This window comes from Comamonas sp. wu1-DMT (genome assembly GCF_040187805.1).
Classification (GTDB): Bacteria; Pseudomonadota; Gammaproteobacteria; order Burkholderiales; family Burkholderiaceae_C; genus Comamonas; species Comamonas thiooxydans.
On record NZ_JBANEM010000003.1, the window covers coordinates 280,072 to 336,968 of the forward strand.

The following is a 56,897-nucleotide window of genomic DNA, read 5'->3' on the forward strand; positions in this document are numbered from 1 at the left end:
GCCATGCAATGACTTCCATGCTGGGGACAGACCTGATTGCGGCAATCACGGGCAAAAACAAACATACCGTTTTCACCGGAACGCGGGCCCACGGCGCGCAAAGCGAAGCGGTCACCAGAACTGCTCGGCCGGAAATCACGAGGAGACAGCCATGCCCAGTGCCCGTTTGATGCCAGCCCTGCTGCTGGCAGCCGCTCTTGCCTGCCCGGCCGCTCAGGCACAAGGCATGCCCTCCGAGCCCGTGAAACTTCATGGTGTCATCTATGCCCCCAGCTTGCAATCCCAAGGCAGGACGCTGGAACTCAATGGCGCAGGCACCCGCTACAAGGCCGTTTTCAAGGTCTATACCGCCGGCCTGTATCTGGAAAAACCGGCACGCAGCCTGCAGGAAATCGCCGCCCAGCCCGGCCCCAAGCGCATCAGCGTGACCATGCTGCGCGATATCGACTCGGCCGAGCTGGGCAAGCTGTTCTCGCGCGGCATGGAAGACAATATGGAGCGCGCCGCCTTCTCCAAGCTGATTCCGGGGGTGATGCGCATGAGCGAGATCTTCACCCAGCACAAAAAACTGCTTGCGGGCGAGAGCTTCATGGTGGACTGGCTGCCCGGCCAGGGCGCCCTCGTGACCGTCAAGGGCCAGCCACAGGGCGAGGCCTTCAAGGAGCCCGAGTTCTTCAATGCCCTGCTGGGCATCTGGCTCGGGCCCAGGCCCGCCGATCAGCAGCTCAAGAAAGCGCTGCTGGGCGAGGCTGGCTGACTCACTTGAGCAGCTCGCGGTAATAGTTGGGCAGCGCAAACAGCGCGCCGTGCACCTGCTCGTTGTAGTACTGCAGATCCCGCACCTTGCGCTGCCTGAGGCGCTCGGCCACTTGCTGCGCCTTCAGCTCCAGCGGATCCAGCTCATCGGAGGCCACGGCCAGCCCCCAGTAAGCGCCGTAAAGCGGAATATAGAGGCCGTAGCAGCGCACCACGGCAAACTGCTGGCGCAGGCTGCGCACCAGCTCGGCCACCTGCGGACCGTGGAAGACAGGGCTGCCCAGATGCAGCACCAGCGCGCCGCCCGGCGCCAGCACGCGCTTCATGCGTGCCAGCGAATCAAGCGCGTACAAGGCGCTGGCTGGCGTGTCGGGATCGGTCAGATCCATCAGTGCCAGATCAAAGCGCTCATCCGTTGCCTCCATCAGGGCCAGACCGTCGCCTATGCAGACTTCAACACGGGCATCATCGAGCGCACCGCGATGTACGGCCTGCAGATGCTGGCGCGAGAACTGCACCACGGCCTCGTCCAGCTCGGCCAGCACCACGCGCTCTATGCTCGGATGCTTGAGCAACTCCTCGGCAGCCCCACCATCGCCCCCACCCAGAATCAAGGCCTTGCGCGGCGCGGGGTGGGCCATGGCGGCCGGATGCACCAGGGCCTCGTGATAGAAGAACTCCTCGCCCTCGGAGGTCATGAAGCGATCATCGAGACGCAGCACCTTGCCGAACTGCGGCGTCTGCAGCAGCTCCAGCTTCTGGTATGGGGTCTGCAGCGTCTGCAACGCCGTGGCGCGATAGCCAAAGCGTGCATGGGGCGTGAGCTGCTCCAGGGCCCAGCCGGATTCGGGCTCGGGTGCAGGGTCCACGTCATGGTCTGCCGGCTGCGCCATGCCGATGTCGCCGCGCATCAATTGCTGGCGCAACACCTTTTTCGGCGCAAAAGCGTCGATCACGCCTTCCATCAGCCTGCGGGCCTTGCCCGAGTTGTCGGCCGAAAAATTGCACACATAGACGTCAATGGTGACACTGCCCGTCTCGGGCCAGGTATGTATGGCCAGATGGGACTCCGCCAGCAGCACCGTACCCGTCACCCCGCCGGGCTGGCCTTCATAGGGCGGGAACTTCACCCAGGTGTCATCCACCAGGGTCAGCCCCGAGGCCGCAGTCTGTTCGCGGCAAAGCCCGGCGATGGCGTCGGCATCGAGCATGTAGCGCTCATGGCCTGCGCATTGGTAAAGGTCGGCAGTCAGGTGCAATCCGTGCATGTGGCGTGAGTCCCCCTTCGTTCTCTGCCGACTGCAAGGCGATGCACGAGCCGACATGGGTTCAAACAAAGCAAATGACTCTAGCAAATATGCTTATCCGCACTCTTTCTTGCCAGATATGCGGACCAACAGACGGCATCACACCACAAGCTGCTCCAGCGAATCCAGATGGGCCCTGGCCTCGACCGCCGTGATGGGCTGGCCGTGGTTGTAGCCGTAGGTCATCAGCACCACGGGGCAGCCGGCGGCATGGGCGGCCTGGGCATCGTTGCTGGAGTCGCCCACCATCAGCGTGCGAGCGGGTTCGCTGCCCAAGGCCTTGCAGGTTTCGACCAGCGGCATGGGGTCGGGCTTTTTGCGCGGGAAGGAGTCGCCACCGAACACGCAGTCGAAAAAGCCGTCCAGCCCCTTGGCGGCCAGCAGGGGCTGGGCAAAGGACAAGGGCTTGTTGGTCAGACAGGCCATGCGCAAGCCCAGGGACTGGAGTGCCTGCAGACCTTCGGCCACGCCCGGATAGACATCGGCAAACTGGCCGTTGATGGCCAAGTAATGGTGCTCATAACGCTGCCAGGCGCGGGGATACAGGGCATCGATGTCCGGCGCCTCCACATGCGCCAGCACGGAGCGGATCAGATGCTCGCTGCCCTTGCCCACCATGTTCTCGATGATCTGCGGCTTGATGGCCGGCAATTGCAGATCGGCCAGCATGCGGTTGAGCGCTTCGGCAAAGTCGCCCAGCGTATTCACCATGGTGCCATCGAGGTCGACCATGACGGCATCCAGTTCCAGGGCGGCGGCGGGAGCAGGCAGATTCAGCTTCATACAACTATTAATTCAATAGCTGCATGCGCTTTTCAATATTGGGCTTGCAGCCAAAAACACTAAAACTTTCATACCCCGACTCCAAAAGCCGCGCTCGTGTATCGAGCGCAGCCGAAGTCAGGGCAGGAAACCAGGCCTGGGCGGCCTCGCCACCTCGGTGCGAAGGTGCTGCGGGTCGCAGCGCCTTAAGCGGGAGTCAGGCCAGATTCTTGCGCATGGTGTCGATGACAGCCTTGTAATCCGGCTTGCCGAAGATAGCGCTGCCAGCCACAAAGGTGTCGGCACCGGCATCGGCCACAGCGCGGATATTGGCTTCCTTGATGCCGCCGTCCACTTCCAGGCGAATGTCTTTGCCAGAAGCATCGATCAACTTGCGGGCCTTTTCGATCTTACGCAGCGTGCTATCAATAAAGCTTTGACCGCCGAAGCCGGGGTTCACGCTCATCAAGAGGATCAGGTCGATGTCTTCGATCATCCAGTCCAGCACCTCCAGCGACGCGGCGGGATTGAACACCAGTCCAGCCTTGCAGCCGTGGGCCTTGATGTTCTGAACACTGCGGTGCACATGCTGCGATGCATCGGGGTGAAAGCTGATGTAGTCCGCTCCTGCCTTGGCAAAGGCCGTGGCGAGATCGTCCACGGGCTGCACCATCAGATGCACGTCGATGGGCACAGGCTTGCCATCGGGTGTGACCGAATGGGGTTTCAAAGCCTGACAGATCATGGGGCCGAAGGTCAGATTCGGCACGTAATGGTTGTCCATCACGTCAAAGTGGATCCAGTCGGCGCCGGCCGCAATGACATTACGCACTTCTTCACCCAGACGGGCGAAGTCGGCTGACAGGATGGAGGGGGCAATACGGTAGGTGGGGCTCATGGATTGCAATTGTCGCAGTTACCATTAGCTCATGCCGATGAATGAGTTTCTGGTCCAAGTCCAGCCCGCCTACCTGCCCGAGCAATCCGCTCCGGCCGCCGGCGTCTATGTGTTTTCCTACACCATTACCGTCACCAACACGGGTGAGGTGCCCGCGCAGCTGATTGCGCGGCACTGGATCATCACCAACGAGCTGGGCCATGTCGAAGAGGTCAAAGGCCTGGGCATGGTGGGCCGACAGCCGCTGCTGCAGCCCGGTGAATCCTCCGAGTACAGCAGCGGCTGCCAGCTGCGCACGCCCACGGGTACCATGCGCGGCAGCTATCTCTGCGTGAATCACGAGGGCGAGACCTTCGAGTGCGAGATTCCGCTCTTCGTATTGCAGATGAATGACTCCGGCGACCCCATGCCCATGCCCGAGAAGCGCGTTCTGCACTGAGGCAAGCACCCACATTTGCATGAAGAAAAGCACTCTTGACCTGCCCGGCCTGCTGGCGTCCCTGGACCCCGATGCTGGCCTTGCGCAACGCCATCTGTGGCTGATCCATCTGGCCGAATGGATACGCGCAGCCGAACCCTCTGTCGAAGGCGCCGTGCAGCGCGTGAAACAGATCGTCGAGGCCTTCGAGGCCGATCCCGAAGCCCTGGCCCGGCTGCGCCGCTGGAGCCAGACGCTGATGGAGACGGTGGACATCACCGCCCTGCTGGCCGATTTCGGCTTTGCCCCGCGCACCGCCATGGCCAGCGAGGTTGCCGAGCGCCTGCGCTACAAGTTGCTGCCCAGCACGCCCGAGACCGAGGATGCCTCCGAGCTGTTCATGCTGGTCTTCCCCGACCGTTTTGACGCCCGCTGGCTGCATGCGCTGGACAGCCAGCTCATGGCCCGCATCACCACCTTGCTGACCCCGCAACAGCTCGAAGAAGGCGTGAGCTTCTGGGAGCGCAACCTGCTTGACGCCATCACCTATTGCGCGGGCCAGATTCTCTCCACGGGGTTTGCTCCAGAGCTGCGTCTGCGCATGAGTGAGCAGGCACGCGAGGAAAAGCCGTTTCATGCGCTGATCCACGATGTGGAAAACCTGCGTGTGGAGGTCATGCTGCCACTGCGCACCACCGACAGGCGCGACGCCGCAGCCGCCCAGCTGCGCGAACGGCTCGAGGCCTGCCGCGCCGCCGTATCGTCGGTGTACTCCTATGTCGAGGCCGAAGGCATTTCCGTCGGCCTGATCTTCCGCCTGCGCCAGGTGCGTGCGCGCATTCTGCGCATTCGCCGCCTGCTCGATTGCCTGCTGGCAGAAGACCGTGCCTACGAGACGTCCGAGCTGCTCTCCAACCTCGTGGCCGTGGGCATAGAGCGCCGAAGCGTGCGTGCGCTGATGTCCACCAACTCGTCCTTGCTGGCCGCCAAGGTGGCCGAGCGCAGTGCCGAAACCGGCGAGCACTACATCACCCGCGACGGCAGCGAATATCGCAAGATGGTCGCCAAGGCCGCGGGCGGCGGCTTTGTGATGGCCTTCACCACGCTGGCCAAGTTTGCACTGTATGCGTTGGGCCTGTCCGTCTTCTGGTCGGGGCTGGCTGCGGGCTTCAACTACGCCATCAGCTTTGTGCTGATCCAGATGCTGCACTTCACGGTGGCCACCAAGCAGCCGGCCATGACGGCGCCGGCCATGGCGGCCAAGCTCAAGGACATCCAAAGTGATGGATCCATCCAGGAATTCGTCGACGAAGTCGCCCATCTGGTGCGCTCCCAGGTGGCCGCCATTCTGGGCAACGTGCTCATCGTCTTCCCCGGGGCGTTGCTGCTGTCTCTGGGCTACGCCTATCTTGTCGGGCACCAGGCGCTCAGCACCCCGCATGCGCGCCTGGTGCTGGACTCGCTGAGTCTGCTGGGGCCGTCCGTGCTCTTCGCCGCCTTTACCGGCGTGCTGCTGTTTGTCAGCAGCCTGATTGCCGGCGGTGCGGAGAACTGGTTTGTGCTGCGCAACATCGATTCGGTGATTCGCTACAACCCGCGCATCACACGCTTTCTGGGCACGAGCCGCGCGGATCGCTGGGCAAGCTTCTTGCGCAAGAATGTCTCCAGCTTGGCATCCAACATCTCGCTGGGTTTCATGCTGGGCCTGGTGCCTGCATTTGCGGCCTTTTTCGGCCTGGGGCTGGAAGTACGCCACGTCACCCTGTCCACCGGCCAGATCGGCGTGGCCGTGGCATCACTGGGCTGGGAGGTGCTGCATGACGATCTGCTGTGGTGGGCAGTGGCCATGCTGCCATTCAATGCGGCGCTGAATGTGGGAGTGAGCTTCTACCTGGCTTTCCGCGTCGCCCTGCGTGCCCACAACGTCAGCGGCGTGGACCGCTCGCGCATCTACAAGGCCATACGCCAGCGCTTCTGGCGCAGGCCGCTGAGCTTTTTCTGGCCTTGACCTTTAACCGCCGCGACCAGCGGCCACCAGGCCGCATCATCGCGAGCGGCCAGAGACCTTATGGGTGAATTCGATCTGATCCGCCGCTATTTCCAGCGCCCCGTACGTCGCGCAGCCCTGGGCGTGGGCGACGATTGCGCGCTGCTGGCCCCGGCCCCCGGCATGCAGTTGGCCATCTCCAGCGACATGCTGGTCGAGGGCCGCCATTTCTTTGCCGACGTGAACCCGCGCCTGCTGGGTCACAAGGCTCTGGCCGTCAATCTCAGCGATCTGGCCGCCAGCGGCGCCAGGCCTCTGGCGTTCACGCTGGCCCTGTCTCTGCCCCGTGCCGACGAAGACTGGATCAGCGAATTTGCAACCGGCCTGCTGACCCTGGCCGATGCCCATGACTGCGAACTCATCGGCGGCGACACCACGGGCGGCCCGCTCAATATCTGCATTACCGTGTTCGGCGAAGTACCTGCCGGCCAGGCCTTGCTGCGCAGCGGCGCCAGGGCCGGCGATGAGATCTGGGTCAGCGGCACTCTGGGCGATGCACGCCTGGCACTGGAGGCGATGCTAGGCCGCGTGCAATTGCCTGCCGAGCTGCTGCAGCAGACCCGCCAGCGGCTGGAAGCCCCCACGCCGCGCGTGGCCCTGGGCCTGGCGCTGCGCGGCATTGCCAGCAGCGCGCTGGATGTCAGCGACGGCCTGCTCGGCGATCTCGGCCATATTCTGGAACTGTCCAGCGTCGGGGCCACGGTAGACAGCCGCTGCACCACGCCCTTGATGGCCGCAGCCGCCTATCCGCACAGCGATGCATGGCAATTCGATTCAAAGCTGCAACAGCAATGCACACTGGCAGGCGGCGATGACTACGAGCTGTGTTTTACCGCCCCCGTAGCCCGGCATGCCGACGTGCTGGCAGCAGGCGCTGCCAGCGGCACGATCGTGCATCGCATAGGCCGCATCGATGCCGAGCCGGGCCTGCGCGTGATCGACGCAAATGGAGCCCTGCTGCAAAACCGCTGGAAATCCTTCGACCACTTCGACGGATGAACGCAAGGAACGCGATCCGGACGCAAGAGGCACAAGGAAAGGGATAGGAAACCGCCTGGGTTAAGCTCAAACCCTTAGGACTTACGCAAATAGGAATGCAACAAGGGCCTGCCTGCTGAGGCAGTCGTCTTGCCTGAACCCATTTTGCGTAAGTCATGTCCCTGTCCACTGTCCAAAAGAGCTGCCAATGCGTTCAAGCCGTCTTCTGCCTGTGTCCATGGTCTGTATTGCAGCTGCTTTGCCCGGGCTCGTCCTGGCCGACGCCAGCAGCCTCAGTGTCTCGGGCAATCGCGCGCCCATCACCGAGGTCACGCTCTATCCCGGCATCGCCGCCGTACAGCGCGAGGCACGCATCGAAGCCCAGACCCGCCTGCTCAGCTTTGAATGCCTGCCCGCCAGCGTGGATACGCAAAGCCTGCAGATCAGCGGCGACGAAGGCGTGCGCGTGGGTGAGATCAAGACCCTGATGCAGTCCAGGCAGATGGCTGCCAAGGAATGCACCAGCCCGCTGGACCAGCAGATTCGCAGCCTGGAGGATCAGCTCGCGAACATCGAGGCCGAAGAAAGCGCAGCCAGGCTGGTGGGCGATTTTCTGCAGGGCATGAGCAAACCCGGCGACGAAGCCAGAATCAGCCCCGCTCAGATCGCCGGCACCAGCCAGGCCCTGCGCCAGACCAGCCGCGACAACAGCCTGCGTGCTCACCAGATTCAGCGCCAGAAGCAGGATCTGCTGGCGCAGTTGCAGCCTCTGCGCCAGGAGCGCGACCGCACGGGCTCCGAGCAGTCTCAGGTCATGAAAGTCAGCGTGCAGCTGGCCAGCGCACGCGCTGCCAATGTGCGCCTGAGCTATCAGGTGCGCGGCCCCAGCTGGCAGCCTAGCTACCGCGCTCAGTTGAACACCACCAAGCAGCAGGTGCAGCTGGAGCGCCAGGCCCTGGTCGTGCAGGCCAGTGGCGAGGACTGGAGCAATGTGCGCCTGCGCCTGTCCACCGGCCAACCCAGCCGCAGCACCCAGGGTGTCATGCCGCGCCCCTGGACGGTGGATATCGCCCAGCCACTGCCCCCCGCCGCTCCGGCACCAGCCCCCATCGCCATGATGGCGCGCGGCGGAGCCAGGGCAATGCGCGAAGAGGCAGCAGCACCGGACTTGCCGGTGCTCGATGTCTCCAGCATCAACACGGCCTACAGCACGCAATTCATCGTGCCGTACAAGATCAGCGTGCCCTCCAGCGCCGAGCGCATCACGCTGTCGCTAGGTCAGGAAAATCTGGCCACCAGCCTGCTGACCCGCACCGCGCCGGTCATGGAAGAGGCGGCCTATCTGATTGCCACGCTGCAGGCTCCGCCAGGCATCTGGCCGGCGGGCCCGGTAGCACTGTTCCGTGACGAGGCGCTGGTTGGCAATGGCAGGCTGGACTTTGGCAACGCCCAGGCACTGGCGCAAGGACTGTCTTTTGGCCGCGATGACAACGTCGTGGTGCGCCGCCTGCCTGCGCAAAGTCATACCGGCAGCGGCGGCTGGGTCAGCAGCAAGACCGAGCGCAACATCGTGCGCAACTACGCCGTCGAAAACCGTCACAACCAGCCCATCGCGCTGCAGGTGCTGGACTCGGCCCCTGTTTCGCGCAATGAGCAGATCAAGGTCCAGTCGCAATACAGCCCGCAGCCTGCCACCATCAGCTGGAATGCGGAAAACGGCATGGTTGCCTGGGAGCAGAATCTGGCCGCCCGCAGCACGGCCCAGTTCCAGGCCACGCACCAGATCCGCTTCCCCGAAAACCAGCCCATCTCCGGCCTGCAATAAGGCAGGCGCGTATCATCACGCCATGACGGACGATTCATTAAAAAGCGCCGCAGCGCATGTGGGTATTGCGCAAGCAGCTATCAATAACAAAGCACACCCCAGCATGAGTGCGGCGGGAATCGCCCACCCCAGCGTGAAGTTCATGCTGCAGCATCCGGCCCATCTGATTGCCCTGGGCTTTGGCTCCGGCCTGCCCCGCGTCGCCCCCGGCACGGTGGGCAGCCTGTGGGCCTGGCTGGCCTATCTGGTGCTGGCACTGTGGCTGAGCCCGGCACAGATCGGCTGGCTGATTGCCGCCAGCATTCCCGTAGGCTGGTGGGCCTGCACCGTCACCGCAAAACATATGCGCGTGGCCGACCCCGGCCATATCGTCTGGGACGAAGTGGTCGCCATGTGGATTGTTCTGTGGCTGTGCATGCCCATGGGCTTCTGGGGTCAGCTGGCCTGCTTTGCGCTGTTCCGATTTTTTGATGCCGTCAAGCCCCAGCCCGTCAAATGGGCAGACCGCCTGTTCAAAGGCTTCGGCCCGCGCGGCGGCTGGGGAATCATGTGGGATGACCTGGTAGCCGCTTTCTGCACCCTGCTGGTCGTGGCTCTCTGGCGACATTTCTTCTGACTGTGCAAGCCATGGAGGAGACGATGAGCACACAAGCAAGCGGCATCGAAGAACTGGTACGACAACTAGCCGCCAGACTGACCGAAAAAGGCTGGATGCTGGCCACCGCCGAAAGCTGCACCGGCGGCATGATTGCCGCAGCCTGCACCGATCTCGCAGGCTCCAGCCAATGGTTCGAGCGTGGCTTCGTGACCTACTCCAACGAGGCCAAGACCGAGATGCTGGGCGTTCCCGCCGAGCTGATCGCAAAGCACGGCGCCGTCAGCGAAGAAGTCGTGCGTGCCATGGCCGAAGGTGCCATCCGTCACTCACGCGCCCAGGTCAGCATTGCCGTGACGGGGGTTGCCGGGCCTGAAGGTGGATCGGTCGAAAAGCCGGTGGGGACGGTTTGGTTCAGCTGGAGCGTGAACGCCGAGGTTCAAGCCCATGCGCTGCTGCTCGAAGGCGATCGGGCGCAGGTGCGCCGGTCGTCCGTACGTCATACGCTGCAGCAGTTGCTCAAACTCATAGGCGGTTGACGACCTCAGTACACCAGTTGCGGCTGCAGGCCGCAGCTGAGCTGCGCGCCGATCTCCGTCTGCGCCAGATTGATACCCAGGGCCTTGAGCAGTGCATTGAGCAGCGGGTCCAGCAACGGGGACAGCAAGCCCTGGACAATGCCTTGCAACAAGCCTAGCAAGGTGCTCAGCACCCCACTTACGACACCAAGCAGCGCCTGGATTCCGCCAGGGCTGGCCCGGGGATCACTGGGCAGAGGCTGCAGCAGATTCAGGCTGCTGACCGTAGCCCCCAGGCTGCCCACAATATTGTTGGCGGACAACGCTTGCCACAAGGGACTGTCGCCCAGGCGCGGTGGGTTGTCGAAGGTGAATTGCGGGTTGGTGTTTGCTGCTACGGGAGTATCGACCTTGATACCTAGCCCGCCAAAATACTGGGGCGTGGGCTTGCCAAAACCGTCGCACCCTATGCAGTCCAGGCGCAGCACCGGCAGGGCCGCGTTCTGGAGCGGTGCCTTGCTGCCAAAAACCTGATTTTTGGCCTCAGTCAGAGAGTTGCCCAAACGGCCGAGATGGATATCGGCCGCCGCCGTGCGCGCATTGGTCACCAGTTTCTTGCTGCCAGCAGCACAGCTGTAATCCGTCACATAGGCTTGGCCTCCGCCGAGGTCCAGGCTCAGATCCAGCCGCAAAGGAGCCAGCGAAGGCGAAAGCAGAGTGACCGGATCGACATATCCATCCGCATTGCCAAGCAAAAGATTCACCAGACTGATGGCCGGGCCTAATGTTTTGAGCAACGCATCAACGGGCTGCAGAATACTGAGCCCCGGCATATTCACCGATGCCAGCACACGCACCTGTGCGGTGCGCACATAGATGCGATCGGCGCCCAGAGGGGCGAGCTTGGCCCGTGCCGGATCCCCCACGGATGACATCTGTGGCGGCTCTATCACCTTGGCAAAGACATTGAGATTCAGCAGGCCGGGAATGGGCACCGCCACGGCTGCAGAGACGGCGCTATTGCCGTTGCCGACCTGTATGAAGCCCTGCACCAGATCAAAGGCATTCAGACCCAGATTCAGCGCCGACGAATCCAGCCCGGTCTGCAGATTGAGCAGTTGCGAAAGCCTGAGCGTCAATGCCGGAGCGCCCAGTGTGGCTCCCACTAATTGATTGAGCGCCTGCAGCGCCACGCTGGCAGTGCCCGCACTTTGCTGCACGGCGTCCACCATGGTTTGCAACAATACGCCCACGGTCACATCGGCGTTGACCAGTTGATCGTAGTTCCCTGCCTGGATCCCCAGGCGCGGAGCCAGCAGATCCAGAAACTGCAGCAGATTGACCTGCGTGCCCAGCAGCCCATTCCAGCCCACTACGTCCAGGTTGATATTGGAGCCCAGCAGGCCGCCCAGAAGCGCGTTCAGAATGGACGACTGCGTGGTGCTGATCTGGGCCAGGGTCGTGCGGATGGTCAAGGCCGCCGCCTGCTGAGGGCGCCAGGCCACAGCCTTGGCCGTCACCACTCTGGAGCCATTTGCGCCGGTCTCCCAGACGAAGAAGAAAGGCACGCTCCGGCTCAACTGCACCCGGCTCGCATTGAAGGGGTTCTGCCCCACAGCAAACATGTCGCTGGCGGTAGCTCCTGTACGGCTCTTGTTCCAGTTCCCGCACTCGGCAGTGATCTCCTGGGTTTTCGCGCCATTCTGAAAGGCATTGTTCTGCGCGCTGGCGGCACAGTCCTGCATGCTGCTCACGGAAGCCCCCGCCAACGCGGCCAGATCCGCAATCTTCTGCAATTCCCGCTTTTGCCAGAACACATTGCCGATATCGATGGTTGCCAGGCAGATCACGGCAATCATCAGCCATAACGCCCCCAGCATCGCCACGGAGCCCGATTGGCGACGAGTGCGAGCACGGCTCAGGCCTTTGGCAAAAGACTGCATGCAGAGAGCCTCTCTGACCGCTTAGCGGCTACCACCTGTCTTGCTGCCCACTTGTGTTTCCGCGCTTTCCGGGATCTTGTGGGTAAAGCTCTCCAGATAGCGCAGGTAGCTGCGCTGGGCCACATCGCTTGTCACGGGATAGGCATTGCGCGATGCGTACTGACCACTGGCCTGCAGCGCCAGCAGATAGCTGGTGGCATCGCCCACCCGATTGCTTGCGGGCGGCGTCAGGGAAGCATTGCCGGGAGCCGGTGTCTGGGTTACCGCGGCCTGTGCAGTTGCTGCAGGCATCGCTGCCGCACTTCGGGGCGCACTCATATTGCTCACGCCCGTGCTGGAGCCGGTACTGCTGCCGGCCTGTGCCATGGCGACCGAGGCCGTGCCCAGTGCCATCAACGCCAGGGTGAATGCGCGGGCCCGTTGGGTGAATGCTGTCTGCGTATTCATGGGGACTCCTTGAAGGTTCAGGGCCAGGCACGCTCGGGTGCACTCTTCTTGGCAGAGGCCGCAGGCTTGCTGCCGGCATCTTCATCGGGCGTCTCGAAGAACAAGCCGCCCGCCGCCGCGCGCTGGGGCAGCATGGCTTGCACCGCCTGTTTGCCACCGGATTCACCAGATTGGCGAACGGCGGCAGGATGTGCCGCAGCCATCACCACCACAGCCTCCGGCATCGATCTTGTCGGGCGCGCGATCACGGGCTGCACCGCAGGCTCGGCCTGTGAAGCCGGTGCCGGCGGCGTCTGCTGCAGTTTTGCGAACATCGCCTCGGTAAGTAGAGGCTGTGCAGGCTTGGGCGTCTCCTGCTTCGCGGGCTGAGAAGCCGTCGCCACGGCCGCCTCCAGGGGGGGGCGCCACTTTTGCTATTAATACAGGAGCATTTTGTGCTTTAAGTATGGCAACTTCAGGTTGTTTCGGCTCTGAAATACCTTCCAATGGAGCGGCAGCCGCTACATCGACAGGAGCAGCTATTGTCTGCACAGGCACAGGCGGCACGTAGGCATAGGTTTGCGGAGCTGCCGGCATCAATTGGCTCGCCCCCTGACCAGGGTGACGCGGCCGTCCTGCATCAAAGCTGCCGCCAGAGACCATCCACTGACCACCGCTGGGCCCCCGCTCCACATTCCGTGCCATCATGGGCGTAGCTGCGGGCAGCGGCAACGGGGACTGGGACGTTTGAGCAGGAGGCGGCACAGACTCCGCTGCCTTGACTACCACTACCGGAGCCTTTGCTGCTTCAGGCTCCGGTACGGGCTTTTTTGCGGCGGGTACCTCCTGCACTGCAGCGGGCTCCGGCACTTCGGCGGATTTCCCGGAGCTGGCCACGGCCTCGGGCGCGGTCTTCACTTCCGGACGGGAGAGGTTGACGACCTTGCCGGTCGCAGCTGCGGCAGGCTTTGCCGCGGCCAGGCTTGCAGTCCTCAACCACTCCCCGGCCTGCTCCTTGACCAGTTGCTGGGTCTGTGCATCCAGCTTGCGCTGGCGCATGAACTCCTCGGCCTGTGCGCCCTGGCCGCTGACCATCATGAACAGACTCAGATTGACACTGGCCTGAGCGTCCTCGGGGTTGAGCTGCGCCGCCTGCATCAAAGGGATGCGCGCTGCATTCAGATCACGCGCACGCAGATAGGCATAGCCCAGATCGGTCAACAGGCGCGAGTCCACGGGATTGCTCATGCGCGCCTGCTCCATCTGCAGAGCGGCACTGCGAAAGTCGCCCTGCTCTGCGGCCACACGGCCCAGGCCGTAGCGTGCGGCTCCGTCCTTGGCGCTGCCCAGCAGGCCCTGGTAAATGGGGATGGCCGCACTGAGCTGCCCCACCTGACGCAATGCATCGGCGCGCAACAGCCGCGAATCGCTGGAAGCTCCCCACTGCTTGTCCAGCGCATCCAGGTGCGCAATGGAGGCATACCAGAGCGACTTGGACTGCATCTGCTTGACCAGCGCGAGGTAAGTGTCCTGCGTGTCGACCACCGCCTCCTTCTCCAGCGGTCTATCTGCTGCGGCCTTGGCTGCGGGCGACAACACGGGCTGGTTCTGCCCCAGCAGATTACCCATGCTGGAGCAGCCCGACAGCAGGGCCATGGTTGCAGCGGCCAATGGCAGCATCAGATATCGGCTTTCTTTTTTCATTTCGTCATCCCTCCCAGCGCCCGAATCACGGCAAGGAACCCCGGTCCGGCGGTAATGATGATCAGGGCCGGAAGCAACGTGACCACCATGACGGCAGTCATCTTGACCGAGATCTTTCCTATCAACTCCTTCATCTTGGCCTTGCGCTGCTCGCGCAGACGTTCGCCAAAAATGCGCAGCGGCTCCTGCACGGCTCCGCCGTATCTGTCGATCTGAATCATCAGTGATGTCAGATTGGCCAGGTTGTCGTTCTGATAGACCTCGCTCATGCGCCCAAAGGAACGCTCACGCGTGCTGCCCCGGCTGTACTGCTGGTTGGCCAGCTGTATCTCTCGCGAAAGCACGGGCATGACGTTGCCAAAGTCAGAGCCTATGACCTGCAGAGTCTGGTCCAGACTCATGCCCGTGCCTTGCAGCAAGCCCAGCAAATCGACGAGCAAAGGCAGCTCGCGGGCGACGCTGGCCCTGCGGCGGCGAGCCACGCTGCGCAGCACCCATTTGGGAAGCAGAAAACCTATGGTGAACGCAGCAAACAGGTAGAGCAGAAATTGCTTGCTGCCCGAGAAAACAAAGGCAGCAAGCAGTACAAGCAATACAGAGACCACGCAGCGCGCTATCAGGTATTGCAGCTGCGCGCGAGTCGATCCCCAGCCGCATTTGCTCAGCAGAATGCGGTCTTCCTGTGCAACCAGCGCCTTGCCAAACGAGGTATTGAGCCAGTGCGCAGGCAGGTCCCCATCGCCATTGAGCGAACGCAGCAGATCTGCGGGCCTGGCAGGCGTAGCAGCCTCATTCGCCGCAGCCGCGCCGCTGCGACTCAGTGCATCCTGAACCACCTGACTGCTGCGTTCGCGTCGCTGATGTGCATAGGCAATCAAAGCCGCCCCGATCAGCGCCGCCAAGGCCAGAAATGCCACGCTCAGCAGCAGCAAAAGACGGGATGTCTCCATCAATCTGCCCCCTCATCTAGCTTGGCCATGCGGTATAGCAGCAGCACACCAAAGACCTGCAAAGCAGCTGCCGCCCAGATGATGTTGCGGCCACTGGCGTCATTCCACATATTCAAAAAGTAGCTCGCATTGAAGGAAATGATCAGACAGCACACAGCCACCGGCAGCAGGCTCAACACCCAGGCGGACAGACGCGTTTCGGCCGTCATGGCAGACAGATCCTGCTCGGCCTGTTCGCGGTCGCGCATGAAATTGGCCACACGCTCCAGCAGCAGATCGACCCGCCCCCCATAACGCACGCTGATGCGCAGAATGGCTGCCAGCAAGTGCAACTCGTCCAGCCTGGTCTGCCTCGCTACATGGGCCACCGCATTTTCCAGATCCATGCCCGCGCGGGCCAGACTGGCGGCTTTTTCCATGACCGACTGCAACGGGTCTTTGGTGCTGGCTGCAGCCATCTGGAACGCTGCCTGAACGGAGTTGCCAATGGTCACCAGGCGCACCGTGTTGTCGAGGAAGCCTGGAAGTTGCTGTGTGAGTCGCACACGATACTTTTGCGCACGCGTATAGAGCAAAAAGAAAAAGCCAATTCCCAATACCACCAGCGCCGCACTACCGGCCAGCCAGCCAACAGCAAAGCCAACGATCAGAAACGCCGCGACAGTCAAGGCCAGACTGCCATAGAAAATTCCGGCACTGGCCGTCCCCAACAAAACGGCGGGAACCGGCCAGCCTGTCCTTTTCTCATGACCCAGCAAAGTATCCGCCACGGAGTCGTCAAAAGCCGATGCCGCTGCATCCTTGGCGACAAACCCGGCCGCAGCGGCTGCGCTTTTTTCCAGGCTCTGCTCCAGATGCCTGGTCATACGGCGCGTCTTCTGCTGCCGGCTGGCAAGCATCCACAGCGCAATCGCGGCAGCCGCAATCAGCAGCGCCAGACTCAGGAGCAAAAACGCATTGCTAGCCATGGCGCAGTCCCGCATGGTTTGCGCCGTTGCCTCCGGCGTGCTGCAGCACCGCGCGATAGCGCGTCAGCTTGGGCGTATGCGGCACCATGCCCAGCGTGCTCCATCGCTCCAGATCCTCGCCGTCGGGTTGCGGCAGCAGCTCGTGACGATAGAGCTCCTGCGTGGCAATCACGCTATCGATGATGCCCGTGACTTCGGTGATCGATGTGATGCGCCGCTTGCCATTGGGCAGGCGGCTGATCTGCACGATGAAATCGAGCGCATTGGCAATCTGGCGGCGCAAGCTGACCTCGCTGCCCTGAAAGCCTGCAAAGCCGGCAAGCATCTCCATGCGATGCAGACACTCGCGCGGAGAGCTGGCGTGGATGGTAGCCATGGAGCCGTCGTGACCTGTGTTCATGGCCTGCAGCATCTCCAGCACTTCCGCGCCGCGCACCTCGCCCACCACAATGCGATCCGGGCGCATGCGCAAGCTGTTGCGCAGCAGATCCCGAATGGAAACCACTCCCGCGCCTTCAAAGCCACCGGGACGGCTTTCCATGCGCACCACATGCGGATGAGGCAGCGTCAGCTCAGCCGTATCCTCAATCGTCACCACCCGCTCATTGGCGGGGATAAAGCCCGCAATCGCATTGAGCATGGAGGTCTTGCCGCAACTGGTGCCGCCGCTGATAAGAATATTGCAGCGCTCGCGCACCGCCAGCTCCAGCAAGCGCGCCATGCCTTCGTCCATGGTGCCGAAATCGACCAGATCCTGGACTCGCAGCGGATCATTGCGGAACTTGCGTATCGATACCGCCGGCCCGTCCAACGACAACGGCTCTATCACCACATTGATACGCCCTCCATCCGGCAAGCGCGCATCGACCATGGGCGTGGATTCATCGAGGCGGCGGCCCAAGGGAGAGATGATGCGGCGCACAATGCGCAGCACATGGGCGTTGTCGGTGAAGTGCAGAGCCTCCTGCTGCAAAATTCCCTTGCGCGAGACAAAGACGCGCTGATAACCGTTGATGAGAATGTCCTCGACCTCCGGGTCGGCCATCAGGTCGTCAAGCGGCCCCAGCCCCGACAGCTCCTTGTTCAGAGCCTGCGCAATCCATTGCACCTCCTCGTCATTGACTGGAAAGCGCTGCTGACGCACAAATTGCTCCAGCTCCTGGTGCACAAACTGGCGCACACGGCTGGTTGACCATTTGGCAAACACCGCGCCAAGCTCCTCCACACGCGTCAGCAAATGCTCGTGTGCGACGTTCTTGATCAGCAGCAGTTGCTTGGAGTCCGAAAAATGACTGCTTTTTTCGGCGAAAACAATGTCCATGCTCATTCGCCTCTCCTCAATCGCTTGGCCCATTGCCCCAGAACGCCCGATGCTGGCGCCGCGACCTTGTTGGCCGCAACCGCTCCGCTGAGCAATGCTCTGGCCATGCTTCTGACACAGGTCACATAAGGATCACCGCGCAGCGACTGCGACAACAACTGTCCACAGCTGGCGGCATTCAGCAAAACCGTGGATCGATCCGGAACCACGTGCAGCAATTCCAGACCAAGGCGCTGCGCGACCTCTTTGGCTGGCAGGCCGGCCTGCACATTGAAGCGGTTGAGCACCAGTTTGAGCGTGCTGCGATTCACGCCCTTGGCATCAAGCTCCTTGAGCATCTGTGCCGTAGACACAATGCCTCCCAGCGACTGGTCACAAACCACCCAGCCGTTTCCGCTCTCGCGCAGCAAAGGCGCCAGAAAATCAGCCTGCACCATGCCGCCCAGATCGATCACCTGCACCCCAAGCAAGCTCTTGAGCGTGTTGACTACGCCCGCTGCAGCCGCAGGGCTGACTTCGCGCAGCATGCCCAGATCGGAAGGCCAGGCCAGAGTCACGGTGCCCGTAGAGTGCTTTGCAAAGGCCGAGTCGATCAGCGTCGCGTCCAGGCGGCGCGTATTCTGAACCGCATCCACAAAGCTGAAGTCACCCGCGATGCCCAGATACAGCAAGCCATCGCGTGCCGGCAAGCCCAGGTCCAGCAATGCCGCATGTGCAGACTCATCCAGCGGCAACTGACTTGCGCCAAAAGGCCTGGCAATCTGCTTTCTGTTCTTGCTACCTCGCATGTCATAGGCATGCATCTCCTGGAACATCACGGCCAGATGCGTTGCCAGCGTAGTCACCCCCATCCCGACACGCGCTCCCAGCAAAGGTAGGGAGAAACCTTTGGTTTCCGGCTCCAGCGCCACAGCCGCAGGCAGCTGACTGCGTACATGCATCTGATGCCTGATGGCGACGCTGGCCTCACTTTCGGACGCATCCCAGTCAATGAATTCAGCCACACCACAGCGCAGGGCTGCGCGCATGGACATTGGCTCTACGGCGGATCCAGCCCCCATGATCACCACCCCAGGGAATATGACGCGCAGATCGCTGACCAGGGCGATGGCAGCCTCCGTCATGGGAGCCGAGAAATCCACCACCACCACGCCAAGCCCTGGCGCCGAAATCGCTGTGTGAAGCGCAGCCAGATCGCCTGTCACCGGTATCACTTCCGCATCGCTACCCAGAGCACTCGCCAGCCAGAAAGCGTGCGATGACGACTGCGTCACCAGCACCACGCGTGCATTGCTGCTCACCGAGCCTGGCTGCGCGGTATGGAGTTGGGATGAGTCCATGCGCATATTCATGCCTCTACCCAGACACTCAGCGCGAGAAGCCTGGCGCCACGCTGGACGACAGGCCGCCCGCCACCCATGGACCCCATACAGCAGGATCACGCTGCTCGGTGCGCCCGGGCAGCAGCGGCTCCACATTCACATCGCGAGCCAGCGGCTTGACGAGGCGCGGAGTCACCACAATCGCCAGCTCGCTCTCCTTTTGCTGAAACTCCTGACGCTTGAACAGCACCCCCAGAATCGGGATGTCGCCCAGCAAAGGAACCTTGTCGGTACCTGATGTGGTGTTGCGGCTGACCAGGCCGCCAATCACAAAGCTTTCGCCGTCACCCAGCTCCACCGTGGTATCGGCACGGCGAGTGGTGATGGACGGAACAGTCGCGCTGTTCAGGACAATGGTGTTGGCATAGTCCAGCTCGCTGGCCTCTGGCGCCACCTTGAGCACGATGCGATCGTTGGACAGTACGGTGGGTGAGACTGTCAAGCCGATGCCGTAAGGCTTGTACTGAATGGCCACCATGCCCGTGCCCGCAGGCACGGGAACCGGCACTTCGCCGCCCGACAGAAAGTTGGCGCTTTGGCCGGACAAGGCCACCAGGGTCGGAGCCGCCAGCACCCGCGCCAGATTGTTGCCTTCGAGCATGCCGATGTTGACGCCAATTCCGGCCTTATCGAACTGCATCAGCAAGTTGAAGGCCTGGGTCAAAGGGTTTGCTGCCGCGCCTGTGGTGGAACTTCCGCCGCCAGTGCCATAGGACCCGCGTCCAAAAATACCAAAGCTGAAGCCCGAGCTGTTGGGCGCCGTGCTGAACAGGTTGAGGCCCACCTTCTTCATCTGGGTCTTGTTGAACTCGACCACCTTGACATCGACCTGCACCACATTGCTTTTGAGCTGAACGCTGGAGAGATCGACAGTCTTGGCCTTGTCGGCCAACTGCGCATTCGCCAGCTCGCCGGCAAATTGCTGTTCTATCAGGCTGGAGGCCTTGGCCGTGCGCAATTCCACTCGCTGCTGCACATTGAGCATATAGGTCTGCGCCTGCACTTCACCGCGCGGCCATACCATGAACGATGTGCTGCCAGGCTTGAGCGGGCTCAGCAGAATCTTGGCGGCAGCACCCTTGCCCGCGCGCTTGATATGCACCGCCGCAATCGTGTCGTCGCCGATTGCGATGCGTTCCACACCGCCAGGCAGGTTCAATTCATGCTGAGCGCCCATGACCAGCTTGATTTCCCTGGCTGCTGTCGCTTGCTGCGCTCTGCTTTCGCCCGCATTGGGCACTTGCTGCGCAAGGGCCGGGACAGTGACAACACTCAAGGACAGGCTGCAGAGCAGATACAGCGACTTCAGCGAAAAGGTGCGGGATGCGATTGAAACAGTCTTGTTGTTCATAGATCAATACCGCACGGTTTGGGAGTTGGCGCCACGCACGAATTCAACGGGCAGGGAAGAGTCTGCGGAAGCGGTACGTGTGCGCGGCACTGCTGGCTTGGCAACCCCGGCTGTCATGGGCTTGGCCGCATTCATGCGCGCAGCCGAAGTGCCTGCAGAACCGGCCAGGCTGCTCATGGCCACACCAGCCTGCGCTGCGTCAGCACCTTCCAGCGGCGCTGCAACAGCTCCTTTGGACATGGCCACAGTCAGCACGCCGGGCAGCGGCGCAAACTTTTCCATATCCGGCTCTGTCATATCCGTCGGATTGCGCAGTGCGAGTACCAAGCTGCCGTTAGAGCCTCCCAAGGCCAGTTGGCTCACCTCTGCTACAGGTACTGCAAGCACTGCAGTGCGGGCGTTGTCGGGGCCATTGGCCTGCTTGCCTTCTGCTTTCTCAGCCGTAGTCAGTGCATCGACTGACGCCGCGCCATAGGCCAGCACACGCTTGCGCGAGAGCAGCAAGCGCGCCTGGCTCTGGTCGATTTCATTGCCATCGCGGCGCAGTACAAAGAAGACATCGACAAAGTCCCCGGGGCGTATGCGATTGCCGGCGCCAATGCTTTCATCGACCTTGACGGCGACGGCACGCTCACCTTCTGCGACCTTGAGGGCAAGGCCCGTCACCATCTGCCCTTGGAGTACAGGCGCGCCCTTGGGAATGTCCACCGCGGGAACGGAGCCAATAGCTGCCTGAATCTCGCCATAAGCACCATCGGGCTTGACGGGCAACTGCGCGAGCTGCAGATCCTCGGCCTTGAGTGTCTGACCCGCCGGAACGGCCTGTGCAGCCACCACCACGCTCATGCCGGCATTGGGTTTGCTGTCGCTGGCGGATGCGTGATCCTGAGGGGCCGGAGCCTGAGGAGCCCTGGCGAGCATCCATCCATAAACGCCCAGAGCCAATGCCACTGCCAGCAAAACCCCGACTGCGATCTTTGCGACATTCACCATAGATTTCCCTCTTCTTACTTTGCCTGAAAGAGCAAGGCTTTATCGTTTTCAGTCAATCAAGCTAATTTGTGCGACCGCTTGCCCCTGCAAAAGATTTGGAGTGGGTAGACCCAGAAAAGGTCCAAGCATCTTCGGAATCAGCGGAGCAGAGGCGTAGTTGTAGTTCACCTGCATGGTCACGCAGTTCACTTGGCTGGCATCGCTGGAGGCCGTGAATGATGCTGACCCCGTGCCACACAGACCAGAAGTGGCATACAAACCAGCAGCATTACTAATACCCGTACCGCAGGCCGTAGAACCAAGGCCTGCTCCAATTTTTGAAACCCAGTCTGTCGCAACAGCAGCAGTAGCACATGCGGCAGCCAAACGAGCATTCAACTGAGCCGATTTGGTCATCGCGCCGCTGGCGGGAACCGAGGGATATCGCACTGCGGCTCTTGCGCCTTCGGCGGCAGCCAAAGTCAGAGTCTGCTGTGCAGCAAAGATCAAGCCATAAGTAATGATGGCGTAGAAGATCAGAAAGAAGATGGGAAAGAGAATGGCAAATTCAATTGCGGCTGCACCTTGCTGCTTTTTGAGTTGCATGATCCCCTCCTTTCTCATTTTCTATGTATTCAGTATCAGAACAATCACAGTGGCTAACGAAAGATAGGCCACATAGGGAATGAATCTCTTCTTATTTTTTTGATACCCTTCACTCAAAATCATGGAAGGGATATATAAGTATTTCAAACTACTTCTAACTACTAGACCATGGATCACTGCAAAGCCGCAGCTCAAAGCCCATATTGGAAGCAATAATTCCCAACCAACCCATGTGCCAAGTGCGGCAGCGAACTTCACATCCCCAGCCCCCATCAACCCAAAGAAATAAAAGATAAGAAATACAAAAAATACAGCGCAAAAACCAAAAACCCCATCAGTTAAATTAACCTTGAAAGGTTGAGCTTCAGGAATCAGAGAGAGTATAAAAATACCCAATCCAAAACCTGAAACGGTCAGCCAATTATTTACCTTTCGCCATCTAGCGTCAGAAACCGCAGCTACACACAGCCACAGCAAAAAGAGCAATCTCAAATAATCTCTCAACCCCATTTCTACTTGAGCTTATTACGCAGGAGCTTTTGTGCCGACTTTTTCCAATGAGGTCGCTATTTTTTCAAAAACCACCTGCAGGTATTTCCCAATATCAGTTACAGCAGCTAAAAGTCCTACAGCAATCAACCCTGCGATCAGGCCGTACTCAATCGCCGTTGCACCTTCTTCATCACGCCAGAATTTGATGATTTGGTCTTTCATGACTAGCTCCTTCAACAATCAGGTTTGTAGATCGCTGTGGCTGTTTTCGACCACCGCGGAACCAATCTTACGAAGCAAGAAACATCTTGAAATATTTGAAATAGCTATCAACAACTATGCAGCATAGTTCTCGGCAATTTCAATCAATGTGTAAGTAAGCACCTCCACATAAAAAAGCCAATAAAAACAAAGACTTCAAAAAACACAGGGACGCATCTGTAATTTTCTTGACTGTTCCCTCACATATGTCTTCCGGTTCAATCTACGCAATCTTCATTTATTTCCTACAGATTAATGGATTTCATCCTACATTCGATGATCGGGTTAACCCTTGCGTTTAAATGAAAAAACAGAAAGGCCTGCAAATAGCAGGCCTTTCTGAAACAAAAGAGATCGCTCAATAAAGTGATTCGGAAATCACTGCAGGGCTTTAATCAGTTTGAGAGCGATGTCCTGCAGCGGCGGCTGCAGTTTTCTATAGCAGTCGAGCAAGCGCTGCTCATCACTGGGTAGCGATGCGGTCTCGGAATGCAGGCCTGCCATCAATTCCAGCGCCGTGGTCTGCAGCGCGACGGCCAGTCTTGCCAGCGTGTCATTCTTGAGAGTGCGAATGGCTCCGGACTCGATCTGCGAGATGGCGGATGCAGTGACATCCGCCATCTGCGCCAGGCGTCCCTGGCTCAAACCCAGCGCCTGTCGCCGGGCGCGTATGCGTTCACCTAAATGCGTCATCTATCCCACTAACTCACACTGCACGCCAATGGCTGCACAAATATCACGCAGCTTTGTGTTTGAGCCTCCTTAACCAAGACGCTTTATAGAAAGCCTCTGGATCGCAGCAGCACCCAACCCGGAAGCAGCCAGCAAAGGCCGCCCCGCGAGGATGCTGCGGCCCTGCAAAGGGTCTCAGGGGACGGCTCTGGTCAAGCCCCGTGGCACTTCTTGAACTTCTTGCCGCTACCACAGGGGCAAGGGTCATTACGGCCGGGCTGCTCGCCCTTGATGATGGTTTCCTGGCGTGGGCCCATGCTCTTCCACAGGCGGTACAGGTCATACACGGCCCAGATGGCTTCGCCAAAGGCGTCCACACGTTCCTGGCTGGTCGAGGCGGGGCCGGCTTCGTCGTACAGATTCAGAGCCGGCTCGTCCGTGTCGTCCTCGGTCAGGTTGACGATGAACTCCATGGCAGCGTCCAGCAACTGGGCTGCTTCCTTGTCGCGTGGCGCGGCCCACTCGTCGGCCCAGTTCTCCACCACGAACATAAAGCCCAGCGCCCACACTTGCGAGAACGAGGGCACTTCTTCGCCGGCCAGCTCGGCCTGCTCGGCTTCGGGCAGGATGGCGATGGCGCCACGCGTATCCAGCGCTTCGGGCTGGAAGGCTGCGTCGTCGGCCAGGGACTTGATGTCGGCATCCAGTTGCTCGCGCACTTCGGCCAGGCGCAGCTCGAACAGTTCCATGAAACGTGCCTGCTGGGCCTCGTCCTTGAAGACTTCCAGCTTGGGCAGAGGCTGGCCTTCGGCCACTTGCAGGGCTTCGCCATCGCCCAGCAACATGGGCATGTATTCAGCAGCGGCAATGGGGCGGCGTGTGCAGACCAGAGCGGTCAGGAAGCCGTCACAGAATTCCCACTGGGGAATTTCATCGCCACGGGTGCGCAGCTCGTCGAGCAGCGCGTCCAGCTCTTCGAGCTGATCATTGCTCAGTGCGCCCTCGGGCATGTCGGCGAGAGCCGCGTCTTCTGCGGCGGAGTTAGGTGCTTGTTCTTGCATAGGGAAAGGCTTTTATGATGGCCCGAACCATTTCATCACTATCGAAGTGCAGGGCCGGGCGATGGACCAAGGGGACAAAGCATCCAGGACGGATGCCCCCGTACAGGCTGAATTTTAGCGGGCCGCCATCAACACACCCTGCCATGGGAGTATCTGCAGTGCATCGCTTCTTCAATAGTCTGCCCCTGCGCTATGGCGCCCTCTTCATTTCCGCGCTCGTGCTGGGCATTTCGCTCTACACGCTGACCACGGCGGGCAAGGGACTTGGGTGGTTGATTGCGTCTTTGCTGCTGGTGCTTCTCGGCATCTGGGATCTACTGCAAAAGCAGCACGCCATACTGCGCAACTATCCCGTCATGGGGCATATGCGCTTCATCTTCGAATTCATACGCCCCGAGATTCGCCAGTACTTCATCGAAGGCGATACCGAGGCCCAGCCGTTCTCGCGCGCCCAGCGCTCGCTGGTCTATCAGCGTGCCAAGGGTCAGGTCGACAACCGGCCGTTCGGCACCCAGCTCGACGTGAGTCAGCAGGGCTATGAGTGGGTCAACCACTCCCTGCAACCCACCAAGCTCAGTTCGCATGACTTCCGCCTCTGGATTGGCGGCACGCAGGAGCAACCGGCCGAAGGGGTGGATCCCTGCACCCGCCCCTATCACGCCAGTGTCTTCAATATCTCGGCCATGAGCTTTGGCGCGCTGTCGGGCAACGCCATCCAGGCGCTGAACCAGGGCGCGAAGATGGGCGGCTTCATCCACGATACGGGCGAAGGCTCGATCAGCCAGTACCATCGCATGCATGGCGGCGATCTGATCTGGGAAGTGGCTTCGGGCTATTTCGGCTGCCGCAATGCGGACGGCACGTTCAGCGAAGAAAGATTCGTCGCCAACGCCACCGATCCGCAGGTCAAGATGATAGAGATCAAGCTCAGCCAGGGCGCCAAACCCGGCCATGGCGGCATGCTTCCCGGAGCCAAGGTCACTCCCGAAATCGCAGCAGCACGCGGCATACCGGTTGGCGTGGACTGCATTTCGCCCTCCAGCCACAGCGCTTTCTCCACCCCTGTGGAGCTGATGCAGTTCATCGCCAGGCTGCGCCGTCTTTCAGGCGGCAAGCCCACGGGCTTCAAGTTCTGCGTCGGTCACCCCTGGGAATGGTTTGCCATGGTCAAGGCCATGCTGGAAACCAATATCACGCCCGACTTCATAGTCGTAGACGGCGCCGAAGGCGGCACGGGCGCAGCGCCTGTGGAGTTTGTCGACCATGTGGGTGTGCCGCTGCAGGAAGGCCTGCTGCTGGTGCACAACACGCTGCTGGGCGTGAACCTGCGCCAGCGCATCAAGATCGGTGCGGCAGGCAAGGTCATCACGGCCTTTGACATTGCCCGCATGATGGCCCTGGGTGCCGACTGGTGCAATTCGGGGCGCGGCTTCATGATGGCGCTGGGCTGCATCCAGGCCCAGAGCTGCCACACCGGCACCTGCCCCACGGGCGTCACGACGCAAGACACCGTGCGCCAGCAGGCGCTGGTCGTGCCCGACAAGGCCACGCGCGTCGCCAACTTCCACCGCAACACCCTGCATGCGCTGCAGGAGCTGGTTCAAGCCGCCGGCCTCAGGCATCCCAACGAGATCACGGCCCACCATATCGTGCGCCGGCTGGACGACACCCAGGTCAGTCTGCTGTCCAACCTGATACTGCGCGTGGAACCAGGCTGCCTGCTCCAGAACCTGGAGCGCCAGCACAAGGTCTTCCAGAACTACTGGCCGCTGGCCACGGCACAGAGCTTTCAGCCCCTGCATGAGCCTGTGTTGCGCCCGTCAGCTGCGGGCGGCGCCGACAACACGGCACAATCGCAAGCTTTTCCCCAGCGCAACGGTATCTGGACCTGAGAAGCCAGAGCCTCGCGCACCCGACAGACCCCACGCCGTGCCATCTCAGGATATTTCCGCCCAAGAGCAGATGCCCTCTGCGCAGAACGCCATCGATTACCAGGCATTTCTGCGCGAGCATCTGGACCAGCCTCACAGCATCATGCGCTATGAACTGGCACATGAAACCCTTTGGGTCAAGCGCGCCAACCAAGGCAACCCGGCCCTCAACTACTGGCTGCTGAGCACGCTGGCCAAGCTGTTCAGGGCCGCCGTGCTGCAGCCCGTGCCCAACCCCGGCGGGCCCGAATCCCTGCAAACCGAAGTGCGCCGCCTGCGCAGCTTCAAGGCCAAGGGCCTGCGCGTGCCGCAAGTGCTGGCCACGGACGACCAGGCCTTTGTGATGCGCCATCTGGGCCGCCCGGGCGAAGAAGCTCCATCGCTGAGCAATGCCATCGAAGGTGCGATGGCCCGGGGCGCGCAGCCTACGCTGCAGCTATGGCAAAAAGGCCTGGAGGCCATCCAGCAGGCGCATGCCCGCGGCGAGGTGCTGAGTCAGGCCGTGGCGCGCAATATGGTGGTCTGCGCCGACGGGGTCATAGGCTTCATCGACTTTGAAGACGACCCTGCAGCCCATTTGCCGCAAGCCGTCTGCATGGCACGCGATGCGCTCAACTACGCCCAGTCCACAGCGCTGTTCCTGCAGCAGGCTGGTGCACTGGAGCAGGCCCGGGAGGCCTGGCAGCAGTTTGTGCAGCAGCTTCCCGCCGAGGCCCGGCAGGTACTGGAGCGCACCGTCAACAAACTGAGCTGGGTGCGCTTTCTGCCCCGCAGCCAGAGCCTGGGACGCGACACCCTGCGCGTGCTGGCGGCCCATGACTTGCTGACGGCCACCTCACACTCAGCCTGAATGCCATAAAAGCGATGGCTACCAGCACCTTCCCCGGCTGGGCTTAAAGCCTGAAATCCATGGAAAAAGCCCCGACCATCAGATCGGGGCTTTTTGGATTGAGGCCTGTGCGCACTCAGGCGTGAGCGGACACCGCCTCGTTCTCTTCCTTGCCTGCCAGAGCAGCATCCAGCTTCTCGTAGTCCAGCGCGTTTTCCCACTTGGAGACCACCACGGTAGCGACGGCGTTACCGATGAAGTTGGTCAGCGAACGGCATTCGGACATGAAGCGGTCCACACCCAGAATCAGTGCCATGCCGGCCACGGGCACCTCGGGCACCACGGCCAGGGTCGCTGCCAGGGTGATGAAGCCAGCCCCCGTCACGCCCGCCGCGCCCTTGGACGACAGCATGGCAACCAGCAGCAGCGCGATCTGGTGGCCCAGGGTCAGATGGGTATCGGTCGCCTGGGCAATGAACAGCGCTGCCAGCGTCATGTAGATATTGGTGCCGTCCAGGTTGAAGGAGTAGCCGGTAGGCACGACCAGACCGACGACGGACTTGCTGCAGCCAGCTTTTTCCATCTTGTGCATCAGCGAAGGCAGAGCCGACTCGGAAGACGATGTGCCCAGCACCAGCAGCAACTCGTCCTTGAGGTACTTGATCAGCTTGAGCACGGAGAAGCCACAAAAGCGCGCCACGGCACCCAGGATCACCAGCACGAACAGGGCCGAAGTGATGTAGAAGGTCAGCACCAACTCGGCCAGATTGACCAGCGAGCCCAGGCCGAACTTGCCGATGGTGAAGGCCATGGCGCCAAAGGCACCGATGGGAGCGAACTTCATCACGATGTTGACCAGCTTGAACACGGGCTTGGTCAGGGCTTCAAAGAAGTTCAGCACGGGCTTGCCGGCCTCGCCGACCATGGCCAGGGACACGCCGAACAGCACGGCCACCAGCAGCACCTGCAGGATGTTGTCACCCACGAACGGACTGATCAGCGTCTTGGGGATGATGTCCATCACGAAGCCGGTCAGCGTCATCTCGTGCGACTTGGCCACATAGCCCTTGACGGCTGTCTGGTCCAGGTCGGCAGGGTTGATATGCATTCCGGCACCAGGCTGCATCACATTCGCCACGATCAGGCCCACAACCAGCGCCAGCGTGGAGAAGGTCAGGAAATACGCCATGGCCTTGCCGAACACACGCCCCACGGCGCTCAGGTGGGTCATGCTGGCGATGCCGGTGACGATGGTCAGGAAGATCACCGGCGCGATGATCATCTTGATGAGCTTGATGAAGGCATCGCCAAAGGGCTTCATGGCTTCGCCGTAGGCGGGCTCGAAGTGCCCCAGCAGCACGCCTACGATGATGGCGAACACCACCTGGAAGTAGAGCTGACGGTAGAACGGCAAGTGCTCGCGCGGAGCAGATTCTGTGGGCAGAGTGTGCACGCTGCATCTCCAAAATTGCGGGCGCACCACCGTGGTGCGCCGAATTGCTGCCGTTTGTACTCCCGCGCCCTTTTTGTGCCGATAACCCATTGGTATTAGGTCGGGACGCGCTCCCTGGGAGAGCATGCACCAACTTAGGGAAATCCCTAGGCCTCAGAATCCGCACTGAACCTGCTCCAGAGCCACACTGGGCACCTTGATCACCCGCCCTCGTCATGCGTCTTGCGCGAAACCTTGCCCGAAACCGACTGTTTCTGACCCTTGTCATCGTCCTCAGCGGCATGCTGCTGAGCATGTGGGCCGCCAGTCGCGTCGCGCTGCAGACCTCTTTGCACGATGAAAGCGAAAGCGTGCAGCGTCAGCTCACGCTCTATGCCCAGGCCATGGTGCAGCGCGTGGACCGCTACCGCACCCTGCCCGAGGTGCTGGCGCTCGATGCCGAACTCAAGAGCGCGCTCAGCCACCCGCTCAGCGCCACCGAGGTGGACAGGCTCAACCACAAGCTGGAGCAGGCCAACGGCGCCAGCCGAGCTTCCACGCTGACCCTCATCGACAAAAGCGGCAAGGCCCTGGCCGCCAGCAACTGGCGCGACTCGCACAGCAATGTGGGCGAGGACTACAGCTTTCGCCCCTATGTGACTCAGGCGCTGAGCCAGGGCAGCGGCCGCTTCTACGGCATCGGCATGACCACGGGACTGCCCGGCTACTTTCTCTCCCAGGCCATTCATGATGATGACGGCTCGGTGCTGGGACTCATCGCCATCAAGATCCTGTTTCAGGAGCTCGAAGGCGAGTGGAGCCAGTCGCCCGACATCGTCTTCGCCTCGGACGAGCATGGCGTGGTCTTTCTCTCCAACCGCGACGAATGGCGCTACCGCCTGCTGGAGCCGCTGTCCAGCAACGACCAGCAGGAGGTGCGGGACACCCATCAATACGCGGGCCAGGCTCTGATTCCGCTCGGCTACCGCACCAGCCGGCAGCCTGCGGGCATCGGCATGCTGGCCCATTTCAGCCAGCCTCCGCTGGTCGACCCCATGCTCTGGCTGCGCATGGAACTCCCCGAAAGCCAATGGCAGTTGCACCTGCTGCACGACATCGTCCACAGCCAGACGGCCAGTCACTGGGCGGCAGTGGCCGCCGGCGGCCTATGGCTGGCCGCCTCGCTGCTGGTGCTCTATATCCGCCAGCGCCAGCGCCTGGCGGCCCTGCGCCAGCGCAGTCGCAAGGAGCTGGAGACCGTGCTGCACCAGCATGCGCAGGAGCTGCGCACGGCCCAGGACGGCATTGTCCAGGCCGCCAAGCAGGCCGACACCGGACTCTCGCGCAGTCTGCAGCATCTGCCGCAAGGCGTGGTGGTGGTGGACCCGCAGCTGCGGCTGGTGGCCTGGAACTCGCGCTATGTGGAGCTGTTCCGCTACCCGCCCGAGCTCATGCATGTGGGCCAGCCCATCGAGGCCCTGATACGCCACAACGCCAGGCGCGGCCTGCTGGGCAAGGGCGATGTGGAGCCTGCGATCCAGCGTCGGCTCCAGCATCTGCGCAGCGGCAGCCCCCATCTGCACGAAAGCGCCAAGGGAGACGGCACGGTGCTGGAGATTCGCGGCAACCCCCTGCCCGATGGCGGCTTTGTCACCAGCTATGCCGACATCACCAGCTACAAGAACACGGCGCGCGAGCTGCGCAATCTCGCCGATACGCTGGAAAAGCGCATTGCCGACCGCACCCGGGACCTGGCCCAGGCCAAGCAGGAGGCCGAGCGCGCCAACCGCTACAAGACCCGCTTTGTCGCCTCGGCCGTGCATGACCTGCTGCAGCCGCTGAATGCGGCGCGCATCTTCACCAGCCTGCTGCCCACCTATCTGCACGATGAGGCCGGCCGCCAACTGGCCCAGCGGGTGGACAAGGCACTGGCCTCTCAGGACGCCATCCTCACCAGCCTGCTCGACATCTCGCGCATGGAATCGGGCCAGCTCGAAGTCCGCGTGCGTGACTTCGCGCTCAACTCTTTGCTGGAAGTGGTGCACAACAATTTTGCGCTGCAGGCCGAGAACGAAGGCCTAAGCCTGCACTGCATGCCCAGCCGGCTGATCGTGCGCAGCGACGAAGCCCTGCTGCGTCGCATACTGCAGAACTTTGTCTCCAACGCCATCCGCTATACGCGCAAGGGCCGTATCGTCGTGGGCTGTCGCCGCCAGGGCGACCAGGTGCGCATCGAGGTGCATGACCAGGGTCCTGGCATTCCCCAGAGCCTGCAAAAGGAAATCTTCGAAGAGTTCCGCCGCCTCGACGAAGGCCATGCCGACGACCGCGGCACCGGCCTGGGCCTGGCCATCGTGGAGCGCCTGGGCAGATTGCTGGACCATGAGATCGGCCTGCGCTCCACCCTGGGCAAGGGCAGCGTCTTCTGGGTCAAGGTTCCACTGGGCCAGGCCGCTGCATTGACGCCGGTATCGCAGCAGCCTTCTCCCAGCGCCCGCGTGGACAGTCCACTGCAGGGTGGCACAGTCTGGTATGTGGAGGACGATCCCGCCACCCGCGACGCCACCTGCGCCCTGCTCGAGCGCTGGGGCTGCGATGTGCCGCTGGCCGCCAACGCCCCCGAAGCACTGGCCTATGCAGCGCCCGGCAATGCCCCGCAACTGGTGCTGCTCGATGTGCATCTGGGCCAGCTCTACGGCCCCGATATCTATGCCCAGCTCTGCGAGCGCTGGGGGCAGCAGCCTCCGGTCATCCTGCTGACCGCTGAAGGCGATAGCACCCTGCGCCGCCAGGCTGCTGAACGCGGTTGGGGCTTTCTGGCCAAGCCGGTCAGGCCGCCGGCGCTGCGGGCGCTGATGAGCCAGACCTTTTTGCGCGGACGAGAAGGCGGGAGCGCCTGAAAGCCAAAGTCACTTCCAGCTGCAGTGCCTTCAGTACATTGCGCTACAGCTATGAATTCAGGAGCAAAATCGGTCTGCACGCCATGACTGTACAAGCCGAGTGGCGGATTCTTCGATATGCTGCATCAGCCTCTGCGGCTTTCAGGCACGCGGGCCGCTCAACCCTGACAGAGACAGCATGCACCATCATCCCGTTGAATCCGCCGTTCCGCCCGGCAGCCGCATCGCACAGCGATTGGCCGGGGCCAGCTTTCACGACTCCTGGAGCATCGTCTCGGACGCCACAGGTCTGTCTGCACTGGAGCACTTCATTCTTGCCGCGCGGAAAACGCCGCGCTGGATTGAAATCTGCATGCGTGCGCGCAATCTGGTCGGCGGTCTGGTGGGACTCAAGAACCTGGGCACCTTGTCGGCCCTGAAGCCCGGCAAACCAGCAGCCAGCTACGGCCCCGGCGATAGGGTCGGCATCTTCACGGTGTTCGAAAACACCTTTGATGAAGCCCTTATCGGCGACGACGACAAGCATCTGAAGGTCGTGCTCAGCATTCACCGCAAGAGCGACATCAGCGCCCTGGACACCGTCATCACCGTCACAACCGTCGTGCATGTCAAGAACGCACTGGGGCATCTCTACATGCTGCCCGTCAAACCCATGCACAGGCTGATCGCTCCTGCCGTTCTGTCCTCCCTGGGAGGACGAACCCATGCTGCATGAGGAGACACACCTGTGCATGCCTGCTCTTGCCTAGACGGTTGCCAAAGACATGCGCGACTATGACAGCCTGGCTCATCGACACAGCAGCAAAGACATGTGCGTGGAAAAGCCCATGTCACTCATTGCCAATCTGATCGGCTTTGCGCCTGCAGAGGAAGACTTGCACTATGCGCTGGGCTTTTATGCCGGAGGCAGCGGCATTGACGACCGCCTGGCTGTGCGCTGCCGGATCGATCTCGCTCATTGGCCCGATGTGGTCAGCAGGCTGCGTCTGAAATCCGTGCATGAAGTATCGTGCGACGCCGACTGGCAAGAGGATTTCCTCTGACTGATCGATGCGCAAGATGCCCAAGGCCCGCTCCAAGCCCATTGTCATCGCTTCATCAATGCGGCGAGACAGGTTTTTCAGGACGAGGTCGATCATTGCTGGGAGATCTTTTTCTCCCACGGCAGCGATATCAACGCATGGTGTGCGGTCTGGCGTAGCCAGGAGCATCTGAACTATCTAAGCTTCGATCAAGGCTGACATCTCGATGGCAGCCCGTCTCAACACAAGGGGTCGCCAGATGCTGAAATCCTATCGTGCCAGCTGCCATTGCAGCCGGGTTCAGGTTGAAGTCGGCCTCGATCTGAGCCAGCCCAGCTATCGCTGCAACTGCTCCATCTGCAGGCGCAGCCGGTTCTGGCCCGCCATCGCCAGCCCCGAAAATTTCCGCCTTATTACAGGTGAGAAGGAACTCACCCTCTATGTGTTTGGCTCGCAAAAGAACCAGCATTTCTTCTGCAGGCGCTGCGGCATCCGCGTCTTTGGTGTGGGCCACGACACGCCGATAGGCCAGATGTACGGCATCAATATCGGTTGCCTGGAAGAGCTGTCGGAAGAGGAGCTTTCGCGAATTCCCGTCACGTATGTCGATGGCATGCACGATCGCTGGGATGCAACGCCGGAGTTTTTCGCGCACTTATAGCCATCGAACTGCGACGACAGTTTGCAGCGGCAAGCTGCACAGAAACGAGGTCAGAAAGGCCTCAATCCATGGCCAACAAAGCGCAGCAAGCTATCAAGACAGATGACTCTTGAGGCACCAGGGCAATCAAACCTCGTGATCGTTTTCCAGGCTCTTGACCAGCACTGCCGCCTGGGTGCGTGAATAGCATTCGAGCTTCTTGAGAATCGCCGTCACATGGACCTTGACGGTGTTCTCAGCCAGGCCCAGTTCGTGCGCGATCTGCTTATTGAGCAGCCCGTCGGCAATGCACAGCAGCACGCGAAACTGCTGGGGCGTGAGCTGGGCCAGACGAGCGGCCAGGGCCGCATCGGCCTCCGAGCGCTCGGCCACCATGGAGGGAAAGCTGATATCCCCGCTCAGCACATCGTCAATGGCGGCACTCATATCGTCGGCAGCCGCAGACTTGGAGATAAAGCCTGCCGCCCCGAACTGCTGGGCGCGACGGATGATGCGAGGGTCGTCATTGGACGAGATGATGATCACCGGAACCTGCGCATATTCGCCGCGCAGATGCAGCAGGGACGAGAAGCCGCGCGCGCCGGGCATGGCCAGGTCCAGCAGCACCAGCTCGATTTCAGGATTCTCCTGCATCGCTGCGCCCAAGGTCTGGGCGCTGGCCGCCTCCACAATGCGAAATTGCGGAAAGCGGTCGTGCAGCACCTGGATCAACGCTGCGCGAAACAGCGGGTGATCGTCGGCAACGAGAAGAGTGGGCTCGGACATGGCCCGGAGTCTGCCACGGCTGGCACGGCGCTGCATCTGCAAAAACGCATATCCCGCAGCGCCCGGGCCTGTCCGTTACCCAGGCTGCGGCCCACTGAGTCCGGCTCTCAATCGAGCTTGATGTTGTTGGCCGTGATCACGCGGCCCCATTTGCTGCGTTCGTTGCTGACGAATTTCTCCATCTGCTCGGAGCTGCCGGGCATGGGCTCTACCCCCATGGCCGCCAGACGGGCCTTGGTGCGCGTGTCGGCCAGCGCAAACTGCAGCGACTGGCTGAACTTCCTGACCACCTCGGCCGAGCTGCCCTTGGGCACGACGATGCCCTGCCAGGCATAACCTTCGAAGCCCTTGAGGCCTTGCTCCTGCAAGGTGGCGACCTTGGGCAGCACATCGATGCGGGCCGGGCTGGCCACGCCTATGGCCTTGAGCTTTTTCTCGCCGAGGAAGGGAATAATGGTGGCGCTATCGGCCCACATGGCAGGTATCTGGCCACCGATCACATCCTGCACTGCCGGCGCAGCACCGCGATAAGGAACATGGGTCATATTGCCCAGACCGGCTTCTTCGCGGAACAGCTCGCCAACCAGATGATGAGGGCTGCCCAGGCCGGCCGAGCCCCAGCTCACGCCGGTCTTCTGCTGCTTGGCCCAGGCGACAAACTCGCTCAGATTGCTGACCGGCACATCGTTGTTGACCACCAGCAACATGGGAAAGCGCACCAGCATGCCCACGGGCTTGAAGTCCTTTTCGGCGTTGTAGTTGAGCTTGCGGAACAGAAACGGATTGGCAGCCAGCGTGGCGAAGTCGGCCGTGAACATCAGGTTGCCGTAGTCATGCGAGCGCGCGCTGTACTCGGCCGCGATATTGGTTCCCGCACCGGGCTTGTTGTTGATGACGATGGGGCGCTCCAGATTGCGGCCCATGGTTTCGGCAATCACGCGGGCCACCACGTCGGAGCCCCCGCCTGCGGCGTAGCCTATGACCCATTCCAGGGGCTTTTCCTGCGCCATGGCGGCCGGCCCTGCAGCCCATGCCAGCGTCGAGCAGGCCAGTGCGGCCAGAAACTGTTTACGTTGCATCATCCTTGTCTCCTTGATTCATGGCCCCTTGAATAGATTTTGGTGACGGGGCCTTTAGGGGATGGCGCAGCTGCCGCCAGGCCGGCGGCTTGCTGCATCTCAAGCGGCAGCGTGTACCGGGGCAACCGGTGTCACGGCACCGCGCTCGGCCGGGTCCGCACCGGCAGGAGCGAATCCTGCGCTGGCGCGGGCCAGTTCGAGCGCATGCAGCAAGGTCTCTTGATGGCCGATGTGATTGGCCAGCAGCAGCACCAGGCGGGCATTGAGGGCGTGGCTTTGCGCGGTTTCCAGGCCCTGATGCGTGGCGATCAGGGCTTCATAGAAATCGTCGCAGGCCTGCAGATTCGGGTGAGTGGACAGCAGCATGGCAGTCTCCTAAAAAAGGGGGGAATCCTCAGAGGGTGTTGCACTCCACCAGGGACAGCGAGCAAGGACTTGGGCCGGCCACGCCGCCCCGCAGCGAAGCTGTCGTCGGTTGCCCGCATGCCCCCTCCCGCGTAGCAAGAGAGGACGCCTCAGGGGGAGCCTTCATTTCAACCGCCGGCGCGCTGCAGCGCGGCACGCACGGCAGCCTCGTCGGGACGGCGCCAGCGCGCGCAGACATGCTGATCGGGGCGCAGCAGGTAACTGGTGCCGGGGCGCGCATCCAAGCGCTGCGCGGCCAGACCCTGGGCATCCAGCAGATCGGCTTGCGCGGCCCCGGCATCGCCCTCGGCGGCAATGGAGAGATTGAGCACACCGGTCAGCTCGCGCGCCCAGGCCGGCGTGGGGCCGAAATGCAGCAGCGTGAAGTCCGGGCCCAGGGAGCGCAGCAGCCAGGTGGTCTGGCTGTTGCCGGGACGGCGCATGGGCGCATCGCTGAGCACGGCGCCGGGCAGTTGCGAGCCTGCGAAGACCTCGCTGTCCGGCGTGTTGAGCGAGGAATGATGCAGCGTGGCCGGCACCGACAGACGACCGCTGTTGACGATGCGACGCGCAAACTCATGCTCGCGCGCCAGCTCCAGCGCCGCATCGCGAAACAGGCGGCTGATCTCGCTCTTGGGCGTGATGAAGTCGGTGGCGCGCGTGGAGTTGCGGATGTTCTCGTCGGCCGCGTATTCGCGCTCGGCGCCGTAGCTCGCGATCAGCGCAGAATCGGCCTGACCGCGCAGCACGCGGTCGAGCTTCCAGGCCAGGTTCTCGGCATCCTGCACGCCGCTGTTGGCGCCGCGTGCGCCGAAGGGTGATACGCCATGCGCGCTGTCGCCCGCAAAGACCACGCGGCCGTGGACGAAGCGGTCCATGCGCAGGCAGGCAAAGGTGTAGACGCTGGCCCATTCGAGCTCGAAGTGCGCGTCCTTGCCCAGCAATGCGCGGATGCGCGGCAGGATGTTCTCGGGCTTTTTCTCCTCCTCGGGATCGGCCTCCCAGCCCAGCTGGAAGTCGATGCGCCAGACATCGTCGGGCTGGCGGTGCAGCAGCACGCTCTGGCCCGGATGGAACGGCGGATCGAACCAGAACCAGCGCTCGGTTGGGAAGTCCGCATGCATCTTCACATCGGCAATCAGAAAGCGGTCGCGGAAGATGCGGCCATGGCTTCCCTGGCCCAGCAGGCCGCGCAAGGGCGAGCGCGATCCGTCGCAGGCCAGTACCCACTGGGCATCGATCCGGTAATCGCCCTCGGGCGTTTCCACTGTCAGTTCCGCCCCATCCTCGCGCGGCGCCAGCGCCGTGACCTTGTTGTGCCAGCGCAGATCGATCAGCGGCAGCTGCAGGGCGCGCTCGACCAGATAGGCTTCGGCGTAGTACTGCTGCAGATTGATGAAGGCCGGGCGCTCGTGGCCGGCTTCGGGCAGCAGGTCGAACTGGTAGAGCGACTGATCCCTGGCAAACACCTTGCCCAAATTCCAGGACACGCCCTTGTCCACCATGGGCTGGCCCACACCCAGGCGGTCCCAGATCTCCAGCGTGCGCTTGGAAAAGCAGATGGCGCGCGAGCCCGTGGACAGCTTGCAGTCGTTGTCGAGCACCACCACCGGCTGGCCGCGCTGGGCCAGATCGATGGCCAGCGACAGGCCCACGGGCCCGGCGCCGACCACCACCACGGGGTGGCGAGCCGGCGCATCGGCATCCTGGTCCGCATGACGCCGATAAGGAATCTGGATGGACTGGATGTCGGCGGCGCTGCCGCGCAGGGCGTCAAGAGAAATGGCGGTGGTGGACATGGCGTTCATCGGTGCGCAAACCTTGAAAAGCGTGGATCTGTTTCTTGGGGCAAAAGCCGCCCCTCCGGCTCTTTGCGACCGGATTCAAACTCTGTTTTTTTGATAGCTGCTACCGCTCTCCAGGCATTGAACTCAATGTTTTTTCTATTTGAATTCATTACAAATCAAGCGCAAGCAGCTCCTGTTTTAGATAGCTTCGCCGTAGACCGCCGCGCCTGCGCAAGAGACTGCCAGCCGGGCGGCCCAGGAGGCGATCAGCCTTCCAGCGCCAGCCACATCTCGCGGTCGCGCTCGGCAGTCCAGATGCGCGGGTCGGCGTGGCCCGATGCCTCGTCATAGGCACGTGTCACGTCAAACGGCATGCAGTGGTTGAAGATCACCCAATGGCCGTATTTGGGCTGCAGCTTGGCAAAGGCTGCCTCGTAGACCTTGCGCAAGTCCTGACGCGCATCGGCGCCGGCCTTGACCTCGGCCCACAGGTCGCTGATGAAGTTGCGCGTGCCCGCCAGGCCGGCCTGCACTTCGGCGGCGTTCTGCAGCGCCGCACCGCGGCCGGGCACCAGCTTTTCGGGCTTGAGGGCAGCAATCGCATCCAGCGTCTGCGGCCAGTCTTGGAAATAGGCGTCGCCGGCATAGGGCGTGGCATCGAACTCGACCAGATCGCCGCTGAACAGCACCTTCTCCTGTGGCAGCCAGACCACGGTATCGCCCTTGGTGTGGCCGCGGCCCAGCTGCAGGATCTGCACCTCGAGCTTGCCCAGCCACAGCGTCATCTTGCCGGTGAAGGTCATGGTCGGCCAGGTCATGCCATCGGGCACGCTCTCGACGTTCTGGAACAGGCGCGGAAAGCGGCCGATCTCGCTGGCCTTGTCCTGCTCGCCGCGCTCGACGATGAGGTCGTAGGTGTCCTGGCTGGCAATGATGTGCTCGGCGCCGTAGGCCGAGGCACCCAGCACGCGCACCGCGTGGTAATGCGACAGCGTGACGTATTTGATGGGCTTGTCCGTGACCTCGCGGATGCGGCGGATCACGTCCTCGGCCATGACGGGTGTGGCCTGGGTGTCGATGACCATCACGGCGTCGTCGCCAATGATGATGCCGGTATTGGGGTCGCCCTCGGCCGTGTAGGCATAAGCATGTTCGGAGAGCTTGTCGAAGCTCACCTTCTTGACTTCAAGGTCGGCGGCGGAGGCAAAGGTCTTGGTGCTCATCGTTGCAATCTCTTTGTTTTAAACAAATGCATTCAGCTTTATCGAATTTCTGAATACTAGATATAAATTCAACATTGCACAATCGATTTGTCATAGTGAAAAACCCTTGAGACTTTCCAGCCGCTTTTCCACCGTCACAATGCCGTCATGCCTCATGCCAACTCTTCTCCGACCGACGCCCGTTTGATGCTTGAAACCAGTGACGACGAACCCGCGCGCGCACCGCGCGGCATACAGAGCGTGGAAGTCGGCGGCCAGTTGCTCAAGGTGCTGGCGCGCACGGGCCGGCGCATGGCGCTCAAGGATCTGGCACGCGAGGCGGAAATGACGGCAGCCAAAGCCCACCCCTATCTGGTGAGCTTTTGCAAGCTGGGTCTGATGGAGCAGGATCGCGTCAGCGGCCATTACGGCCTGGGGCCGCTGGCCATTCAGATGGGGCTCATCAGCCTGCAGCAGGCAGATCCCGTGCGCATGGCGATTGCCGAGCTGCCCGCCCTGGCACAAGAGGTGGGCTACACCGTGTCGGTTTCAATGTGGAGCGGCCAGGGGCCGACCATCATCCGCGTCGAGGAAGGCCCGACCCATGTCTATGTGGCCATGCGCCACGGCACGCCGGCCTCCTTGCGCCATACCGCCACGGGCAAGATTTTTGCGGCCTTCGGCGACCCGGCCCGCATCGCACCGCTGCTGCAGGCCGAAGGCCACAGCCTGGACGAGCCGGCGTTTGCGCAGGAGCTGCAAGCCATCCGCCGCAACCACCTCAGCGTGGTCGAGAACCAGTTGCTGTCGGGCGTGAGCGCGCTGGCGGTGCCGGTGTTCGACGGCTTCGGCCAGTTGGTGCTGGCGATTGCCGCCATCGGCCCTTCGGTCACGCTGACGCTGGACCCCGCCGGTCTGCCGGCCCAGAAACTGCAGGCCCAGGCCCGTCAGCTGTCCCAGCGCCTCGGAGCCCCGGCTGTGCTGACTGGGGCCTGATCACAGACTTAGGCTCGGTAGCCCAGCGAAGCGCTGATACTGCGCGCCTCTTCGCACACAGCCTGGGCAATGCGGCCCTGCGGATCGGGGTCGAAGCCGCCGCTGGCCCCGAGCGCGCAGAGCACGGCCACCACATGGCCGTTGTAGTCGAGCAAGGGCGCCGCAACGGCGCTGATGCCAGGCAGATTCAGGTCCCGGATCGCGGCACAGCCGGCTGCGCGAATCTCGCTGCGCAGCTGCTCCAGAGGCTTGCTCGCATGCAGCAGACGGCGATGCTCGGGGCTGGCGGCCTCCAACTCGCGCGCCAGCAGCGCCTCGACCTCGGGCTGCGGCTCCATGAAGGCAAAGAATGCCCGCCCCGTGGCCGACCACAGCATGGACATGACTGAACCCACGCGCACATTGACGGTGATGGGCAGGCTGGGCTCCTCGAAACGCACGATGGTGGGACCCATATTGCCCATGACGGCGACAAAGCTCGTGACCTGCAATGACTCGCGCAGATGCTGCAGGGCCGGCTCGGCCATACGCACGGGATCGTTCTGGCGCATCGCGGCCAGGCCGATATGGATGGCCTCGCGTCCCAGCGCGTACTGGGTGCCGCCACGATCCTGCTCCACCAGACCTTCGGCCATGAGGCTGGCCAGATAGCGATGCACCTTGGCCGGGCTTTCATCAACGGCAGCACCGATGGCCGTGAGACTGGCACGCCCGCCCAGACCTGCCAGCGCCTTGAGCACGGCCAGACAGGTCTCTGCGGCCTGCACACGCTGGCGACGTTGATCCGGCTCTTGACGGACATTCTGCGACGCCACGCTTGCGGCTGGGCTGGCTGCTTGCCGCTTCGCCATCGCCAAAGTCTTCTTCTCGATTTTCATAGCTGGTTGCGCCTGTCTCGTAAGCCGTTGAAGACATTTTCACGCATGTCTCGTACTGGCTCTCGGGTAATCCCTTGAAGCATATTTACGCTATGCGTATAAAAATTACGCAAAACAATTTCCGTATTAGAGCGGAACCGCAGGCGGAGTGAAGCTTGGTTAACCCGCAGGCAAACAACACCACAGCCCAGGAGACACCCTCAATGAAAAAACGCCTCTTCACCGCCTCGGTTCTGGCCACCAGCATGCTCTGGCTGGCCGCAACCCCAGGCACCGCCGCGGCCCAGGACAAGTACCCGAGCAAGAGCGTGCGCTGGATCGTTCCCTATGCCGCAGGCGGCGGCTCGGACTTCCTGGCCCGCACCATAGGCCAGGCCTGGGGCGCCCAGGCCCATCAACCCATCGTCGTGGACAACCGCCGGCGGCAACACAGCCATCGGCGCCTCGGAGACCGCGCGCGCACCGGCTGACGGCTATACCGTGCTGTCGGCCGACAACGGCACGCTGATCTTCAACCCGGTGCTCTACAAGAGCCTGAGCTACAACCCCGGCAAGGATCTGACGCCCGTCACGCTCATGGGCCGCTTTCCCATGATTCTGGTGGCCGGCCCCGCCGAGAAGGCCAAGACCGCCAAGGAGTTCATTGCCGCCGCCAAGGCCAGTGCCGAGGGCGTGAACTACGGCTCCGCCGGTGCGGGCAGCCCCCATCACCTGGCCATGGAACTGCTGAAGTCCGAGGCCGGCCTCAAGCTCGCCCATGCGCCCTATCGCGGTGCGGCTCCGGCGCTGGCAGATGTGGCAGGCGGTCAGATTCCCGTGATGATGGTGGACCTGGCCGCCGGCGCCGGCTTCATCAAGGGTGGCAAGGTGCGTCCGCTGGCCGTGGCCAATGCCACGCGCCTGCCCCAATTGCCCGATGTGCCCACCTTCGGCGAGCTGGGCCTGCCCGGCGTGCAGGCTGCGGCCCTGGTCGGCATGGTGGCCCCGGCCAGGACACCGGCCAATGTCGTCACGGCGCTGAACAAGCAGGTGGTCGCCGCCATCAACGAGCCTGCCGTCAAGCAAAAGCTCATCGACTTTGGCGTGGAGCCCGTGGGCAACACCCCCGAGCAGTTCCAGACACTGATCCACAGCGAAAGCGCACGCTGGCAAAAGCTGATCAAGGATCTGAACATCACGCTGGACTGATTGCCCCGCTGATCCATGCCGTAGAGGCTGGCGGCAGGCCGCCTCTGCGCTCTCGTCCGATGGCTTATGCCATCTCCTGCCTCTTTGCGTTTGCGAGCGAGCCATGACCGTTTCCACCCCCAGCCGTTGCCCCATCGATCACAGCCAGTTCGGCAAGCCCACCGGCCAGAGCGGCCCTACGGGCTGCCCCATCAGCCACGGGGCCGCCGGCTTCGATCCCTTTGCCGACGGCTACCAGCAGGACCCGCCCGAGTATGTGCGCTGGGCACGCGAACAGGAGCCCGTGTTCTACAGCCCGCAGCTGGGCTACTGGGTGGTCACGCGCTTCGACGACATCAAGGCCATCTTCCGCGACAACCTGACCTTCAGTCCCTCGATCGCGTTGGAGAAGATCACGCCCACAGGCGATGAAGCCAATGCCGTGCTCGCCAGCTACGGCTTTGCGCTGAACCGCACTCTGGTCAACGAGGACGAGCCCGCCCACATGCCGCGCCGACGCGCGCTGATGCAGCCCTTCACGCCCGAAGAGCTCAAGCACCACGAGCCCATGGTGCGCCGGCTGGCCCGCGAATATGTGGACCGTTTCATCGACGACGGCCACGCCGATCTCGTCGACCAGATGTTGTGGGAAGTGCCGCTGACGGTGGCCATGCATTTCCTGGGCGTGCCTGCAGACGATATGGACACGCTGCGCCAGTACAGCATTGCCCACACCGTCAACACCTGGGGACGCCCCCGGGCCGAGGAGCAGGTGGCCGTGGCCCATGCCGTGGGCAATTTCTGGCAGCACGCGGGCCGGATTCTCGACAAGATGCGCGCCGACCCCGATGCCGAAGGCTGGATGCAATACGGCATTCGCAAGCAGAAGGAACTGCCCGATGTCGTCACCGACTCCTATCTGCACTCCATGATGATGGCCGGCCTGGTCGCCGCCCACGAGACCACGGCCAACGCCACGGCCAATGCCGTCAAGCTGCTGCTGCAGCACCCCAAGGTCTGGCAGGAGATCTGCGCCGATCCCTCGCTGATCCCCAATGCCGTGGAGGAATGCCTGCGCCACAACGGCTCGGTAGCCGCCTGGCGGCGCCTGGCCACCAAGGATGTGGTGGTCGGCGGCCAGGCCATTCCGGCCGGCAGCAAGCTGCTCATCGTCACCTCTTCGGCCAACCACGACGAGCAGCATTTTGTCGATGCCGACCTGTTCGACATCCACCGCGACAATGCCAGCGATCACCTGACCTTCGGCTACGGCTCCCACCAGTGCATGGGCAAGAATCTGGCGCGCATGGAAATGCAGATCTTCCTTGAAGAGTTCACGCGCCGCCTGCCCCATATGCAGCTGGCAGAGCAACGCTTCACCTATGTGCCCAACACCTCGTTCCGCGGCCCCGAACATCTGTGGGTTCAATGGGATGTAAGCCGCAACCCCGAGCGCGCCAACCCCGCCGTGCTGGCCGAACAACAGCCGGTGCGCATCGGCGAATCCTCGCAGGGCGGCGTCAGCCGCAGCATGCTGGTGGACAGCACCGAGCTGATTGCGCAGGACGTGCTGCGCGTGCGCCTCAAGGCGCCCGACGGACGCGAGCTGCCACGCTGGACCCCGGGCTCGCATATCGACCTGCACTGCGGCGACACCGGCATCTCGCGCCAGTACTCGCTATGCGGTGATCCGCAGCAAGCCGATACCTACGAGATCGCCGTGCTGCGCGAAGAGCACAGCCGTGGCGGTTCGGCCTGGATACATGGGGCACTGCAGGCCGGCATGAAGGTGCAGATGCGCGGCCCGCGCAACCACTTCAGGCTCGACGAAGGCGCGCAGCAGCTGATTCTCGTCGCCGGCGGCATCGGTATCACGCCGGTTGCGGCCATGGCGGCTCGCGCCCAGGCTTTGGGCATCCCCTATGAAATCCACTACAGCTGCAGCCAGCGCGAGCGCATGGCGCTCCTGGATGCATTGCAGGCAATGCATGGCGAGCGTCTGCAGATCTATGTGGGCGCGGAAGGCCGGCGTGCCGATTACGCGGCACTGCTGGCCGAGGTCAGGCCCGGCGCACAGATCTATGCCTGCGGTCCGCAGCGCATGCTCGACGGGCTGGCCCAGGCCAGTCGCCACTGGCCCGAGGACAGTCTGCGCGTGGAGCATTTCTCCAGCACCCTGGGAGCGCTGGACCCGGACAAGGAGCACGGCTTTGAAGTCGAGCTGCGCGAATCCGGCATCACGCTGCAGGTGCGCAACGATGAAACCCTGCTCGATGCGCTGCGCAGTGCCAATATCGATATCGAGTGCGACTGCCGCGAAGGCCTGTGCGGCTCCTGCGAGGTGCCGGTGCTCGAAGGCGATATCGATCATCGCGACATGGTGCTGACCCGTGCCGAGCGCACGGCCTGCACCAAGATGATGAGCTGCTGCTCGCGCGCCAGGACGCAGGAGTCCAGAATCGTTCTGGCGCTGTAGCGTCCCCCGCGGGCAGCCCCGAGCGGTAGCCCCGGGCGGGTAGCCCCAGGCGAGCTGCTGCAGCCAGGCCATGCATGGCTTGTGCCTAGAATCACTGCCCATATGGGCCTGTTGCAAATACTGCTGATTCTTGTGTGGGCGCCGACTGCAGCGCTCATCGCCTTCATGGCCACCACCTGGCTGAGCCATGGCGCGCAAGCCATCTGGAGCGCCATGACTGGCACTCGCGCTGACGAGCGTTCGACCTGGCCGCTGGTGCTGGGCGGCGTCGCGGCCCTGGCGGGCATGGTGGGGGCAGTCATCACTTTTCCGAATCAGGCCGTCATGCGCCATGCGTTCGACAAGCTGCTGGGCTATGGCTCGACACGCGTAGAGATCACACTGCGCCAGGACGATGCCGCCACACGCCAGGCCCTGCTGGAGACGCTGCGCCCCTTCATGGAAATGGGCGGACGCGAGATCCGCTACCGCGTCTCCACGCGCCACGGCAGCTATACCGAGACCGACGAAGTGCCCAGCTACTACCGCTTTGCGGACGGGCGCCTGGAGATCGCCACAGGCGGTGTGGTCGGCAACGACAGACTGTCCGTGATGCAGCCCGGCTTCAAGGCACTGGCGCAATTTTCCACGGCCGACTCCATCGACGCCAGCGTGGCGGCCACCGTAAACCTGGACAAGGCACGGATAACCGTGGCGATGCTGCCGCGCACGGCCATGCTGGTCCACCGCGACGCCGCCAAGGACTGGTCAAGCGTGCTGCGTCCCGCCGCCCCTGCCCGTTGCCACCTGGAGGTGCAGGCGCTGTTCTCCACGGATGCCTTCAGGCTGCTCATGTTCGCGGGCCGGGCCTCGGGCGAGGTCGAGATCCACACCGGCCCCGATACCGCCCTGCGCGACACGCAGTACCAACTGGTCGGCATGGGACTGGTGCCGGGCAGCAATGGACGCAGCGTCAAGGAACTGGAAACCGATGCCACCCGCATCTATGGCGTGCTGAGGCTGTTGCCGCCGGGCCTGAATCCCGATGTCATGGACTGCGATACCGCCCTGGGACGCATGAGCGACCCGGCCCTGGTGGCAGCCGCCATGCTGTCCACATTTCCCGGCCTGGAAGGACGCGTGAATGACATAGAGATCACGCCTTCAGCCTCCTTCTCGCCCTGGCACAACCGGGGCTGGACGGCCGTGCCGCCCGGCACACGCTCGCAAGGCGGAACGCGAGCCGAAGCAGGTACGCACGCCTGCACCCTGGAGCAGAACCGCCACACGCGCACCCTGATATCCATGGTCGAGGAGCACTGCACGGAACGCGAGCCGCAAAACGCCGGTGCCGCCTGCCCCCAACTGCGCGAACGCCTGAACTGGACCGAGGCCGAGCTGGCCCGATGCAGAAAACAGTTGGTGCGCTGAAACGGCGCCGAGGCCCGCGCAACAGCGATCACATGGACCAGATTCTCGGCGTGCCGCCCTGCAGGCCCCAGAGTTCTTTTCTCCAAAAACTCCACACGGTTTTCCACAACATCATCACAGGCTCCACCACAGGTGATGCACAGCGCAGAACCAGCATGTTTTCATTGGGAGCGGTGACACCGCTCAACACCGCCGGAGCGGCCTTGGCAAGCAGCTCCTGCGTGCCTTCCAGCAAGGCTTCGCGCTGATGGCGCGCCATGGCTGAGCCGCTGGCAAAGATCAGACTGCCCAGGCAGCGATGCCCGGCCAGCCCCAGATCGCCGTTGAGCAGCAGTTCGTCCTGTGCATCAATCACGCCGCGCTCCAGAAAACGGCCCGGCCATTCGATGTGCTGCTCGAACCTGCCGCAGGTATAGGGTTGGTCCGCCAGCGGCAGGCCCAGCGCCGTCACATCCCAGGTCAGCAGTTGCGCGTCTTCGGCGAGGTCGAACTCCAGCTGGTTGACAGCATCGCAGGCGTTGTAGGCAATCGCCTCCAGCGGCAGCCACTCCAGCCTCGCACCGGGGTCCAGACGCAACCGGGTGCGTTGCATGGCCTGCTGCCCGTTGCTTTTGTAAAAGCGCGTGGCACCGGGCGTGGTGACCAGCGCATGCGCACCTTCTGCGACATGGACATCAATGTCCAGCACATCGCCGCCCACCAGCCCGCCCGGTGGGTGCACCAGCACGTTGTGGCAGATGGCAGGACCTTCGGGATACAGACTTTTGAGGATGCGCAGCGGACCATCGTGCGTGAAATGCACCGAGGTCTTGCCGGCCTGCAGGGAATAGTTCAGCGCCAGTTGCGCATGCCAGGTCATTGTCTTTCTCGCCTCTTCAAGCAGGCCTGCCGCTCAGGCCCGGGTAGCTCAGCTCTTTTGCTTACTAACTCATGAAAATTCATTCGTTGTTGTATCGCAGCAGCGCTTCTACAGTCTCTCGCACGCCAGCTTGTCAAGCATATGGCGATTGATTTCAGGAGCATTCATGTCGGTCGCTACCGTAACGCATTCCCGCCTGCATCGCACTCTGCCCCCGTGGCTGACATCGATGGCAGTGCTGTGCTGCACGCTGGCAACTGGCCCTGCTGCCGCGCAAGCCGGCGGCGCAGCGGCACAGGCCTGGAAGCCCAGCAAGTCCACGGAATTCATTGTCCCCAGCGGAGCCGGCGCGGCGCTGGATCAGGCGGCCCGCAAGCTCACCGAGCTGCTGGCACGCGATGGCCATGCACCGCAGTTCGTGGTCAGCAACAAGTCCGGCGCGCATGCGATCGCCGCGCTGGAAAGCCTGCACCGCCACCCTGGCGACGCCCACACGCTGATGACGCTGAGCACCAGCTACGGCAACAGCCTGGCGCAGAATGCCCTGCCCGCGCACCTGCAGAAAGGCACGCCGCTGGTGACCTTGCTGCGCGAGTTCACCACCGTGGTCGTGCGTGCGGATTCGCCGCTGCGCAATGCCCAGGACCTGATCGCCCAGCTGCGCAAGGACCCCGAGAAATACTCCATCGGCATCGCCACCACGCTGGGCAATCACATCCATCTGGGCGTGGCCCAGCCCTTGCAGCAGGGCGGCGTGAATATCCAGAAGCTGCGCATCGTCCCCTACAAATCCTCCGCCGAATCCATGGTGGCGCTGGCAGGCGGCCATCTCGATGTGGTTTCGGCCACCACGCCGAACCTGCTGCCCTATCTGCAGTCGGGCCGCGTGCGCGTGCTGGCGATTGCCGCCGACAAGCGGCTTGAAGGCGTGTTCGCCCAGTCGCCCACTTGGAAGGAGCAGGGCATCGACTATGTCAGCGATTCGTTTCAGGGCGTGATGACGGCGCCCGGTGCCAGCACCGCGCAACAGGCGTATTGGGTGAATGCGCTGCGCAAGGTTTCCGAAACCCGGGAATGGAAGGAGTTTGTGGCGCTGAACCAGTGGGAGCCCATCTTCCTCGGCCCGCAGGACACGGCTCGCGCACTGCATGCCCAGGTCGAACGCAGTCATGCACTTCTCACCGAGCTGGGCCTGCTGCCGCCCAGCGCCTCCCGTATTGCCCAGGCGCGTTGAAGCCCCGCTCTCATCAGGAAAAACCCCATGAACATGCCCCTGCCCCACGCTCCGCTGCAGCATCTGGACGAACGCCTGAGCTCCGCAAGCAATATCACTCCGCATATCCGCATCACGCCGCAGTCGGCGCATATCGGCGCGCTGATCAGCGGCGTCAATCTGAAGCAGACCTTGAGTGCCGCCGAAGTGCACACCATCCGCTCGGCATTGCTGCGCTGGAAGGTGATCTTCTTTCGCGGCCAGCACCTCAGCCACGAGCAGCAGATCGCCTTTTCGCGCCAGTTTGGCGAGCTCACGCCCGGCCACCCCGTCTTCGGTCATGTCGAAGGCTTTCCCGAGCTGTATTCGATTGCCAAGCACCGCAAGGCCAACCGCCACAGCGGCCAGGCCGAACAGCGCCCCTGGACCGGCTGGCATGCCGACGTGACGGCCGCCCACAACCCGCCTGCCGCATCGATTCTGCGCGGTGTGACGATTCCGCCCTATGGCGGTGACACGCAATGGACCAATCTGGCCGCGGCCTACGAAGCGCTCTCCAAAACGATGCAGGCCTTCTTGCAGGGCCTGCGTGGCGAGCACCGCTTCAGCGCCCCGCAGGGAGCCACGGCATCGCAGGAATATCTGGATCTGGTGCGCGACAACACCCTGATCAGCGAACACCCGCTGGTCACGATCCATCCCGAGACCGGCGAGAAGGTGCTCTACATCAGCCCCGGCTTTCTCAAGTCCATCGTGGAACTCAATACCCGCGAATCGCGCGTGCTGCTGGAGCTGCTCTGGGAGCACGCCGTCAGCAGCGAGTTCACCGTGCGCTTCAAGTGGGAACCTGGTTCGCTGGCCTTCTGGGACAACCGCTCCACGGCCCATGTGGCACCACAGGATATCTTTGCGCTGGAGTTCGATCGCCAGCTCTACCGCACCACGCTGGTGGGCGAAGTCCCCCGGGGCGCGGACGGCCGCGCCAGCACTGCCATACAGGGCAATCCGGTGCTGGCCGCGCACGGCGCAGCGTATTGACGAAATGAGTTGTCCTCCGGGCATGGCCTGAGGCTTTGAGGTGCCGCTTGCGGCACCTTTTTTTTCTTCGCCCGATATTCAAATCGCCACCAGCGAGCGCACATTCTTCTGCTGCATCTCGCTGCCCGGGCCCGATGCGATCACCTCGCCGCGCTCCATCACCACATAGTGGTCAGCCAGCTCCTCGGCAAAGTCGTAGTACTGCTCGCACAGCAGGATGGCCATGTCGCCGCGATTGGCCAGCATGCGGATCACGCGGCCGATGTCCTTGATGATGCTGGGCTGTATGCCCTCGGTGGGCTCATCCAGGATCAGGATCTTGGGCTGCGGCGCCAGTGCGCGCGCAATGGCCAGCTGCTGCTGCTGCCCGCCCGAGAGATCGCCGCCACGGCGGTGCAGCATCTGCCCCAGCACGGGGAACAGCTCGTACAGCTCGCCCGGAATCCGGGTGCCTGCCGAACAATAGGACAGCCCCATGCGCAGATTGTCTTCCACCGACAGGCGCGAGAAGATCTCGCGCCCCTGGGGCACATAGCCGATGCCGCTGCGCGCGCGCTCATAGGGCGTCCTGCGCGCGATATCGCGGCCCTGCCATTCAATGCCGCCGCTTCTGATGGGAACCAGCCCCATCAGGCTTTTGAGCAAGGTGGTCTTGCCCACGCCGTTGCGGCCCAGCAGCACCGTGACCTTGCCGATCTCGGCCGTGAAATTCACGTCACGCAGGATGTGCGAGCCGCCGTAGTACTGATGCAGGTTCTGAACTTTAAGCATTTTCGACCTCTAACGCTTACACAGCTTGCGCAAGCAGCTATCTAATTTGACTATCTGCGGAGCGCATGACGTTTGAAACTGACGCTGTCCAATCAAAGAGACAGCGAGGAAGCGCCGCCGCGCACCGAAGCAGTCGCCCCCCTCCCTTAACGCGAAGCGCGTAGAGAGAGGGGGAAGGCGCGCAGCGTCTCAGGGGGTCACCGACCAAGGTACACCTCGATCACGCGCTCGTCGCCCTGGACCTCGGCCAGCGTTCCCTCGGCCAGTACAGAGCCATCGCAAAGCACCGTGACCTTCTCGCTGATGGTGTCGATAAAGCTCATGTCGTGCTCCACCACCATCAGCGAATGCTTGCCCTTGAGCGTCAGAAACAGCTCGGCCGTGCGCACCGTTTCCTCGTCTGTCATACCGGCCACAGGCTCGTCGAGCAGCAGCAGCTTGGGCTCCTGCACCAGCAGCATGCCGATCTCCAGCCACTGCTTCTGTCCGTGACTGAGCAGCCCGGCTTGGCGCGTTACGCTGCCCGCCAGATGAATGGTGTGCAACACCTCGGCAATGCGGTCCTTCTGCGCGCCGTTGAGCTTGAACAGCATGGAGGAGGCGATGCCCTTATGGGTCTTGAGCGCCAGCTCCAGGTTCTCGAACACGCTGAGCTGCTCGAACACCGTGGGCTTCTGGAACTTGCGGCCAATGCCCATGGCCGCGATCTCGGGCTCCTTGTAGCGCAGCAGATCGATGGTGGAGCCGAAGAACACCGTGCCGCTGTCGGGCCGGGTCTTGCCGGTGATGATGTCCATCATCGTGGTCTTGCCCGCGCCATTGGGGCCGATGATGCACCGCAGCTCGCCGGGCGCGATATCGAGACTCAGACCGTTGATGGCCTTGAAGCCGTCGAAGCTCACATGCACGTCTTCGAGATAGAGGATTCGGCCATGGGTCACATCCACTTCGCCTGCAATCACGGGGCGCGCCAGACTGGCGTTGCGACCGCCGGATTCGGTGCGCAGCGCGGCTTCGCGCTGCTGGTAGGAGGCCAGGCGCTGCTCGCCTTCCTGCATCAGATCGGGGGTCATGCGCGCACTCCTTCGATGGCATCGGCAGAAGCCGGCTCGGCAGCGGTTTTGGCAGCTGCGGCTGCAGTCTGGTTCAACGGCGCCGGGGCCTGTGCCTTGCGCTTCTCACGCCACTGGCGAAGCTGCTGCGGCAGCCGGATCAGTCCTCCCGGCATGAACAGCGTCACGACGATGAACAGCGCACCCAGCACGTACAGCCAGTATTCGGGTGCGGCCACGGTGAGCCAGCTCTTGCCGCCATTGACGGCAAACGCGCCGATGATGGGGCCGACCAGCGAGGCACGTCCGCCCACGGCCGTCCACACCGCCATTTCGATGGAGTTGCCCACGCTCATCTCGCTGGGGTTGATGATGCCCACCTGGGGCACATAGAGCGCGCCTGCCAGGCCGCACATCATGGCCGAGATGACCCAGATCGACAGCTTGTAGGGCAGCGGGTTATAGCCGCAGAACATGGTGCGCGATTCGGCATCACGCACGGCCTGCAGCACGCGCCCGTACTTGCTGCGCATCAGCCAGCGCGAGAACAGAAAGCAGCCCAGCAGCGCCAGACCCGACAGCGCGAACAGCAGCACATGCATGGCTTGCGAGTTGACGGAAAAACCCAGCAGGGTCTTGAAACCCGTGAAGCCGTTGTTGCCGCCAAAGCCGGTCTCGTTGCGGAAGAACAGCAGCATGGCGGCATAGGTCAGGGCCTGGGTGATGATAGAGAAATACACGCCCTTGATGCGCGAGCGAAAGGCGAAGTAGCCGAACAGCCCGCCGATCAGGCCCGGCACCAGAAACACCAGCAGCACGGTGGCGGCAAAGCTGCCCGACAACGCCCAGTGCCAGGGCAGCTCCTTCCAGTCCAGAAAGCCCATGAAGGCGGGCAAGGCATCGGGGCCTGCGGCCTCGCGCATCAGGTACATGCCCATCACATAGCCGCCCAGTGCGAAGAACAGACCGTGGCCCAGGCTCAGGATGCCGGTATAGCCCCAGATCAGGTCAATCGCCAGAGCGCAGATGGCATAGCACATGAACTTGCCCAGCAGGCCCAGCATGTAGTCGGACAAGTGCAGCGCACTGTCCTCTGGCACCCACAGATTGAGTGCGGGAGCCACGGCGCAGACCATGGTCAGGGCCAGCAGAAATGCCGTCCAGCCCTTGGCGGATAGCAGCGGCGCTGGCTTGGGCAGTTCGATGGATATGGATTGGGTTGTCATGTCAGTTTTCCCTCATGTCGAGCAAGGCACATGGCCTGCGCAACTGGCGCGGCCCAGGTACGAGACACCGAGCAAGGGCCGCCCCGCAGCGAGGGTGTCGTCCCCTGCCCGCAGCGCGCAGCAATGCGAGAGCGGGGGAAGGCGCGAAGCGACTCAGGGGGTGCTTCATGTTTCCGCACTGCGGCCCTTCAGGGCAAAGATGCCTTGTGGACGCTTTTGAATGAAGACCACGATGAACAGCAGCACGGCGATCTTGGCCAGCACGGCACCGGTCCAGCCTTCCAGCAGCTTGCTGAGCACGCCCAGGCCCAGAGCCGCATAGACGGTGCCCGCCAGCTGCCCCACACCGCCCAGCACCACCACCAGGAAACTGTCCACGATGTAGTTCTGCCCCAGATCCGGGCCCACATTGCCGATCTGGCTCAAGGCGCAGCCGGCAAGACCGGCGATACCGGAGCCCAGTGCAAACGCATAGGTGTCGGTGCGTGCCGTGTTGACGCCCACACAGGAAGCCATGGCGCGGTTCTGCGTCACGCCGCGCACGAACAGGCCCAGGCGCGTTCTGGCGATCATGAAGGCCACGCCCGCCAGCACGGCGAACGCAAATACGATGATGGCGATGCGGTTCCAGGGCAGTGTCAGATTGGGCAGCAGCGCGATCCCGCCGCTCATCCAGGCCGGGTTTTCCACGCCCACGTTCTGCGCTCCGAAAAGGCTGCGCACGGTTTGCTGCAGCACCAGGCTGATGCCAAAGGTGGCCAGCAGCGTCTCCAGCGGGCGGCCGTAGAGAAAGCGGATCACGCCACGCTCCAGCACCGCACCGACCAGCGCCGAGGCCAGAAAGGCCACGGGAATCGCCACCACCAGATACCCGCCAAACCAGGCCTCGGGCAGCCAGCGCTGGAACAGAAGCTGCACCAGATAGGTCGCATAGGCGCCGATCATGATCAGCTCGCCATGCGCCATATTGATGACGCCCATCAGGCCGTAGGTGATAGCCAGACCCAGCGCCGCAAGCAACAGCACGGAACCCAGGCTGATGCCGCTGAAGATCGCCCCCAGCCTGTCGCCCCAGGCCAGGCCTTCGGCAATGCCGGCCAGCGCGGCCTTGATGGCTTTTTGCACGCCGGGGTCGGACTCTTCGGACAGGCGCTGGTTCAACAGCAACTGCGTCTCCGGGGTCTGCTGATGCGACAGCTGCTGCACCGCCTTCAGGCGCTGCCCTGCGTCGTCGCTGCCCAGCAGGCTGCCCGCCAGGCTGCGCTCCAGCAAGGCCTTGACCTGGCCGTCCTTTTCGGTGGCCAGCGCTTTTTCTATCAGCGGCAGGCGCTCGGCATCCGGCTCGGAGGCCAGTTGCTCGGCGGCCTTGCGGCGCGCCTGCACATCACTGCTGCCCAGCGCCAGCGCGGCCTGTGCCGTGTCGATGACGGAGCGCAGATAGTTGTTGCTGACGACCTCCTCGGCATCGGGCGGGAGCTTGACGTCTGCGCCGGTCGCCGCATCGCTGACCGCATCGCCGCTGACCACATAGGCCCGGCCCTGGGACACGCGCACTTCATCGTCGGACAGCGCCTTGAGATAGGCAGCGAGGCGACCGCCGTCGCTCTGCGCATCGGGTGCCAGTACGGCCTGATTGATGGCCTGCACGCGCTGCTCGGAGTCGTCTGCCGCAGCCATGGCATAGGCCTGCTCGGTCGTCAGTGCGTGACTGGCAAAGCTCAGCAAGGAGCCCAGCCCGGCGGCCCATACCAGCCGCCATGACTTGCGCAGTAGTTTCATAAAAAGTCTCGGATATTTAGCGCTGCATCCATTGCCAATAAAGCGCAAGCAGCTATCTTTTCAGGACTGGAGAACCCACCAGACCTCTCCAGTCCTAGGGAGCGAATCAGGAGCTCTTGCCGTTGGGCTCGTCCTTCTTCTTGTCGTTGCCTTCGATATACGGGCTCCAGGGCTGGGCCTTGATCGGACCCTTGGTCTTCCAGACCACGCTGAACTGACCGTCTGCCTTGATCTCGCCAACCATCACGGGCTTGTGCAAATGGTGGTTCTTCTCGTCCATCTTCAGGGTGAAGCCGCTGGGTGCGGTAAAGGTCTGGCCGGCCATGGCGGCGATCACCTTGTCGGTATCCGTGCTCTTGGCTTTCTCCACGGCCTGCTTCCACATGTGGATGCCGACCCAGGTGGCTTCCATCGGGTCGTTGGTCAGCGGCTTGTCCTTGTGGCCGGCGATGTTCTTGGCCTTGGCGTAATCGCCCCATTGCTTGATGAAGGCCGTGTTGGTCGGGTTCTTCACGCTCATGAAGTAGTTCCATGCCGCCAGGTGACCGACCAGAGGCTTGGTGTCCACACCGCGCAGCTCTTCCTCACCCACGCTGAAGGCCACGACCGGTACATCCTTGGCCTTGAGGCCGGCATTGCCCAGCTCCTTGTAGAAGGGCACGTTGGAATCGCCGTTGATGGTGGAGATCACGGCGGTCTTGCCACCGGTGGAGAACTTCTTCACATCGGCCACGATGGTCTGGTAGTCGCTGTGGCCGAAGGGAGTGTAGGTTTCCATGATGTCGGAATCCTTCACGCCCTTGGACTTGAGGAAGGCACGCAGAATCTTGTTGGTGGTGCGCGGATACACATAGTCCGTGCCCAGCAGCACAAAGCGCTTGGCACCGCCGCCTTCCTTGCTCATCAGGTACTCGACAGCGGGAATCGCCTGCTGGTTGGGTGCGGCGCCGGTGTAGAAGACGTTCTTGGAGAGTTCCTCGCCCTCGTACTGCACGGGGTAGAACAGCAGGCCGTTGTTCTGCTCGAACACCGGCAGCACGGACTTGCGCGACACGCTGGTCCAGCAACCGAAGACCACGGCTACCTTGTCCTGGGTGATCAGCTGCTTGGCTTTTTCGGCAAACAGCGGCCAGTTGGAGGCGGGGTCCACCACAACGGGCTCGAGCTTTTTGCCCATCACGCCGCCCTTGGCATTGATGTCGTCGATGGCCATCAGCACCGTGTCCTTGAGCACGGTCTCGGAGATGGCCATGGTTCCCGAGAGGCTGTGCAACACACCCACCTTGATGGTGTCTGCAGCCAGCACCTGAGAAGTCAAGCCCAGGCCCAGAGCCATGGATGCAGCCAGTGTTGTGAGGGTTCCGCGACGATTCATTTCAGCACTCCCAGGAGGTTTTGTTCGGTCACATTGACCGCAAAAACTGAAGTGCAATTACCGTGCCAGCACCACCTGCCATGGCTTGCTCACTGCATACGGCGGCGCTGCTGTCGCTTTTTTGCCGAGCACAGGCCGAATGCAACTTTGTGCGATCAGCATCGGCCACATGCAGGCACCATTGCAGTGCCGCATGCACCAGATGCAGACCGCGCAAACCAGCCGGCACTATTGAAGTGCACGACAGCCTGTCGACTCAGACCGGCTGCAGGCATGCCGGCAAGGCCGCGCTGCGCAGCTTGCCAGTCCACGGATCGAGAGCAGTCTTGATCTCAGCCTGCAGCAACGCGGATCGAGTTGTTTGCTGGCCTTGCCGTCCTGCACCGCATAGACATGCAGCTTGCTGATCTGCACGCCAAATCCTCGCCTCGCGGATGCCTTGCAGAATCTGCTCTCCGGTGCGAAGGCCGACGGAGCGCAGCTTCATCAATGCACGGCAAAGCGCAGCAAATACTCGTAGCTGTTCTCGGTTGTCATGGGGTCGCCCTGCACAGGCTGACGCAGTATGGCCTGCAGCGTATTGCTGCCGACAGCAGGCGTCATGGTCGCCAGCCCCTGCGCGTCCGTCATCGTGGGAGAGCCCTTCTCACCCCAGGACAGCCTCACGCCAGACTGCGGCTTGCCATGCAGCAACACCTGCAGCCTGAGCGGCTGACCGGCATGAGGAGACTGCCCCTGAAGCGGAACCACCTCGAACATCTGCCCCAGCGGCCTTTGCATGACGGCGCCCCAGCGCACCACGGTCTTGTGGAACTTGCGCGCATGCACGCCGCGCACCGCACCGGGGTTCTGGTCCATGGGCAAAGGCAGCATGGCGCCCTCGGCACCCGTACTGCTGAAATAGCCGTTATCGAGTTCCACAGCGATCAGCGCAGCACTGGCATCGGGCTTGATGCGGATGCCACCCTGCACATTCTGTATGGCGCTGGGCACTTCACGTCCGCGCAGGTCATAGGCATGCACACGCTGCAGCTTGGCCGGATCGAAGGCTTCTGTCCTGCCTTCATGACCGCCAAACTGCAAGACATAGCCGCCCTGCGCATCAGGCTCCAGCCAGACGTTATGGGCAGAGACCGGATTGGCGCATAGCAGCCAGGCTGCGGCCGTGGTGCACAGAATGCGCGCGATGATGTTTTTACGTGTGCTGCAAACAGACATGGAAGCTCCGGAAATCATAAGGAAAATTGCAGGCCCAGCTGCACGCTGCGCGGCGCGCCGGGGGCGACCAGACGCTGGCCGGCAATCATGGTGGTGGTACTGGCATAGCGGGTGTTGGCGGCGTTGCGCAGCCACAGGCTCAGGCTGGCATTACGCGCCAGGCTTGCGGGCAATCGGTATTGCAGACCCAGGTCCAGCCAGCGAAAGCTGCCGGCCCATTCGGTATTGCTGGCGTTGATGGGCGCACGCCCCACATGGCGCAGCAATCCATGCACGGTGACATCGCTGCGCGGCATCCAGCGCGCATGCACGGTGCTCGTGTACTCGGGCACGGCCACCACGCGCCGGCCCAGCAGTGCGGCATCCGCGTTCTGCGTGACTTCGGAGCGATTGTGGCCATAAGTCCATTCCACATGCCAGTTGCGGCTGGGCAGCCAGTGCAGCTGCAGCTCGGCGCCCTTGCGCACGGTCGCGCCCAGGTTTTCATACTCACCAGGTGCCGTGCTGCGTATTTCATGGCTGGAGCTGATGCGGTAGAGCGAGGCATCGATCAGCCAATGGCCTGATGGTTTCCACTCCACGCCCAGCTCGCTCTGGCGAAAGACATTGGCGTGCAGATCGCTGTTGCGCAGCGCGTATTTGGCAAAGTCGCTGGGCAGCGCAAAGCCTTGCGACCAACTGGCACGCACGGCTGTGCGGGCATTGAGCTGCGCCAGTGCTCCCAGCTTGGGGCTGGCATGGCTGCGGCCCTGCATGCGATTGCATTCATCGCCACCGGCCTCCCCTCCCAGCAGACGGCAGCGGCCGTCAAAACGGTCCCTGCGCAAGGCCGCCGTGGTCTGCAACCAGACCGTTGGCTGCCAGCCAGCCTGGCCGTAGATCGCCGTGTTGTCGAGCCGCGTATTGCGATCATTCAATGCAGGGCCGGTACGCCGGCGATCCAGCAATCCATCCCAGTAGCCATAGTCGGTGGACTCGCGCACCTGCTCCAGGCCCAGCATCCAGTTCAACTCGCGCGCCGCCAGAAGCGACTTGCCGCTGAGATTCAGGCCCACTCCCAGCACGCTGCGGTCATAGCGCTCCTCGCGCTGCATCCAGGTGGTGCTGCGCGGGCGGGTGAACCAGCGCACAAAATCCTGCTGCGTGCCGTAGACAAAGCCCAGCAGACGGGTATCGGCATCCAGTGCGTACTGCGCATCCAGGCGCAGCGTGC

51 protein-coding genes and 1 pseudogene (1 of these 52 running past the window's edge) are annotated in these 56,897 nt (G+C 62.5%); 18 read left to right on the forward strand and 34 right to left on the reverse strand.

The window, feature by feature from the left end; all coding sequences use genetic code 11:
- Nucleotides 1–151 precede the first annotated feature (151 nt).
- Nucleotides 152–757: a chalcone isomerase family protein gene (locus tag V8Z78_RS07295; RefSeq protein ID WP_349731160.1), complete on the forward strand. Its 606-nt coding sequence runs from the start codon at nt 152–154 to the stop codon at nt 755–757.
- A 1-nt stretch (nt 758) separates the two neighbouring features.
- Here V8Z78_RS07295 and speE read toward each other — a convergent pair whose 3' ends face one another.
- From speE to rpe, 3 genes are all read right to left on the reverse strand, one after another.
- Nucleotides 759–2,024 carry a polyamine aminopropyltransferase gene (gene speE / locus V8Z78_RS07300; protein ID WP_349731161.1) on the reverse strand — a complete coding sequence of 422 codons (1,266 nt, stop codon included), beginning with the start codon at nt 2,022–2,024 and terminating at the stop codon, nt 759–761.
- Nucleotides 2,025–2,162: 138 nt separating this feature from the next.
- A complete protein-coding gene (locus tag V8Z78_RS07305; protein WP_003068333.1) occupies nt 2,163–2,846 on the reverse strand; it encodes a phosphoglycolate phosphatase in 684 nt (227 codons plus the stop codon).
- Between the two features lie 196 nt (nt 2,847–3,042).
- A complete protein-coding gene (rpe, locus tag V8Z78_RS07310) occupies nt 3,043–3,723 on the reverse strand; it encodes a ribulose-phosphate 3-epimerase (RefSeq protein WP_012840118.1) in 681 nt (226 codons plus the stop codon).
- Between the two features lie 31 nt (nt 3,724–3,754).
- Here rpe and apaG point away from each other — a divergent pair, with 31 nt between their 5' ends.
- From apaG to V8Z78_RS07340, 6 genes are all read left to right on the forward strand, one after another.
- Nucleotides 3,755–4,162: a Co2+/Mg2+ efflux facilitator ApaG/CorD gene (apaG, locus tag V8Z78_RS07315; protein ID WP_349731162.1), complete on the forward strand. Its 408-nt coding sequence runs from the start codon at nt 3,755–3,757 to the stop codon at nt 4,160–4,162.
- Between the two features lie 19 nt (nt 4,163–4,181).
- Nucleotides 4,182–6,149, forward strand: coding sequence for a transporter-like protein TlpB (gene tlpB, locus V8Z78_RS07320; RefSeq protein WP_349731163.1), 1,968 nt, complete (start codon nt 4,182–4,184; stop codon nt 6,147–6,149).
- A 60-nt stretch (nt 6,150–6,209) separates the two neighbouring features.
- Nucleotides 6,210–7,187 (forward strand): thiamine-phosphate kinase, encoded by a 978-nt coding sequence (thiL, locus tag V8Z78_RS07325; protein WP_349731164.1) that lies wholly within the window; start codon nt 6,210–6,212, stop codon nt 7,185–7,187.
- Between the two features lie 187 nt (nt 7,188–7,374).
- Nucleotides 7,375–8,991 (forward strand): mucoidy inhibitor MuiA family protein, encoded by a 1,617-nt coding sequence (locus tag V8Z78_RS07330; protein WP_349731165.1) that lies wholly within the window; start codon nt 7,375–7,377, stop codon nt 8,989–8,991.
- Nucleotides 8,992–9,013: 22 nt separating this feature from the next.
- Complete coding sequence (locus V8Z78_RS07335) at nt 9,014–9,607, forward strand: phosphatidylglycerophosphatase A family protein (protein ID WP_349731166.1); 594 nt, start codon at nt 9,014–9,016, stop codon at nt 9,605–9,607.
- Nucleotides 9,608–9,630: 23 nt separating this feature from the next.
- The gene (locus tag V8Z78_RS07340) at nt 9,631–10,125 is read left to right on the forward strand and encodes a CinA family protein (protein WP_349731167.1); all 495 of its coding nucleotides are present in this window, start codon (nt 9,631–9,633) and stop codon (nt 10,123–10,125) included.
- Nucleotides 10,126–10,130: 5 nt separating this feature from the next.
- Here V8Z78_RS07340 and V8Z78_RS07345 read toward each other — a convergent pair whose 3' ends face one another.
- The 14 genes from V8Z78_RS07345 to V8Z78_RS07410 form a co-directional block, all read right to left on the reverse strand.
- Entirely contained in the window at nt 10,131–12,047 is a 1,917-nt protein-coding gene (locus V8Z78_RS07345) for a pilus assembly protein TadG-related protein (RefSeq protein WP_349731168.1), read from the reverse strand.
- A 21-nt stretch (nt 12,048–12,068) separates the two neighbouring features.
- Nucleotides 12,069–12,494: a DUF3613 domain-containing protein gene (locus V8Z78_RS07350; RefSeq protein ID WP_349731169.1), complete on the reverse strand. Its 426-nt coding sequence runs from the start codon at nt 12,492–12,494 to the stop codon at nt 12,069–12,071.
- 162 nt (nt 12,495–12,656) lie between these two features.
- Nucleotides 12,657–14,177, reverse strand: coding sequence for a tetratricopeptide repeat protein (locus V8Z78_RS07355; RefSeq protein WP_349731170.1), 1,521 nt, complete (start codon nt 14,175–14,177; stop codon nt 12,657–12,659).
- A complete protein-coding gene (locus tag V8Z78_RS07360; protein WP_349731171.1) occupies nt 14,174–15,127 on the reverse strand; it encodes a type II secretion system F family protein in 954 nt (317 codons plus the stop codon). The genes V8Z78_RS07355 and V8Z78_RS07360 overlap by 4 nt, the downstream gene beginning before the upstream one ends.
- On the reverse strand, nt 15,127–16,095 hold the full coding sequence (locus tag V8Z78_RS07365; RefSeq protein WP_349731172.1) for a type II secretion system F family protein: 969 nt from the start codon (nt 16,093–16,095) through the stop codon (nt 15,127–15,129). Before V8Z78_RS07365 ends, V8Z78_RS07360 begins: the two co-directional genes overlap by 1 nt.
- A complete protein-coding gene (locus V8Z78_RS07370) occupies nt 16,088–17,422 on the reverse strand; it encodes a TadA family conjugal transfer-associated ATPase (RefSeq protein WP_349731173.1) in 1,335 nt (444 codons plus the stop codon). The genes V8Z78_RS07365 and V8Z78_RS07370 overlap by 8 nt, the downstream gene beginning before the upstream one ends.
- Nucleotides 17,419–18,756 (reverse strand): CpaE/TadZ family protein, encoded by a 1,338-nt coding sequence (locus V8Z78_RS07375; RefSeq protein WP_349731174.1) that lies wholly within the window; start codon nt 18,754–18,756, stop codon nt 17,419–17,421. The genes V8Z78_RS07370 and V8Z78_RS07375 overlap by 4 nt, the downstream gene beginning before the upstream one ends.
- Before the next feature lie 28 nt (nt 18,757–18,784).
- Nucleotides 18,785–20,149: a type II and III secretion system protein family protein gene (locus V8Z78_RS07380; protein WP_349731175.1), complete on the reverse strand. Its 1,365-nt coding sequence runs from the start codon at nt 20,147–20,149 to the stop codon at nt 18,785–18,787.
- A gap of 3 nt (nt 20,150–20,152) precedes the next feature.
- Nucleotides 20,153–21,142 (reverse strand): Flp pilus assembly protein CpaB, encoded by a 990-nt coding sequence (gene cpaB / locus V8Z78_RS07385; RefSeq protein WP_349731176.1) that lies wholly within the window; start codon nt 21,140–21,142, stop codon nt 20,153–20,155.
- Nucleotides 21,143–21,190: 48 nt separating this feature from the next.
- Nucleotides 21,191–21,727 (reverse strand): TadE/TadG family type IV pilus assembly protein, encoded by a 537-nt coding sequence (locus tag V8Z78_RS07390; protein WP_349731177.1) that lies wholly within the window; start codon nt 21,725–21,727, stop codon nt 21,191–21,193.
- Between the two features lie 21 nt (nt 21,728–21,748).
- The gene (locus tag V8Z78_RS07395; protein ID WP_349731178.1) at nt 21,749–22,219 is read right to left on the reverse strand and encodes an A24 family peptidase; all 471 of its coding nucleotides are present in this window, start codon (nt 22,217–22,219) and stop codon (nt 21,749–21,751) included.
- Between the two features lie 33 nt (nt 22,220–22,252).
- Complete coding sequence (locus V8Z78_RS07400; protein ID WP_072248228.1) at nt 22,253–22,441, reverse strand: Flp family type IVb pilin; 189 nt, start codon at nt 22,439–22,441, stop codon at nt 22,253–22,255.
- A 417-nt stretch (nt 22,442–22,858) separates the two neighbouring features.
- Nucleotides 22,859–23,173 (reverse strand): helix-turn-helix domain-containing protein, encoded by a 315-nt coding sequence (locus V8Z78_RS07405; protein WP_034348855.1) that lies wholly within the window; start codon nt 23,171–23,173, stop codon nt 22,859–22,861.
- Between the two features lie 191 nt (nt 23,174–23,364).
- A complete protein-coding gene (locus V8Z78_RS07410) occupies nt 23,365–24,162 on the reverse strand; it encodes a UPF0149 family protein (protein ID WP_280032049.1) in 798 nt (265 codons plus the stop codon).
- A 194-nt stretch (nt 24,163–24,356) separates the two neighbouring features.
- On the opposite strand from V8Z78_RS07410, the gene V8Z78_RS07415 reads away from it, so the two are divergent.
- Together V8Z78_RS07415 and V8Z78_RS07420 are read left to right on the forward strand one after the other, a co-directional pair.
- Nucleotides 24,357–26,105 (forward strand): FMN-binding glutamate synthase family protein, encoded by a 1,749-nt coding sequence (locus tag V8Z78_RS07415; protein WP_179627015.1) that lies wholly within the window; start codon nt 24,357–24,359, stop codon nt 26,103–26,105.
- A gap of 70 nt (nt 26,106–26,175) precedes the next feature.
- A complete protein-coding gene (locus V8Z78_RS07420) occupies nt 26,176–26,994 on the forward strand; it encodes an RIO1 family regulatory kinase/ATPase domain-containing protein (protein ID WP_057093882.1) in 819 nt (272 codons plus the stop codon).
- Nucleotides 26,995–27,109: 115 nt separating this feature from the next.
- Here the strand turns inward: V8Z78_RS07420 and V8Z78_RS07425 are convergent, their stop codons facing one another.
- On the reverse strand, nt 27,110–28,426 hold the full coding sequence (locus tag V8Z78_RS07425; protein ID WP_012840138.1) for a dicarboxylate/amino acid:cation symporter: 1,317 nt from the start codon (nt 28,424–28,426) through the stop codon (nt 27,110–27,112).
- Between the two features lie 215 nt (nt 28,427–28,641).
- Here V8Z78_RS07425 and V8Z78_RS07430 point away from each other — a divergent pair, with 215 nt between their 5' ends.
- Together V8Z78_RS07430 and V8Z78_RS07435 are read left to right on the forward strand one after the other, a co-directional pair.
- The gene (locus V8Z78_RS07430; protein ID WP_003068288.1) at nt 28,642–31,305 is read left to right on the forward strand and encodes a hybrid sensor histidine kinase/response regulator; all 2,664 of its coding nucleotides are present in this window, start codon (nt 28,642–28,644) and stop codon (nt 31,303–31,305) included.
- A gap of 178 nt (nt 31,306–31,483) precedes the next feature.
- Entirely contained in the window at nt 31,484–32,020 is a 537-nt protein-coding gene (locus V8Z78_RS07435) for a DUF2867 domain-containing protein (RefSeq protein ID WP_003068286.1), read from the forward strand.
- Between the two features lie 115 nt (nt 32,021–32,135).
- Here the strand turns inward: V8Z78_RS07435 and V8Z78_RS07440 are convergent, their stop codons facing one another.
- Nucleotides 32,136–32,444 (reverse strand): hypothetical protein, encoded by a 309-nt coding sequence (locus V8Z78_RS07440; protein ID WP_192810460.1) that lies wholly within the window; start codon nt 32,442–32,444, stop codon nt 32,136–32,138.
- A 109-nt stretch (nt 32,445–32,553) separates the two neighbouring features.
- Between V8Z78_RS07440 and V8Z78_RS07445 the strand changes: the two genes are divergently transcribed.
- The gene (locus V8Z78_RS07445; RefSeq protein ID WP_237704499.1) at nt 32,554–32,988 is read left to right on the forward strand and encodes a GFA family protein; all 435 of its coding nucleotides are present in this window, start codon (nt 32,554–32,556) and stop codon (nt 32,986–32,988) included.
- Nucleotides 32,989–33,114: 126 nt separating this feature from the next.
- Here the strand turns inward: V8Z78_RS07445 and V8Z78_RS07450 are convergent, their stop codons facing one another.
- From V8Z78_RS07450 to V8Z78_RS07470, 5 genes are all read right to left on the reverse strand, one after another.
- A complete protein-coding gene (locus V8Z78_RS07450) occupies nt 33,115–33,753 on the reverse strand; it encodes a response regulator (protein WP_003068280.1) in 639 nt (212 codons plus the stop codon).
- A gap of 107 nt (nt 33,754–33,860) precedes the next feature.
- Nucleotides 33,861–34,835 (reverse strand): Bug family tripartite tricarboxylate transporter substrate binding protein, encoded by a 975-nt coding sequence (locus V8Z78_RS07455; RefSeq protein ID WP_280040472.1) that lies wholly within the window; start codon nt 34,833–34,835, stop codon nt 33,861–33,863.
- A gap of 96 nt (nt 34,836–34,931) precedes the next feature.
- On the reverse strand, nt 34,932–35,198 hold the full coding sequence (locus V8Z78_RS07460; RefSeq protein ID WP_003068276.1) for a DUF2783 domain-containing protein: 267 nt from the start codon (nt 35,196–35,198) through the stop codon (nt 34,932–34,934).
- A 167-nt stretch (nt 35,199–35,365) separates the two neighbouring features.
- Nucleotides 35,366–37,036, reverse strand: coding sequence for an FAD-dependent oxidoreductase (locus V8Z78_RS07465; RefSeq protein ID WP_349731179.1), 1,671 nt, complete (start codon nt 37,034–37,036; stop codon nt 35,366–35,368).
- 254 nt (nt 37,037–37,290) lie between these two features.
- Nucleotides 37,291–38,247, reverse strand: coding sequence for an MBL fold metallo-hydrolase (locus tag V8Z78_RS07470; RefSeq protein WP_003068272.1), 957 nt, complete (start codon nt 38,245–38,247; stop codon nt 37,291–37,293).
- 147 nt (nt 38,248–38,394) lie between these two features.
- On the opposite strand from V8Z78_RS07470, the gene V8Z78_RS07475 reads away from it, so the two are divergent.
- Nucleotides 38,395–39,222, forward strand: a complete 828-nt coding sequence (locus V8Z78_RS07475) for an IclR family transcriptional regulator (protein ID WP_280008653.1) — start codon at nt 38,395–38,397, stop codon at nt 39,220–39,222.
- 8 nt (nt 39,223–39,230) lie between these two features.
- Here the strand turns inward: V8Z78_RS07475 and V8Z78_RS07480 are convergent, their stop codons facing one another.
- Entirely contained in the window at nt 39,231–40,073 is an 843-nt protein-coding gene (locus tag V8Z78_RS07480) for an IclR family transcriptional regulator (protein WP_349731180.1), read from the reverse strand.
- A 230-nt stretch (nt 40,074–40,303) separates the two neighbouring features.
- On the opposite strand from V8Z78_RS07480, the pseudogene V8Z78_RS07485 reads away from it, so the two are divergent.
- From V8Z78_RS07485 to V8Z78_RS07495, 3 genes and pseudogenes are all read left to right on the forward strand, one after another.
- Nucleotides 40,304–41,288, forward strand: a pseudogene (locus V8Z78_RS07485) (Bug family tripartite tricarboxylate transporter substrate binding protein).
- A 103-nt stretch (nt 41,289–41,391) separates the two neighbouring features.
- Nucleotides 41,392–43,743 (forward strand): cytochrome P450/oxidoreductase, encoded by a 2,352-nt coding sequence (locus tag V8Z78_RS07490; RefSeq protein ID WP_349731181.1) that lies wholly within the window; start codon nt 41,392–41,394, stop codon nt 43,741–43,743.
- A gap of 81 nt (nt 43,744–43,824) precedes the next feature.
- Complete coding sequence (locus V8Z78_RS07495; protein ID WP_349731182.1) at nt 43,825–45,153, forward strand: hypothetical protein; 1,329 nt, start codon at nt 43,825–43,827, stop codon at nt 45,151–45,153.
- Nucleotides 45,154–45,181: 28 nt separating this feature from the next.
- Here the strand turns inward: V8Z78_RS07495 and V8Z78_RS07500 are convergent, their stop codons facing one another.
- Entirely contained in the window at nt 45,182–46,012 is an 831-nt protein-coding gene (locus V8Z78_RS07500; RefSeq protein WP_057093900.1) for an urease accessory protein UreD, read from the reverse strand.
- Between the two features lie 166 nt (nt 46,013–46,178).
- Between V8Z78_RS07500 and V8Z78_RS07505 the strand changes: the two genes are divergently transcribed.
- On the forward strand, nt 46,179–47,246 hold the full coding sequence (locus V8Z78_RS07505) for a tripartite tricarboxylate transporter substrate binding protein (protein ID WP_349731183.1): 1,068 nt from the start codon (nt 46,179–46,181) through the stop codon (nt 47,244–47,246).
- A 27-nt stretch (nt 47,247–47,273) separates the two neighbouring features.
- The gene (locus tag V8Z78_RS07510) at nt 47,274–48,263 is read left to right on the forward strand and encodes a TauD/TfdA dioxygenase family protein (protein WP_349731184.1); all 990 of its coding nucleotides are present in this window, start codon (nt 47,274–47,276) and stop codon (nt 48,261–48,263) included.
- A gap of 78 nt (nt 48,264–48,341) precedes the next feature.
- On the opposite strand, the gene urtE is transcribed toward V8Z78_RS07510, so the two are convergent.
- From urtE to V8Z78_RS07550, 8 genes are all read right to left on the reverse strand, one after another.
- Nucleotides 48,342–49,034 (reverse strand): urea ABC transporter ATP-binding subunit UrtE, encoded by a 693-nt coding sequence (urtE, locus tag V8Z78_RS07515; RefSeq protein WP_034377378.1) that lies wholly within the window; start codon nt 49,032–49,034, stop codon nt 48,342–48,344.
- Nucleotides 49,035–49,231: 197 nt separating this feature from the next.
- Nucleotides 49,232–50,107: an urea ABC transporter ATP-binding protein UrtD gene (gene urtD, locus V8Z78_RS07520; protein ID WP_167003604.1), complete on the reverse strand. Its 876-nt coding sequence runs from the start codon at nt 50,105–50,107 to the stop codon at nt 49,232–49,234.
- Nucleotides 50,104–51,312: an urea ABC transporter permease subunit UrtC gene (urtC, locus tag V8Z78_RS07525; RefSeq protein WP_349731185.1), complete on the reverse strand. Its 1,209-nt coding sequence runs from the start codon at nt 51,310–51,312 to the stop codon at nt 50,104–50,106. Before urtC ends, urtD begins: the two co-directional genes overlap by 4 nt.
- Nucleotides 51,313–51,477: 165 nt before the next feature.
- Nucleotides 51,478–53,091, reverse strand: coding sequence for an urea ABC transporter permease subunit UrtB (urtB, locus tag V8Z78_RS07530; protein ID WP_349731186.1), 1,614 nt, complete (start codon nt 53,089–53,091; stop codon nt 51,478–51,480).
- A gap of 106 nt (nt 53,092–53,197) precedes the next feature.
- Nucleotides 53,198–54,466 (reverse strand): urea ABC transporter substrate-binding protein, encoded by a 1,269-nt coding sequence (gene urtA / locus V8Z78_RS07535; protein ID WP_003060644.1) that lies wholly within the window; start codon nt 54,464–54,466, stop codon nt 53,198–53,200.
- Nucleotides 54,467–54,722: 256 nt separating this feature from the next.
- Nucleotides 54,723–54,953, reverse strand: a complete 231-nt coding sequence (locus tag V8Z78_RS07540) for a hypothetical protein (RefSeq protein WP_034362831.1) — start codon at nt 54,951–54,953, stop codon at nt 54,723–54,725.
- Complete coding sequence (locus V8Z78_RS07545; RefSeq protein WP_034362890.1) at nt 54,953–55,684, reverse strand: DUF4198 domain-containing protein; 732 nt, start codon at nt 55,682–55,684, stop codon at nt 54,953–54,955. The genes V8Z78_RS07540 and V8Z78_RS07545 overlap by 1 nt, the downstream gene beginning before the upstream one ends.
- 14 nt (nt 55,685–55,698) lie before the next feature.
- Nucleotides 55,699–56,897, reverse strand: partial view of a TonB-dependent receptor gene (locus V8Z78_RS07550; RefSeq protein WP_349731187.1) — the 3' portion only. 871 nt of this gene lie beyond the right edge of the window; only the last 1,199 of its 2,070 coding nucleotides appear in the window; the start codon falls outside the window, past its right edge; it ends in the stop codon at nt 55,699–55,701.

Bases quoted from the DNA above. Each gene is read 5' to 3' on its own strand.
- V8Z78_RS07470 (WP_003068272.1), bottom strand. From the start codon at position 38,247: ATGAGCACCAAGACCTTTGCCTCCGCCGCCGACCTTGAAGTCAAGAAG.
- V8Z78_RS07380 (WP_349731175.1), bottom strand. From the start codon at position 20,149: ATGAACAACAAGACTGTTTCAATCGCATCCCGCACCTTTTCGCTGAAG.
- V8Z78_RS07510 (WP_349731184.1), top strand. From the start codon at position 47,274: ATGAACATGCCCCTGCCCCACGCTCCGCTGCAGCATCTGGACGAACGC.
- urtC (WP_349731185.1), bottom strand. From the start codon at position 51,312: ATGACAACCCAATCCATATCCATCGAACTGCCCAAGCCAGCGCCGCTG.
- V8Z78_RS07365 (WP_349731172.1), bottom strand. From the start codon at position 16,095: ATGGCTAGCAATGCGTTTTTGCTCCTGAGTCTGGCGCTGCTGATTGCG.
- V8Z78_RS07475 (WP_280008653.1), top strand. From the start codon at position 38,395: ATGCCTCATGCCAACTCTTCTCCGACCGACGCCCGTTTGATGCTTGAA.
- apaG (WP_349731162.1), top strand. From the start codon at position 3,755: ATGCCGATGAATGAGTTTCTGGTCCAAGTCCAGCCCGCCTACCTGCCC.
- V8Z78_RS07370 (WP_349731173.1), bottom strand. From the start codon at position 17,422: ATGAGCATGGACATTGTTTTCGCCGAAAAAAGCAGTCATTTTTCGGAC.
- V8Z78_RS07450 (WP_003068280.1), bottom strand. From the start codon at position 33,753: ATGTCCGAGCCCACTCTTCTCGTTGCCGACGATCACCCGCTGTTTCGC.
- V8Z78_RS07350 (WP_349731169.1), bottom strand. From the start codon at position 12,494: ATGAATACGCAGACAGCATTCACCCAACGGGCCCGCGCATTCACCCTG.
- V8Z78_RS07430 (WP_003068288.1), top strand. From the start codon at position 28,642: ATGCGTCTTGCGCGAAACCTTGCCCGAAACCGACTGTTTCTGACCCTT.
- V8Z78_RS07355 (WP_349731170.1), bottom strand. From the start codon at position 14,177: ATGAAAAAAGAAAGCCGATATCTGATGCTGCCATTGGCCGCTGCAACC.
- V8Z78_RS07420 (WP_057093882.1), top strand. From the start codon at position 26,176: ATGCCCTCTGCGCAGAACGCCATCGATTACCAGGCATTTCTGCGCGAG.
- V8Z78_RS07305 (WP_003068333.1), bottom strand. From the start codon at position 2,846: ATGAAGCTGAATCTGCCTGCTCCCGCCGCCGCCCTGGAACTGGATGCC.
- V8Z78_RS07360 (WP_349731171.1), bottom strand. From the start codon at position 15,127: ATGGAGACATCCCGTCTTTTGCTGCTGCTGAGCGTGGCATTTCTGGCC.
- V8Z78_RS07440 (WP_192810460.1), bottom strand. From the start codon at position 32,444: ATGATCGACCTCGTCCTGAAAAACCTGTCTCGCCGCATTGATGAAGCG.
- V8Z78_RS07410 (WP_280032049.1), bottom strand. From the start codon at position 24,162: ATGCCCGAGGGCGCACTGAGCAATGATCAGCTCGAAGAGCTGGACGCG.
- V8Z78_RS07335 (WP_349731166.1), top strand. From the start codon at position 9,014: ATGACGGACGATTCATTAAAAAGCGCCGCAGCGCATGTGGGTATTGCG.
- urtB (WP_349731186.1), bottom strand. From the start codon at position 53,091: ATGAAACTACTGCGCAAGTCATGGCGGCTGGTATGGGCCGCCGGGCTG.
- V8Z78_RS07405 (WP_034348855.1), bottom strand. From the start codon at position 23,173: ATGACGCATTTAGGTGAACGCATACGCGCCCGGCGACAGGCGCTGGGT.
- V8Z78_RS07460 (WP_003068276.1), bottom strand. From the start codon at position 35,198: ATGCTGCTGTCCACTCACCCGAATCTGCAGGCCTGCGACGATTTCTAT.
- rpe (WP_012840118.1), bottom strand. From the start codon at position 3,723: ATGAGCCCCACCTACCGTATTGCCCCCTCCATCCTGTCAGCCGACTTC.
- V8Z78_RS07375 (WP_349731174.1), bottom strand. From the start codon at position 18,756: ATGGACTCATCCCAACTCCATACCGCGCAGCCAGGCTCGGTGAGCAGC.
- V8Z78_RS07415 (WP_179627015.1), top strand. From the start codon at position 24,357: ATGGGAGTATCTGCAGTGCATCGCTTCTTCAATAGTCTGCCCCTGCGC.
- thiL (WP_349731164.1), top strand. From the start codon at position 6,210: ATGGGTGAATTCGATCTGATCCGCCGCTATTTCCAGCGCCCCGTACGT.
- speE (WP_349731161.1), bottom strand. From the start codon at position 2,024: ATGCACGGATTGCACCTGACTGCCGACCTTTACCAATGCGCAGGCCAT.
- V8Z78_RS07390 (WP_349731177.1), bottom strand. From the start codon at position 21,727: ATGCAACTCAAAAAGCAGCAAGGTGCAGCCGCAATTGAATTTGCCATT.
- V8Z78_RS07345 (WP_349731168.1), bottom strand. From the start codon at position 12,047: ATGCAGTCTTTTGCCAAAGGCCTGAGCCGTGCTCGCACTCGTCGCCAA.
- V8Z78_RS07400 (WP_072248228.1), bottom strand. From the start codon at position 22,441: ATGAAAGACCAAATCATCAAATTCTGGCGTGATGAAGAAGGTGCAACG.
- V8Z78_RS07340 (WP_349731167.1), top strand. From the start codon at position 9,631: ATGAGCACACAAGCAAGCGGCATCGAAGAACTGGTACGACAACTAGCC.
- V8Z78_RS07505 (WP_349731183.1), top strand. From the start codon at position 46,179: ATGTCGGTCGCTACCGTAACGCATTCCCGCCTGCATCGCACTCTGCCC.
- V8Z78_RS07295 (WP_349731160.1), top strand. From the start codon at position 152: ATGCCCAGTGCCCGTTTGATGCCAGCCCTGCTGCTGGCAGCCGCTCTT.
- urtD (WP_167003604.1), bottom strand. From the start codon at position 50,107: ATGACCCCCGATCTGATGCAGGAAGGCGAGCAGCGCCTGGCCTCCTAC.
- V8Z78_RS07465 (WP_349731179.1), bottom strand. From the start codon at position 37,036: ATGTCCACCACCGCCATTTCTCTTGACGCCCTGCGCGGCAGCGCCGCC.
- V8Z78_RS07480 (WP_349731180.1), bottom strand. From the start codon at position 40,073: ATGGCGAAGCGGCAAGCAGCCAGCCCAGCCGCAAGCGTGGCGTCGCAG.
- V8Z78_RS07540 (WP_034362831.1), bottom strand. From the start codon at position 54,953: ATGAAGCTGCGCTCCGTCGGCCTTCGCACCGGAGAGCAGATTCTGCAA.
- V8Z78_RS07435 (WP_003068286.1), top strand. From the start codon at position 31,484: ATGCACCATCATCCCGTTGAATCCGCCGTTCCGCCCGGCAGCCGCATC.
- V8Z78_RS07445 (WP_237704499.1), top strand. From the start codon at position 32,554: ATGGCAGCCCGTCTCAACACAAGGGGTCGCCAGATGCTGAAATCCTAT.
- V8Z78_RS07490 (WP_349731181.1), top strand. From the start codon at position 41,392: ATGACCGTTTCCACCCCCAGCCGTTGCCCCATCGATCACAGCCAGTTC.
- V8Z78_RS07545 (WP_034362890.1), bottom strand. From the start codon at position 55,684: ATGTCTGTTTGCAGCACACGTAAAAACATCATCGCGCGCATTCTGTGC.
- tlpB (WP_349731163.1), top strand. From the start codon at position 4,182: ATGAAGAAAAGCACTCTTGACCTGCCCGGCCTGCTGGCGTCCCTGGAC.
- V8Z78_RS07500 (WP_057093900.1), bottom strand. From the start codon at position 46,012: ATGACCTGGCATGCGCAACTGGCGCTGAACTATTCCCTGCAGGCCGGC.
- V8Z78_RS07330 (WP_349731165.1), top strand. From the start codon at position 7,375: ATGCGTTCAAGCCGTCTTCTGCCTGTGTCCATGGTCTGTATTGCAGCT.
- V8Z78_RS07455 (WP_280040472.1), bottom strand. From the start codon at position 34,835: ATGATGCAACGTAAACAGTTTCTGGCCGCACTGGCCTGCTCGACGCTG.
- cpaB (WP_349731176.1), bottom strand. From the start codon at position 21,142: ATGGTGAATGTCGCAAAGATCGCAGTCGGGGTTTTGCTGGCAGTGGCA.
- urtE (WP_034377378.1), bottom strand. From the start codon at position 49,034: ATGCTTAAAGTTCAGAACCTGCATCAGTACTACGGCGGCTCGCACATC.
- urtA (WP_003060644.1), bottom strand. From the start codon at position 54,466: ATGAATCGTCGCGGAACCCTCACAACACTGGCTGCATCCATGGCTCTG.